This window comes from Wenjunlia tyrosinilytica, from assembly GCF_014646055.1.
In the GTDB taxonomy this organism is placed as follows: domain Bacteria; phylum Actinomycetota; class Actinomycetes; order Streptomycetales; family Streptomycetaceae; genus Wenjunlia; species Wenjunlia tyrosinilytica.
On sequence record NZ_BMMS01000010.1, the window covers coordinates 56,601 to 112,209 of the forward strand.

53 protein-coding genes and 3 pseudogenes (1 of these 56 running past the window's edge) are annotated in these 55,609 nt (G+C 73.0%); 34 read left to right on the top strand and 22 right to left on the bottom strand.

Going from position 1 to position 55,609, the window contains the following annotated elements; all coding sequences use genetic code 11:
- The 4 genes from IEY86_RS13060 to IEY86_RS13075 form a co-directional block, all read left to right on the top strand.
- Positions 1-823: the 3' portion of an amidohydrolase gene (locus IEY86_RS13060; RefSeq protein ID WP_189131800.1), read on the top strand. 812 nt of this gene lie to the left of the window's left edge; 823 of the gene's 1,635 nt are visible here — the last part of the coding sequence; its start codon lies off the left edge, out of view; it ends in the stop codon at positions 821-823.
- A gap of 843 nt (positions 824-1,666) precedes the next feature.
- A complete protein-coding gene (lnt, locus tag IEY86_RS13065; protein ID WP_229698387.1) occupies positions 1,667-3,265 on the top strand; it encodes an apolipoprotein N-acyltransferase in 1,599 nt (532 codons plus the stop codon).
- The gene (locus tag IEY86_RS13070; protein ID WP_189131802.1) at positions 3,262-4,035 is read left to right on the top strand and encodes a polyprenol monophosphomannose synthase; all 774 of its coding nucleotides are present in this window, start codon (positions 3,262-3,264) and stop codon (positions 4,033-4,035) included. Before lnt ends, IEY86_RS13070 begins: the two co-directional genes overlap by 4 nt.
- 20 nt (positions 4,036-4,055) lie before the next feature.
- A complete protein-coding gene (locus IEY86_RS13075) occupies positions 4,056-4,667 on the top strand; it encodes an FxsA family protein (protein WP_189131803.1) in 612 nt (203 codons plus the stop codon).
- A 123-nt stretch (positions 4,668-4,790) separates the two neighbouring features.
- On the opposite strand, the gene IEY86_RS13080 is transcribed toward IEY86_RS13075, so the two are convergent.
- Complete coding sequence (locus tag IEY86_RS13080) at positions 4,791-5,165, bottom strand: RNA polymerase-binding protein RbpA (RefSeq protein WP_189131804.1); 375 nt, start codon at positions 5,163-5,165, stop codon at positions 4,791-4,793.
- A gap of 434 nt (positions 5,166-5,599) precedes the next feature.
- Positions 5,600-6,292 (bottom strand): annotated as a pseudogene (gene yczE / locus IEY86_RS13085) (membrane protein YczE); the annotation flags it as partial.
- Between the two features lie 13 nt (positions 6,293-6,305).
- Between yczE and yczR the strand changes: the two are divergent.
- Complete coding sequence (gene yczR / locus IEY86_RS13090; protein WP_373287011.1) at positions 6,306-7,829, top strand: MocR-like transcription factor YczR; 1,524 nt, start codon at positions 6,306-6,308, stop codon at positions 7,827-7,829.
- On the opposite strand, the gene IEY86_RS13095 is transcribed toward yczR, so the two are convergent.
- Together IEY86_RS13095 and IEY86_RS13100 are read right to left on the bottom strand one after the other, a co-directional pair.
- Positions 7,781-9,421, bottom strand: a complete 1,641-nt coding sequence (locus tag IEY86_RS13095; protein WP_373287016.1) for a hypothetical protein — start codon at positions 9,419-9,421, stop codon at positions 7,781-7,783. The two genes, yczR and IEY86_RS13095, sit on opposite strands and share 49 nt — an antisense overlap.
- 234 nt (positions 9,422-9,655) lie before the next feature.
- Positions 9,656-9,850, bottom strand: a complete 195-nt coding sequence (locus tag IEY86_RS13100) for a hypothetical protein (RefSeq protein WP_189131807.1) — start codon at positions 9,848-9,850, stop codon at positions 9,656-9,658.
- 244 nt (positions 9,851-10,094) lie between these two features.
- On the opposite strand from IEY86_RS13100, the pseudogene IEY86_RS38050 reads away from it, so the two are divergent.
- From IEY86_RS38050 to IEY86_RS13165, 13 genes and pseudogenes are all read left to right on the top strand, one after another.
- Positions 10,095-10,235, top strand: a pseudogene (locus IEY86_RS38050) (DUF3291 domain-containing protein); the annotation flags it as partial.
- 63 nt (positions 10,236-10,298) lie between these two features.
- Entirely contained in the window at positions 10,299-10,715 is a 417-nt protein-coding gene (locus IEY86_RS36415; protein WP_229698388.1) for an ankyrin repeat domain-containing protein, read from the top strand.
- A gap of 117 nt (positions 10,716-10,832) precedes the next feature.
- A complete protein-coding gene (locus IEY86_RS13110) occupies positions 10,833-12,215 on the top strand; it encodes a molybdopterin-dependent oxidoreductase (RefSeq protein ID WP_189131809.1) in 1,383 nt (460 codons plus the stop codon).
- Positions 12,179-12,643, top strand: coding sequence for a hypothetical protein (locus IEY86_RS13115; RefSeq protein ID WP_189131810.1), 465 nt, complete (start codon positions 12,179-12,181; stop codon positions 12,641-12,643). Before IEY86_RS13110 ends, IEY86_RS13115 begins: the two co-directional genes overlap by 37 nt.
- Before the next feature lie 1,038 nt (positions 12,644-13,681).
- Positions 13,682-13,909 carry a DUF2277 domain-containing protein gene (locus tag IEY86_RS13125; RefSeq protein ID WP_189131811.1) on the top strand — a complete coding sequence of 76 codons (228 nt, stop codon included), beginning with the start codon at positions 13,682-13,684 and terminating at the stop codon, positions 13,907-13,909.
- 540 nt (positions 13,910-14,449) lie between these two features.
- Positions 14,450-15,262: a sensor histidine kinase gene (locus IEY86_RS13130; protein ID WP_189131812.1), complete on the top strand. Its 813-nt coding sequence runs from the start codon at positions 14,450-14,452 to the stop codon at positions 15,260-15,262.
- Positions 15,259-15,921: a response regulator gene (locus tag IEY86_RS13135; protein ID WP_189131813.1), complete on the top strand. Its 663-nt coding sequence runs from the start codon at positions 15,259-15,261 to the stop codon at positions 15,919-15,921. Before IEY86_RS13130 ends, IEY86_RS13135 begins: the two co-directional genes overlap by 4 nt.
- 165 nt (positions 15,922-16,086) lie before the next feature.
- Positions 16,087-16,212 carry a lasso RiPP family leader peptide-containing protein gene (locus IEY86_RS13140; RefSeq protein ID WP_189131814.1) on the top strand — a complete coding sequence of 42 codons (126 nt, stop codon included), beginning with the start codon at positions 16,087-16,089 and terminating at the stop codon, positions 16,210-16,212.
- A 144-nt stretch (positions 16,213-16,356) separates the two neighbouring features.
- Positions 16,357-18,186: an asparagine synthase-related protein gene (locus tag IEY86_RS13145; RefSeq protein ID WP_189131815.1), complete on the top strand. Its 1,830-nt coding sequence runs from the start codon at positions 16,357-16,359 to the stop codon at positions 18,184-18,186.
- The gene (locus IEY86_RS13150) at positions 18,183-18,443 is read left to right on the top strand and encodes a lasso peptide biosynthesis PqqD family chaperone (protein WP_189131816.1); all 261 of its coding nucleotides are present in this window, start codon (positions 18,183-18,185) and stop codon (positions 18,441-18,443) included. Before IEY86_RS13145 ends, IEY86_RS13150 begins: the two co-directional genes overlap by 4 nt.
- Positions 18,440-18,868: a lasso peptide biosynthesis B2 protein gene (locus tag IEY86_RS13155; RefSeq protein ID WP_189131817.1), complete on the top strand. Its 429-nt coding sequence runs from the start codon at positions 18,440-18,442 to the stop codon at positions 18,866-18,868. Before IEY86_RS13150 ends, IEY86_RS13155 begins: the two co-directional genes overlap by 4 nt.
- Positions 18,865-19,968, top strand: a complete 1,104-nt coding sequence (locus IEY86_RS13160) for an ATP-binding cassette domain-containing protein (protein WP_189131818.1) — start codon at positions 18,865-18,867, stop codon at positions 19,966-19,968. Before IEY86_RS13155 ends, IEY86_RS13160 begins: the two co-directional genes overlap by 4 nt.
- A gap of 3 nt (positions 19,969-19,971) precedes the next feature.
- Complete coding sequence (locus IEY86_RS13165; protein WP_189131819.1) at positions 19,972-20,871, top strand: ABC transporter permease; 900 nt, start codon at positions 19,972-19,974, stop codon at positions 20,869-20,871.
- 42 nt (positions 20,872-20,913) lie between these two features.
- Here the strand turns inward: IEY86_RS13165 and IEY86_RS13170 are convergent, their stop codons facing one another.
- The 9 genes from IEY86_RS13170 to IEY86_RS13210 form a co-directional block, all read right to left on the bottom strand.
- Complete coding sequence (locus tag IEY86_RS13170; RefSeq protein WP_189131820.1) at positions 20,914-22,305, bottom strand: alkaline phosphatase family protein; 1,392 nt, start codon at positions 22,303-22,305, stop codon at positions 20,914-20,916.
- A complete protein-coding gene (gene eboE / locus IEY86_RS13175; protein ID WP_189131821.1) occupies positions 22,302-23,462 on the bottom strand; it encodes a metabolite traffic protein EboE in 1,161 nt (386 codons plus the stop codon). Before eboE ends, IEY86_RS13170 begins: the two co-directional genes overlap by 4 nt.
- Positions 23,463-23,468: 6 nt before the next feature.
- Positions 23,469-24,350: a TatD family hydrolase gene (locus tag IEY86_RS13180; protein WP_189131822.1), complete on the bottom strand. Its 882-nt coding sequence runs from the start codon at positions 24,348-24,350 to the stop codon at positions 23,469-23,471.
- Positions 24,320-25,018: an EboA domain-containing protein gene (locus IEY86_RS13185; RefSeq protein WP_189131823.1), complete on the bottom strand. Its 699-nt coding sequence runs from the start codon at positions 25,016-25,018 to the stop codon at positions 24,320-24,322. The genes IEY86_RS13180 and IEY86_RS13185 overlap by 31 nt, the downstream gene beginning before the upstream one ends.
- Entirely contained in the window at positions 25,015-25,902 is an 888-nt protein-coding gene (locus IEY86_RS13190; protein WP_189131824.1) for a sugar phosphate isomerase/epimerase family protein, read from the bottom strand. The genes IEY86_RS13185 and IEY86_RS13190 overlap by 4 nt, the downstream gene beginning before the upstream one ends.
- A complete protein-coding gene (locus IEY86_RS13195; protein ID WP_189131825.1) occupies positions 25,899-26,792 on the bottom strand; it encodes an SCO3242 family prenyltransferase in 894 nt (297 codons plus the stop codon). Before IEY86_RS13195 ends, IEY86_RS13190 begins: the two co-directional genes overlap by 4 nt.
- Positions 26,789-27,976, bottom strand: coding sequence for an inositol-3-phosphate synthase (locus tag IEY86_RS13200; RefSeq protein ID WP_229698389.1), 1,188 nt, complete (start codon positions 27,974-27,976; stop codon positions 26,789-26,791). The genes IEY86_RS13195 and IEY86_RS13200 overlap by 4 nt, the downstream gene beginning before the upstream one ends.
- A 5-nt stretch (positions 27,977-27,981) precedes the next feature.
- On the bottom strand, positions 27,982-28,785 hold the full coding sequence (locus IEY86_RS13205) for a hypothetical protein (protein ID WP_189131826.1): 804 nt from the start codon (positions 28,783-28,785) through the stop codon (positions 27,982-27,984).
- Between the two features lie 127 nt (positions 28,786-28,912).
- Entirely contained in the window at positions 28,913-30,115 is a 1,203-nt protein-coding gene (locus IEY86_RS13210; protein ID WP_189131827.1) for an FAD-dependent monooxygenase, read from the bottom strand.
- A gap of 559 nt (positions 30,116-30,674) precedes the next feature.
- On the opposite strand from IEY86_RS13210, the gene IEY86_RS13215 reads away from it, so the two are divergent.
- A complete protein-coding gene (locus IEY86_RS13215; protein ID WP_189131828.1) occupies positions 30,675-31,046 on the top strand; it encodes a hypothetical protein in 372 nt (123 codons plus the stop codon).
- A 153-nt stretch (positions 31,047-31,199) separates the two neighbouring features.
- Here the strand turns inward: IEY86_RS13215 and IEY86_RS13220 are convergent, their stop codons facing one another.
- Entirely contained in the window at positions 31,200-32,000 is an 801-nt protein-coding gene (locus IEY86_RS13220; RefSeq protein ID WP_189131829.1) for an exodeoxyribonuclease III, read from the bottom strand.
- Between the two features lie 64 nt (positions 32,001-32,064).
- Between IEY86_RS13220 and IEY86_RS13225 the strand changes: the two genes are divergently transcribed.
- From IEY86_RS13225 to IEY86_RS13265, 9 genes are all read left to right on the top strand, one after another.
- Positions 32,065-32,544, top strand: a complete 480-nt coding sequence (locus IEY86_RS13225; RefSeq protein ID WP_189131830.1) for a GNAT family N-acetyltransferase — start codon at positions 32,065-32,067, stop codon at positions 32,542-32,544.
- Positions 32,545-32,606: 62 nt separating this feature from the next.
- Positions 32,607-33,611, top strand: a complete 1,005-nt coding sequence (locus IEY86_RS13230; RefSeq protein ID WP_189131831.1) for a GNAT family N-acetyltransferase — start codon at positions 32,607-32,609, stop codon at positions 33,609-33,611.
- 60 nt (positions 33,612-33,671) lie between these two features.
- Positions 33,672-34,853 (top strand): saccharopine dehydrogenase family protein, encoded by a 1,182-nt coding sequence (locus IEY86_RS13235; protein ID WP_189131832.1) that lies wholly within the window; start codon positions 33,672-33,674, stop codon positions 34,851-34,853.
- An 11-nt stretch (positions 34,854-34,864) separates the two neighbouring features.
- Entirely contained in the window at positions 34,865-35,368 is a 504-nt protein-coding gene (locus IEY86_RS13240; protein WP_189131833.1) for a type II toxin-antitoxin system PemK/MazF family toxin, read from the top strand.
- A gap of 202 nt (positions 35,369-35,570) precedes the next feature.
- Positions 35,571-36,416, top strand: a complete 846-nt coding sequence (locus IEY86_RS13245; protein WP_189131834.1) for a class II glutamine amidotransferase — start codon at positions 35,571-35,573, stop codon at positions 36,414-36,416.
- Between the two features lie 166 nt (positions 36,417-36,582).
- Complete coding sequence (locus IEY86_RS13250) at positions 36,583-37,431, top strand: SCO6745 family protein (RefSeq protein WP_189131835.1); 849 nt, start codon at positions 36,583-36,585, stop codon at positions 37,429-37,431.
- 486 nt (positions 37,432-37,917) lie between these two features.
- On the top strand, positions 37,918-38,139 hold the full coding sequence (locus IEY86_RS13255; protein ID WP_189131836.1) for a hypothetical protein: 222 nt from the start codon (positions 37,918-37,920) through the stop codon (positions 38,137-38,139).
- 172 nt (positions 38,140-38,311) lie between these two features.
- Complete coding sequence (locus tag IEY86_RS13260) at positions 38,312-38,806, top strand: phospholipase (RefSeq protein WP_189131837.1); 495 nt, start codon at positions 38,312-38,314, stop codon at positions 38,804-38,806.
- A 207-nt stretch (positions 38,807-39,013) separates the two neighbouring features.
- The gene (locus IEY86_RS13265; protein ID WP_189131838.1) at positions 39,014-39,601 is read left to right on the top strand and encodes a TIGR03086 family metal-binding protein; all 588 of its coding nucleotides are present in this window, start codon (positions 39,014-39,016) and stop codon (positions 39,599-39,601) included.
- Positions 39,602-39,674: 73 nt separating this feature from the next.
- Here IEY86_RS13265 and IEY86_RS13270 read toward each other — a convergent pair whose 3' ends face one another.
- From IEY86_RS13270 to IEY86_RS13280, 3 genes are all read right to left on the bottom strand, one after another.
- Positions 39,675-40,409, bottom strand: coding sequence for a hypothetical protein (locus IEY86_RS13270; RefSeq protein WP_229698392.1), 735 nt, complete (start codon positions 40,407-40,409; stop codon positions 39,675-39,677).
- Positions 40,354-40,737, bottom strand: a complete 384-nt coding sequence (locus IEY86_RS13275; RefSeq protein WP_229698393.1) for a DUF6114 domain-containing protein — start codon at positions 40,735-40,737, stop codon at positions 40,354-40,356. Before IEY86_RS13275 ends, IEY86_RS13270 begins: the two co-directional genes overlap by 56 nt.
- Before the next feature lie 173 nt (positions 40,738-40,910).
- The gene (locus IEY86_RS13280) at positions 40,911-41,528 is read right to left on the bottom strand and encodes a DUF6230 family protein (protein ID WP_189131944.1); all 618 of its coding nucleotides are present in this window, start codon (positions 41,526-41,528) and stop codon (positions 40,911-40,913) included.
- Positions 41,529-42,106: 578 nt separating this feature from the next.
- On the opposite strand from IEY86_RS13280, the gene IEY86_RS13285 reads away from it, so the two are divergent.
- Positions 42,107-42,538, top strand: a complete 432-nt coding sequence (locus IEY86_RS13285) for a subtilase-type protease inhibitor (protein ID WP_189131839.1) — start codon at positions 42,107-42,109, stop codon at positions 42,536-42,538.
- A gap of 131 nt (positions 42,539-42,669) precedes the next feature.
- On the top strand, positions 42,670-43,152 hold the full coding sequence (locus IEY86_RS13290) for a phosphatase domain-containing protein (RefSeq protein ID WP_189131945.1): 483 nt from the start codon (positions 42,670-42,672) through the stop codon (positions 43,150-43,152).
- A gap of 86 nt (positions 43,153-43,238) precedes the next feature.
- Here the strand turns inward: IEY86_RS13290 and IEY86_RS13295 are convergent, their stop codons facing one another.
- A complete protein-coding gene (locus IEY86_RS13295; protein WP_189131840.1) occupies positions 43,239-43,874 on the bottom strand; it encodes a nucleoside/nucleotide kinase family protein in 636 nt (211 codons plus the stop codon).
- Between the two features lie 231 nt (positions 43,875-44,105).
- Here IEY86_RS13295 and IEY86_RS13300 point away from each other — a divergent pair, with 231 nt between their 5' ends.
- Complete coding sequence (locus IEY86_RS13300) at positions 44,106-47,462, top strand: PEP/pyruvate-binding domain-containing protein (RefSeq protein WP_189131841.1); 3,357 nt, start codon at positions 44,106-44,108, stop codon at positions 47,460-47,462.
- 49 nt (positions 47,463-47,511) lie between these two features.
- Positions 47,512-48,867 carry an MFS transporter gene (locus IEY86_RS13305; RefSeq protein WP_229698394.1) on the top strand — a complete coding sequence of 452 codons (1,356 nt, stop codon included), beginning with the start codon at positions 47,512-47,514 and terminating at the stop codon, positions 48,865-48,867.
- Here the strand turns inward: IEY86_RS13305 and IEY86_RS13310 are convergent.
- Positions 48,795-50,177, bottom strand: coding sequence for a PAS domain-containing protein (locus IEY86_RS13310; protein WP_189131842.1), 1,383 nt, complete (start codon positions 50,175-50,177; stop codon positions 48,795-48,797). The two genes, IEY86_RS13305 and IEY86_RS13310, sit on opposite strands and share 73 nt — an antisense overlap.
- A 164-nt stretch (positions 50,178-50,341) precedes the next feature.
- Positions 50,342-51,598, bottom strand: a complete 1,257-nt coding sequence (locus IEY86_RS13315) for an MBL fold metallo-hydrolase (protein ID WP_373287012.1) — start codon at positions 51,596-51,598, stop codon at positions 50,342-50,344.
- A gap of 211 nt (positions 51,599-51,809) precedes the next feature.
- On the opposite strand from IEY86_RS13315, the gene IEY86_RS13320 reads away from it, so the two are divergent.
- Positions 51,810-52,526: a (2Fe-2S)-binding protein gene (locus IEY86_RS13320; protein ID WP_189131843.1), complete on the top strand. Its 717-nt coding sequence runs from the start codon at positions 51,810-51,812 to the stop codon at positions 52,524-52,526.
- 196 nt (positions 52,527-52,722) lie between these two features.
- On the opposite strand, the gene IEY86_RS13325 is transcribed toward IEY86_RS13320, so the two are convergent.
- On the bottom strand, positions 52,723-53,676 hold the full coding sequence (locus IEY86_RS13325; protein WP_189131844.1) for a siderophore-interacting protein: 954 nt from the start codon (positions 53,674-53,676) through the stop codon (positions 52,723-52,725).
- Between the two features lie 173 nt (positions 53,677-53,849).
- Here IEY86_RS13325 and IEY86_RS13330 point away from each other — a divergent pair, with 173 nt between their 5' ends.
- Positions 53,850-54,785 carry a DUF4429 domain-containing protein gene (locus IEY86_RS13330; RefSeq protein WP_189131845.1) on the top strand — a complete coding sequence of 312 codons (936 nt, stop codon included), beginning with the start codon at positions 53,850-53,852 and terminating at the stop codon, positions 54,783-54,785.
- 240 nt (positions 54,786-55,025) lie between these two features.
- Here IEY86_RS13330 and IEY86_RS13335 read toward each other — a convergent pair.
- Positions 55,026-55,403: pseudogene (locus tag IEY86_RS13335) on the bottom strand (MmcQ/YjbR family DNA-binding protein); the annotation flags it as partial.
- Between the last annotated feature and the right edge of the window lie 206 nt (positions 55,404-55,609).

A 55,609-nucleotide genomic window follows, 5' to 3' on the forward strand; every position in this document is an offset into this window, starting at 1 on the left:
GGCCGGCGACCTGTTCGCCGACGGCTCGCTCGGCTCCCGCACCGCGTGCCTGCACCAGCCCTACGCCGACACCGACGGGCACACCGGCACCGCCTACCTCGACGCCGACGCCATCGCCGACCACTTCACCGCCGGCACCGAGGCGGGGTTGCAGGGCGGCTTCCACGCCATCGGCGACGCCGCGCTCGCCACCGTCGTGGAAGGGGCGCGCAGGGCCGCCGAACGCCTCGGCCTCGCCCGGTTCCGCGCGGCCCGCCACCGCGTCGAGCACGCCGAGATGCTCACCCCCGAGACCGTCGCGTCCTTCGCCGAGCTGGGCCTGACCGCGTCCGTCCAGCCCGCGTTCGACGCCGCGTGGGGCGGTGAGGACGGTATGTACGCGGAGCGCCTGGGCGTGGAGCGGGCGCGGACCCTCAACCCCTTCGCCGCCCTCCTGCGGGCCGGGGTGCCCGTGGCCCTCGGCTCGGACTCGCCCGTCACCCCGCTCGACCCGTGGGGGAGCGTGCGCGCCGCGGCGTTCCACCGCACGCCCGAGCACCGGATCTCGGTGCGGGCCGCCTTCACCGCCCACACCCGGGGCGGCTGGCGGGCCGTGGGGCACGACGACACCGGAACGCTCGTCCCGGGTGCCCCCGCGCACTACGCGGTGTGGGAGACCGAGGACCTGGTCGTCCAGGCCCCCGACACCCGGGTGGCCAACTGGTCCACCGACCCGCGCTCCGGGACCCCCGGCCTGCCCGACCTCACTCCCGGGCGCGAGCTGCCCCGCCTGCTGTGCACGGTGGTGGCCGGAGTCGTGGTCCACACGGCGCCGAACGAGTGATCCTCGGCGCGCCGATACGGCCGAACGAAGCCCACTCGGCCTGTCGTAGTGATCTCTGCGGCACCGCACTGACCTGCTGATATCCCGCATTCGTGCAGGTAGGACCACTGTTGACAGGCGATGGGCGCGGGCGAGTAGGTTCGGCGCAGTCCACCACAGGACGTCCGGCCGGGGAACCTCCTCGCGCTCCGTGACCGCGCCTGGGCCACAGGCGGCGCGCCAGGCAGACGCGCCGCCATTGGGAGCCAGGTCCAGCGCCCGCGGAACGGGAGTGTGGCCAGCGGGTCCCGGTCGGCAGGTGCGACCCGGGTGGGGCCCGGACGCTCAGTAGACAACGGCTCTAGGTCGATCCGCAGCCAGCGGGTTCCAGGTCGGCCCGAAGGGTGTCCGGGTCCCTATCCGCCGCGCTGTCCGGCGCTGTTTCCGGCGCTGTTCCGTCGCGCTGTCCGTCGCGCTGTCCGGTGCGCTGTCCGTCGCGCTCGTGGCGCGGCCGGCAGCGGCTTGGGCCAGGACTCTGCCGGCCCCGTCGGTGGGCCCACCGGCCCCGGTCGGCCACGGTGGCTGTTCCGGAGATGCCTTTCGGCCGGTCCCGGACCGGGAATCGTTCTCCTCGCGGGCCCCCACGGCCTCGTCCTGGTCCCGGGAAGCCGCTCACGAGGCCGATCCGCAGGTCCCGGCACCGGCCGCCCCTCGGCGGTGAACACCTGGGCGCGATCGAACCCCTTCGCACGTTGTACGGTCACCACACGAACCGCGAAACCTGGAAGGCCCCAGAGCGTGCATCCGCGACCCGACACCCCCACCGTCGCCTCCGCCCCGGAGGGAGCGGCCGACGGTTCCCGAGTGGGCGTCGCGACCGCCCGCGGCGGCGACCCGGGCGGTGCCGCCCAGCGGCCGAGCAGGCGGCGGCGCCTCGCATCGGCGGCGCGTGCGGCCGCCCCTCGTTCCGCTCTCGCCGCGGGCGCGGGCCTGGCGCTGGCGGCCGCGTTCCCGCCGTACGGGGTCTGGCCGCTGTCGATCTTCTCGGTCGCGGCGCTGAGCCTGCTCACCCGTGACCGGACGCCGCGCCAGGGGGCGTGGCTCGGCTTCGCCTTCGGGCTTCCGTTCTTCTTCTGGCTGCTGCTGTGGTTGAGGGTCGTCGGCCTCGACGCCACCTTCGGCCTGGCCCTGATCCAGTCCCTGTTCTTCGTGCCGCTCGGTGCCGGGCTCAGTCTCACCTCGCGTCTGCCGGGGTGGCCGATGTGGGGCGCCTGCCTGTGGGTGACCGAGGAGTGGGCGCGCGACCGGGTTCCGTTCGGCGGCTTCCCGTGGGGGCGGCTGGCCTTCGCGAACACCAGCAGCCCGTTCACGCCGCTGGCCGCGCTCGGTGGCGCGCCGCTGGTGACGTTCGCGGTGGCGCTGGCGGGCATGCTGGTCGCCGCTGTGGTCGTCCATCGGCGCAGGGGGCTGCCGAGTGTGCGGGCGGTGGTGGCCGCGGGGCTGTTCTGCGCGGTCCTGCTGTGCGGGTACGCGGTGCCGGTGCACACGGCGGCGGCGGACTCGGTGGACATCGCGGTGGTTCAGGGCAATGTGCAGAGGGCTGGTGTCGATTTCCTCGGCCGTCCGATGCTCATCCTGAACAACCATGTGAAGGCCACGCTGGATCTCGCCGACGACATCGAGGCGGGTCGGGTCCGCAAGCCGGATCTGGTCATCTGGCCGGAGAACTCCTCGGACCTGGACCCGTTCCGGACCCCCGCGGCGCGTGCGCGGATCGAACGGGCCGTCAAGGCCGTGGGTGTCCCGATCCTCGTGGGCGCGCTCGTGGACGGGCCGGACGACAAGCATGTGCGGAACAACGGCATCGTGTGGGACCCGGTGACCGGTCCCGGGGCGAGCTACACCAAGCAGCACCCGGTTCCCTTCGGTGAGTATGTGCCGTTCCGCGAGGCGTTGAGCAAGGTGATCACGCGGCTCGACCGGATTCCGCGGGACTTCTGGCACGGTACGCACGACGGTGTGCTCCAGGTCGGTCCGGCCCGGCTCGGTGACGTCATCTGTTTCGAGATCGCCTACGACGAGATCGTCCGGGACACGGTCAACGCCGGCGGGCGGGCCATCGTCGTCCAGACGAACAACGCGACCTACGGCCGTACCGGGCAGCCGGAGCAGCAGTTGGCGATGTCCCGGCTGCGTGCGGTCGAGCACGGCCGGGCGGTCGTCACCGCGGCCACCAGCGGCATCAGTGCCGTTGTGGCCCCGGACGGCACCGTCGAGCAGCGCACTCGCGAGTTCACGCAGGACGTCCTGTCCGCACGGCTCCCTCTACGGGATGAAAAGACGCTCGCCGATCGCGTCGGCGAGTTCCCGGAGTGGGCGGTAAGTATCTTGGGACTCCTCGCCTGCGCCGCGGAATTGATCCGCGTCCGGCGGGGGCGCGCCGAACAGAAGGGGCAAGCGTGAACGACGTCGGGCAGCGGGCTCATGGTCCGCTCGGCAAGGTGTTGGTGATCATCCCCACCTACAACGAGGCCGACAACATCGAACCGATCGTTGCCCGCGTACGCTCGGCCGTGCCGCAGGCGCATGTCCTGGTGGCCGACGACAACAGCCCCGACGGCACGGGCAAGCTCGCCGACGGTCTGGCGCATGATGACGATCATGTGCATGTCCTGCACCGCAAGGGCAAGGAGGGGTTGGGTGCGGCGTATCTGGCCGGGTTCCACTGGGGTATCGACAACGGCTACGACGTGCTGTGCGAGATGGACGCCGACGGTTCCCACCAGCCGGAGGAGCTGCCCCGTCTGCTGACGGCGCTGAAGAACGCGGACCTGGCGATCGGCTCGCGGTGGGTGACCGGGGGGCGGGTGGTCAACTGGCCCAAGTCCCGCGAGATGCTCTCCCGGGGCGGCAGCACGTATTCGCGTCTTCTGCTGGGTGTCCCGACGCGGGATGTCACGGCGGGCTACCGGGCCTTCCGCAAGGAGACCCTGCTGGGTCTGGGCATGGACGACGTCGCCTCGCAGGGCTACTGCTTCCAGATCGACCTGACCCGTCGGGCGCTGGCGACCGGCTACAAGGTCGTCGAGGTGCCGATCACCTTCGTGGAGCGTGAGCGCGGCGACAGCAAGATGAGCCGGGACATCGTTGCCGAGGCGGTGTGGCGGGTGGCCGCCTGGGGTGTGGGGGACCGGGTCCAGCGGGTCATGGGGCGGCGCGACACCCGTCGCTGAGCGCCAGGCACAATTGGTTCATGGTCAGCCCCGACATCCCGCAGGCACATCAGCAGCCGCCCCGGCGCAGGCGCTCGCGTGCGCGCGTCGTCGTACCCCTGGCCGTGGCCGCCTGGGTGGTGCTGGAGGTCTGGCTTCTGACGGTGGTGGCCGGGGCGACGAGCGCGGGCCTGGTGCTGCTGTTGCTGGCGGCGGGCTTCGTCGTCGGCGCCGTGGTGGTCAAACGGGCGGGGGTGCGGGCCTGGCGGGGGCTGACGGAGGCGTTCCAGCCTCCGGGTCCGGCCGAGGGTGCCCACTCGGGTGGGCCCTCCGGTGACGGCGGGGGTGCGGCCTCCGGCCGACGGGGCGGGTCGTCGGGCGCCACGGGGTCGTCGTCCGCCACGGGGTCGTCGGGCGCGGGGCTGTCGATGCTCGGTGGGGCACTGCTGATGCTGCCGGGGTTCGCCTCGGACGCGCTGGGGCTGCTGCTGATCCTGCCGCCGGTCCAGGCGCTGATCCGCAAGGTGCTGCCCACGAGCCGTCTGGCGACGGCGGGGCCGGTGGGGGAGGCGTACCAGCAGGCCAGGATCCACCGGCCGGACGGGAAGGTCGTCCAGGGTGAGGTCGTGGACCGGGACCCGGACGGGAGTTGAGCCGGTCCGGCGAGGGCCGGGGCGGGTCCGGGCGCAAAAATGACCCGGGCCGCAGCGCAGGGGGGGATTGCGCCGCGACCCGGGAGAACTGGGCCCGCGTGGGCGCGGGCCGTCCGCCTACCCTCAGGCGGACTTGCGGTTGTCTCGCGGATGAACCGCGAGGTTGATGCCGCCGGAGCGCAGGATGGCCAGCCTCTCGGCCAGGACTTCCTCCAACTCCTCACGCGTGCGCCGTTCCATCAGCATGTCCCAATGGGTACGCGCCGGCTTCGTCTTCTTCTCCTCAGGGCCGTCACCGTCGACCAGCAGGGCTTCCGCGCCGCACGCACGGCACTCCCACTGCGGCGGTACCTCGGCCTCCACCGAGAACGGCATCTCGAATCGATGGCCGTTCACGCACGCGTATTCCACGGTCTGGCGAGGCGCCAGGTCGATACCGCGGTCGGTCTCGTAGCTGGTGGCGCCGAGTCGCGTGCCGCGGAGAGCTCGCTCACTCATGAATCGTGCCTCCCGGGCTTGTCGCCCACAGGACAGTCGTCACTGTCGTCGTCATCCGGTCAACGTCCGGTCGGCGGTGAAGATTCCCGTTTCGGAACATGCGTCGCCCGTCGTGCCGCCCTGTTACTACCCACCGTCGCCCGTTTTGTCACACCTGGCACGAGATATCACCCAGAGTTTTGCCCTCTGATACGTGCAGTAACGGTCCATCCGGCGGGCCAAACGCGTACACTACCCGCCCGCACCCTTAACCCCTAAATCGTGCCCGTGCCGGCTTCGCTCCCAGCCAACTCGTCCCCCGTTCCCGCGGCCCTTACACGCCGAGTGTCGGCGGACCGTATCGCGTGCGCCTCAAGGTCGGCCACAGGACCGGCCGGACAGGGCGCAATGGAAGGGATCGGGGAAGCCGCGGCGGGGGATGGCCGGTCAGGGGCCGCGGGGAAGGGGGCGGGCCCCGCCGCGGCGGTGGGCTCGGGGATGGCGAACAGGCGCAGGAAGAACTGCGCGAGCGGCCCGATGGCCAGCGCGTAGGCGACGGTGCCGACGCCCACATTGCCGCCGAGCAGGAAGCCGGCAGTGAGAACCGTCACTTCGATGCCGGTGCGGACCAGGCGGACGGAGCGGCCGGTGCGGCGGTGGAGTCCGGTCATCAGCCCGTCGCGCGGCCCCGGTCCCAGTTTCGCGCAGATGTAGAGGCCGGTCGCCACGCCGTTGAGGGCGATCGCGAACAGCAGGAGCGGAATTCTCACGGCGAGGCGCTCGATCGCGGGCACCAGGTGCAACGTGGCGTCCATCGCCAGGCCGATGACGAAGACATTGGAGACCGTGCCCGCACCGGGGCGCTGGCGCAGGGGTATCCACAGCAGCAGGACCGCGGCGCCGGTGATGATCGAGACCGTGCCGATGGACAGCCCCGAGTGCTCGGTGACGCCCTGGTGGAAGACGTCCCACGGGTCCAGGCCGAGGGCGGCGCGCAGTTGCAGGGCGGCGCTCGCGCCGTAGAGGACGAGTCCGACGCAGAGCTGGACGAGGCGGCGGGCGGGGAGCAAGGACGGTCCTTTCGTCGGGGGCCGCGGGCGCTCCGCGGGAGTGGACAAGGCGCCCTTGACGCGGTTGGCCTGGTACATGCCACTGTGTGGCATGGTGCGCGGAGCGCTCCATGGCCAATCGGGGAAGGGTGGACTGGTTCTTGTGCCCGAGTGGACATCGACGGTGGCGGCCCCGCGGCTGGCGCGGCTGTTGGGCCCGCAGTGCCTGTCGGCGCCGGGACCGGCGTACAGGTCCCTGGCCGGGGGCATCCGGCTGCTGGTGGCGGAGGGGCGGCTTCCGGTGGGCACGCGGCTGCCCGCGGAGCGTGAGCTCGCGGCGGCGCTGGCGGTGAGCAGGACCACGGTGGCGGCGGCGTTCGAGGCCCTGCGGGGCGAGGGCTATCTCGCCTCGCGGCGGGGCGCGGGGAGTTGGACGGCGCTGCCGGAGGGCCACCCCGTGCCGACGGCCGGGCTGCGGCCGCTGTCGGCGGAGCAGGCGGCCCGGATGATCGACCTGGGGACCGCCTCGCTGCCCGCCCCGCAGCCGTGGATGACGCGGGCGACGCGGGAGGCGGTCGAGGACCTGGGCGCGTACTGCGGGGCGCACGGCCACTACCAGGCGGGGCTGCCTGCGTTGCGGGAAGCGCTGGCCGCCCGGTTCACCGGGCGCGGGGTGCCGACGATGCCGGAGCAGATCCTGGTGACCGGCGGAGGCGCGATGAGCGCGCTCGGCCTGGTCTTCCGGATGCTGATCGGGCAGGCGGACCGGGTGGCGGTGGAGGCGCCGAGCTACGCCAATGTGCTGATGATGCTGGAGCGGGCCGGTGCCCGCCGGGTGCCGGTGGGCATCTGCGCGCGGGGGTGGGACCTGGAGGCGTGGCGGCGGGTCCTTCGGGACGCGGTGCCGCGGCTGGCCTATGTGGTGCCCGACTTCCAGAATCCGACCGGGGTCCTCGTCGGGGAGGAGCAGCGCCGCGAACTGGTCGGGCAGGCGCGGGCGGCGGGCACGGTGGTGGTGGCGGACGAGACGATGGTGGACCTGGCGATGGAGCCGGGGCTGCGGATGCCGCGCCCGATGGCGGCGTTCGACCGGGGCGGCAGCACGGTGGTGACGGTGGGGTCGGCCGGCAAGGTCTTCTGGGGAGGCCTGCGGATCGGGTGGGTGCGGGCGTCGCCGTCCCTGGTGCGGCGGATGGCGGCGGAGCGCACCTATGTGGATCTGGGCACTCCGGTGCTGGAGCAGCTGGTGACGCTGAGGCTGCTGACGCGGTACCGCGAGGAGGTCACGCGATTCCAGTGCGAGCGGGTGCGGGGGAACCGGGACGCGCTGGTGGCGGCGTTGCGGCGGACGCTGCCGCGGTGGGAGTTCACGGTGCCGTCGGGCGGGCTGACGCTGTGGGTGCGCACGGACGGGGTCTCGGGTCCGCGGCTGGCGGTGGCGGGGGAGCGGGTCGGGGTCATGGTGGCGTCGGGTCCGCGGTTCGGGGTGGACGGGGCGTTCGAGCCGTATCTGCGGCTGCCGCTGACGGTGGGTGAGGAGGTGTCCGGGGAGGCGGTTGCGCGGCTGGCGGCGGCGGCGCGGATGGTTCAGGCGGGCGGCGCCGCGGACGTGGAGGGCGAGGTGTTCGTCGCCTGAGCGGTGGGGACGGGGCCGTGGGCGGGCGTGGCTCCCGTGAAGGGGCCGCCGGGTGGGCGGGCGACCGGGGCGGTACGGGTGGGCGGGGCGGCGCCGGGGAGCAGGTCCAGGACGGCCCGGCGCCGGGCGTCGCTGGTCTCCTCGTCGTGGGGGTCCGGGGTGTGCGGGACCTGGAGCCGCAGCGGGCGGCCCGCGCCGAACCTGGCGTATCCGCGACCGGGCGGGGTGTCCGGTGTCGGGGTGCTGGGGGCGGGGGCGCCGAGGATCTCGGCGGCCTCCTGCGCGGTGAGCGCGCCGAGGGCGGCGCGGGCGCGGGTGTTGAGGGTCACGGCGGGGGCGAGGTCGGCCGCGGATTCGAGGGTGTCGGCCACGGCGACGGTGACGCAGGCGGCGCGGCCGTGGCGCAGCGGGGTGGTGAGCAGGGTCTGCGGGTCGGTGCGGCCTTCGGGCGCGGCGAGCTGGGAGAGCGCGGTGGGGCGGTCGGCGATGATCCACAGGGGGCGGCGGGCGTCGCCGGGGACGGGGTGGCCGTCCTGGCGGGCGCGGTTGACGGCGATCAGGCGGCGCTCGGTCTCGTGGGCGGCCCATTCGAGGACGGCGACGGCTCCGGTGAGTCCGCTCTCGACGGCGAGGACGCCGGGGCGCCCGGACAGGCACGCGTACTCGCCGCTTCCGCTTCCGTCGATGACGACGACGTCGCCGTGGTGGAGGGCCTGGAGGGCGAGGGAGCGCAGCAGGGTGGTGGCGCCGCAGCCGGGGTGGCCGAGGGCCAGCAGGTGGGGCTCGGTGGAGCGGGGGCCGGTGCGCCAGATCAGCGGTGGTGCCTGGCGGGTGGCGCCGGAGTCGGTGACGACGGGGGTGGTGCGCCGGGTGGATTCGGCGTCGGTGAAGCCGAGGACGGTCTCGCCGGGTCCGGTGACGAAGCGCTGGGCGGGGATGTCGGTGGGCAGCGGGGGCAGTGCGGTGAGCAGGAGGTGGTTGTCCTCCTCGTTCCACACGAAGCGGTATTCGCGGCCGCGTCCGGTCTTGGCGTGCAGGAGCTGCTCGACGCGGGAGCGCGCCGCCGGGTCGTGGTCGGGGAAGTAGGCGGGGTAGCGCAGCTTCAGGTGGACGAGCCGGTCTTCGGCGTCGAAGGCATGGTCGGTGAGGACGTTGTGCCATGTGCCGTCGCGGGTGTAGAGCGGCTGGGGGTCGTTGGGGTCGCCGAAGGCCGGGACCAGGGCTTCGTAGAGGCTGCGCAGTCTGGTGAGTGCGGCCTCGCTGGGGCCGCTGTGGCGCGGGGCGCGTTCGCGTCCGGCCCAGGCGGCGGCTCCCATGGCGCCGACGAGCGCGATGAGCGGGCCGTGGGGCATGAGGGTGAGGGCGGCGACCGCGGCGAGGCCGAGGAAGATCATCGGTGTGCGCCGCTCGGCGGGGGTGCGGGTCCACCACGCGCGCAGCCAGGTGGTCTGGCGGCGCAGTCCGCGGGCGACGGTGATGACGGGCTGGAGGACATCGGTGGCGTGGTCGGCGGCGTTCGCGGCGGCGTTCGCGGCGTCGGCGCGCCGGCGGGTGAGGGCGGCGCGGGTGAGGGCGGCGCGGGCCCGTTCCAGGTGCGGGCCGCGCGGGGGCTGGGGGCGGAGGCGCCGGGCCACGGGAAGCTCCTTGGGGCTGTCCTGTCCGGTGGGGGCTTGTCGGGGTCCAGGTGGGGACGGGGGTGGGTGACGGGTGCCGGGTGACGGGCTGTTGCGGCGGCGCGCTCGGCGCGGTCGGCGCCGCTGTCGCGCAATGGCGATGGGCCCGGGGCGGTGGGGAGTCCGCGTCCGGGCCCTGTGGTGGTGGGCGGCCTAGATCTTGATGCCGCCGAGCATGCTGGCCAGGCTCGCCCCGCCCGCCTTGATGCCGGGCGCGATCGCCGTACCGGCGAGGTAGAAGCCGAACAGGGAGCACACGACGGCATGCGAGAGCTTCAGGCCGTCCTTCCGGAAGAAGAGGAAGGCAATGACGCCGAGCAGGACGACGCCCGAGATGGAGAGAATCATGGGGTTATCTCCTGTGGGTGGGGACTGATCACCGAGGGTTCTTCCATGCTCACAGGAAGTAGCGAGTCCGGAAAGTGGCAAATAGGTGATTTTCGTAATAAATCACTACCGTGGGTCAGGATCCCGACGTGCGCGGACGCGGTGCGCGGCGGGGTGTGCACGGGAGGCGGGGTGTGCACGAGAGGAGGGCGCGGTACGGCGGCACCGCGAACTCCGCGTGAGAAGCGCACGTGGCCGCGCCGGGGTGGACGAGGCGGCCATCGCGCCGTGGTGGGAACGGGTGGGGCATCGCCCGGATGCGGCGCGGGCCGAGGAGCGGTCGCCGCGTCTGCGCGAGGATGGGCCGACGGAGTACGCGTTCACGCCGCGGGAGACCTTCCCGGTGCCCGCGGCGGAACGACAGGGCCGACGCAACGGCGGACGTGACCGCGGAAGTAGGGCTGGGACGATGAGCGATTCGAAGCACACGTCGGAAGAGCACGCACACGACCCGGAGGTCCTGCAACTGGCCGCCAAGGTGTTCGACCTCGCCCGGCAGGGGCACGCGCAGACCCTGGCCGCGTACGTCGACGCCGGGGTACCCGCCGACCTGACGAACGATCGGGGCGACACGCTGGTGATGCTGGCGGCCTACCACGGGCACGCGGCCGCGGTGACGGCCCTGCTGGAGCGGGGCGCCGACCCCAACCGGGCCAACGACCGCGGCCAGACCCCCCTCGCGGGCGCGGTCTTCAAGGGCGAGGACGAGGTGGTGCGCGCCCTGCTCGACGGCGGCGCCGACCCCGCAGCGGGCCGGCCGTCGGCGGTGGAGACCGCGCGGATGCTGGCCAGGGCCGAGCTGCTGAAGCTCTTCGGCGAGTCCTGATGAGGCGGAGGAGCGACGTAAGGGTTTCGTCACCGGCCGCAGGCCCCTGACGAGCCGGTCGGCGTCCTAGCGTGTCCCGAGGCAAGCCCCCGCCCCCGGCGACCAGCGAGGATCCAGATGACCGGCACACCACCCCGCGAACCCGAGAAGGAGCAAGGCGGCGGCAACACGCCGCCACGGCGGGACGGCGTGGGCGCGCCGGTCCTCGCCCCCGCGGCCACCGGCCGCCGCCCGCCGCCCGGGCCCACCCGGCCGGAGTTCTGGCGCAGCCCCCTGCGGGGGCCGTGGCTGACCGCCGTGCTCGGGACGGTGCTCCTGTTCGGGATCACCGTCCTCTTCGTCACCGGGCTGCTCTCCTACGCCGCCTACAATCCCGACCTCGCCGCGGTCAACGACCAGACGCCCGGCAAGGGGGTGCTCGGGTTCTATCTCTTCCCCTGGCCCACCGACCCGCCCTGGCTCTACCGGCTCACCCAGGGGATCCACGTCACCCTCGGCGTCGCCCTGGTCCCGGTACTGCTCGCCAAGCTGTGGTCCGTCATCCCCAAGCTGTTCGCCTGGCCGCCGCTGCGCTCGCCCGGCCACGCCGTCGAGCGGCTGTCGCTGCTCCTGCTCGTCGGCAGTGTGCTCTTCGAGTTCGCCACCGGCGTGCTCAACATCCAGCTGCACTACGTCTTCCCCGGCTCCTTCTACACCCTCCACTTCTACGGCGCGTGGGTGTTCATGGCGGCCTTCGTCGTCCATGTCGCCTTCCGGCTCGGCCCGACCGTCCGGTCGCTGCGCGCCCGGCGCCTGCGCACCGAGCTGCGCGTCCCCGCCGAGCGCACCGAACCCGAGCCGCTCGACGGCACCGGCCTGGTCCCTGCCCGCCCCGCCGCACCGACGATGTCCCGCCGCGGCCTGCTGGGCATGATCGGCGCCGGCTCACTGGCCCTGTTCGCGGTGACCGCCGGACAGAGCATCGGCGGGCCGCTGCGCGGTACCGCCCTGCTCGCCCCGCACGGGCGCGATCCCGGCTCGGGGCCGGGCGGCTTCCAGATCAACAAGACCGCGGCGAGCGTCGGCGTGCGCGCCCGGGACATCGGCCCGGACTGGCGGCTGACCGTGCGCGCCGCAGGCCGCGAGACCGTCCTGACCCGTGATCGGGTGATGGCGCTGCCGCAGCACACCGCCGCCCTGCCCATCGCCTGCGTGGAGGGCTGGTCCACCGACGACCAGCACTGGAGCGGCGTGCGGCTCACCGACCTCGCCGCGCTCGTCGGGCTGCGCGGCGCGGCGCCCGCCGTTTTCGTCGAGTCCGTCCAGCGCCACGGCTCGTTCCGCTCGACGGTGCTGCGCGACAACCAGGTCCGCGATTCCCGCTCCCTGCTGGCCCTGCGGGTCAACGGGGCCGACCTCTCCCCGGACCACGGATACCCCGCGCGGATCATCGTTCCGGCCAACCCCGGTGTCCACAACACCAAATGGGTGACCCGGCTGACCTTCCGGGGGCCCGCGTGAACCGGTTCCGGCGCCTGTACGGCGCCTCCCCGCTGCACCTGCTCCTCGCGTCGGCCTCCTTCGCCCTCACCGCCTACGCGGGAGTGCGGCTGTTCGAGAGCGAGGCCATGGAGGTCGCCGTCTGGCTCTTCGGCGCGGCCGTCCTGCACGACTTGGTGCTCCTGCCCCTGTACTGCGCCGCCGACCGCGCCCTCGGCGCCGTACCGCCGCGAGCCCTCAACCACGTCCGCGTACCCGCGTTCATCTCCGGACTGCTCCTGCTGGTGTGGTACCCGCTCATCCTCTCCCGCTCGGCCCCCTACGCCTCCTCCACCGGCCTGTCGCCCAACGTGTTCCGGGAGCGCTGGCTGCTGATCACCGCCGCGCTCTTCGGGGCATCCGCCGTCCTGCTCCTCCTGCGGCAGTGGAGGTCCGGGCGCGCCGCCTGAGCCCCCCGGCACCCCGCCGGACCCGACCGCCGCCACACGCCCCGGCATCCGATTGCGGTGCGGGCACCCCGTAGGCCGCCCGATCCGCCGTCACCAGCTTCTGCGGCCATGGAGCCGGGGCGGCTCCATGGCCGCCGCGACGAGGAGGCGACAGTGACGCCGCCGCGCAGAGAAGACAGGGACGTCGGCTCACCCGGAATCCGGTTGTGGCGGCGAAGGCTCGCCCGCCTCCTCGCCGCGGCGCTCCTGGCCGTCGCCGCGGCCACGGCGACCGCTTCCCGGTCGGCGCTCCCGGCCCGGCCCACGCCGCACCGGCACCCGCCGCCGGGGCCGTCCCCCTCGTCAAGGTCACCGGCTTCGGGGACAACCCCGGCGACCTCAACACGTACGTCCACCGCCCGGCCTCCCTGCCCGCGAACCCCGCCGTCGTCGTCGCCCTGCACGGCTGCACCCAGAGCGCACAGGACTACGCGGACCACTCCGGGCTGCCCGCCCTCGCCGACCGCGACGGCTTTCTTCTGGTCTTCGCCGAGACCGCCCCCACCGCTTCGGCGAAGCCCGCCGCCCACGACGGGCACTGCGCACGGCTCGACCGCCCGCGCGTTCCCGGAGCGCGGCACCAGCGGGCCCCTGATCACCGTGAACGGCACGCTCGACGTCCTGCTGCCCATCCGCCGGGACTCCGACGTGTACGCGTCCATGGTGCGCCGGGCGGGCCGCGGCGGGCTCTTCCGCTGCTACCGCGTCGAGGACGGCACCCACGTGGACTCGCTCGTCGACAGCTTCCCCCACCGGCTGCGCCCGCTCGTGCCCTGGCAACCGCGCCGCCTTCACCGCGCTGGAGGGCCGGCTCGCCGACGGGGTGCAGCCGCCGCCCGGCCACACCGTGCGCAGGCCCGACGGGGCCGACCCGAAGGACCTGCCGGAGCACTGCGACCTGTGCGGCGGACGGCGCCCGCCGCGGGCCGCTGCGGCGGCGGGCCGAGGCCCTCCCGCAGCGGGGGGCGGGCTGTCGGACCCTTGGCGCACACTGGAGGCATGTGCCGAAGCATCAAGACCCTCCGTCCGCCGATGACGGAGCAGGTGGAGGACGACGACATCCGGGCGGCGGCGTTGCAGTACGTCCGCAAGGTCTCGGGCTTTCGCGCCCCGGCTGCCCACAACCGCGTGGCGTTCGACCAGGCGGTCGACGCGGTGACCGAGGCCACCCGAAGACTGCTCGCCGAGCTCGAGGTGCGTGGCGCCCGGGCCCGGCGGGCCACCTGACCGACGCCCATCCTGTACCGCCACTATGGCCGTGGCGCCGCTATGGCTGTACCGCCGATATGGTCGCGCGCCTGATCGGCGTTTCCGGATGCCCTCCGCGGGTTCCACCGGGCCGCGATTCGGCCAGTGGTGTTTCGGATCGGTGAACACCGCGGCAGTGGAAGACCCTCGCTTCCTCCGCCGTGGATGTCGTGCGTTCCAGCCGTCAAGAAATGAAAGCAGCACCCCCTCGATCGGGTGGGCAGTGGAGGAAATGGCGACCTTCATCCCACTTTCGAGTGAGAGTCCGGTCGGGGATCGCTGCATTTCATGAATTGATGCCGGAGCAACCATATGAGCTGTTCACGTGTCCCTTTAGTGGCCGTTTCGAGCAGCAGTGCGATCTCAGCCTCCGGCGGTGGGCGGGGAAAATATTCTGGTTGACCCCGGTTTGCCGAGTGGATATCCATGGACAGGCTGGGTTGTAACGGCCGAATCTGGCCCTCCGTTTGGGCGGATTCCGGCCTACCGTCGGGCTCGGAGCAATATCACGGGGGAGACATGACGAAACTACGGGGGCTGCACTACACGTACGTCAGGAACAGGCTGAAAGCGACCGGGTGGACGGCGGACGCGGCGCGCAAGGACATCTGCGCCGACGCGGCGCTGCCCCGGTTCCGGCCCGGCCTGATGGCCTCATTGATCGAGCGCGCGCTGCCGGCCCGGCTGCGCGACCGCACCGTCGCCGCGCGCACCGCCGCCCGGGAGGAGGAGCGCCGCCGCCTGCGCCGGGACCTGCACGACGGCCTCGGGGCGACCCTGGCCGGCGTCCGCCTGGTGCTCGACAGCGCGGCGGCCCGGCTCGCCCATGAGCCGACCGCGCGGCGCCTGGTCCTCCACGCCGCCGCCGAGACGGCCCGCACGGTGGAGGAGATCAGGCGCATCATCGACGACCTTCGGCCGCCCGACCTCGAGGACGCGGGGCTGCCGGTCGCGTTACGGAGACTGGCCGCCCGGCTGGACAGCCCGGCCGTGGCGGTCACCGCGGAGGTCCCCGACCATCCGCTGGACCTGTCGTGCACGACCGAGCTGGCCGCCTACCGCATCGCCTCGGAGGGCCTGGCCAACGTCCTGCGGCACTCCGGCGCCAGCACCGTGACGGTACGCCTGGAGGTCGAGGGCGGGACCCTGGTCCTCGATGTGCTCGACGACGGCATCGGGCCGTCCCCCGGCTGCCGACGCGGCCGCGGCACGGGGCTGGCGTCCATGGCGCGCCGCGCGCACGAGGCCGGAGGGCACTTCGCCCTGCTGCCGCGGCCCGACGCCCGGCCCGGAACCCTCGTACGCGCCGTGCTGCCGCGGGGGCGCGCATGAGCGTGCGGGTCTTCCTCGTCGACGACCACCCGCTCTTCCGCGCCGGGGTCCGCCTGGCGATGGAGGACGCCGACGACCTGGAGGTCGTCGGGGAGGCGTCCACGGGCGAGGAGGCGGTGCCGGCCCTGCGCAGCCCCGACATGGCGGCCGACGTCGTCCTGATGGACCTCCTGCTCCCCGGCCGCTCGGGGATCGAGACCACCCGGGCGCTGATCACCGAGGCCCCGCCGGGCACCACCGCCCCGCGGGTGCTGATCGTCTCCATGTCGGACGAGGACGACGCGGTGGTGGCGGCCATACGTGCCGGGGCGCACGGCTACCTCGTCAAGGGGACACCGCGCGAGGAACTCCTTCGGGCGGTGCGCACCGTCGCCGAGGGCGGGGCGGTCTTCAGCTCCGCCGTGGCCGCCCGGCTCAGCGGATACTTCTCCGCCGTGCACGACCTGCCCGGCCGTGCCGCCTTTCCCCAACTCACCGAACGCGAGCGCCAGATCCTCGACCTGCTCGCCCGCGGATACACCAACCGCCGTATCGCGCGCGAGCTGGTGCTGTCGGAGAAGACCGTGCGCAACCACGTGTCGCACGTGTTCACCAAACTCCAGGTCACCGACCGCACCGAGGCGACCGTACGGGCGCGCGACGCCGGTCTGGGCGTCTGACCGGGCGTCCCGCCCGGGCGCGAATCGGGACCTCGACGGGACCTCGCTCCCAGGAACCCGGGACCGGGGGCCTCATACGTTGAGCTGCACGAGGGAGAAGGGCTCCGCGGGTCGCCGCGGAGCCCCGATCCCACCCGGATTCGCGTCGAGGGATGTGACACGAGCATGGAGAAGCACGACAGCTACGAGCCGCCCACCCTGGTCGAGATCGGCGGCTTCGCCGACCTGACCCTGGCCTTCGGGCCGTGCGTCGAGAACGACTGGTTCTGGGGCACCGCCTGGATCTGCTAGGCCGCCTCCCCCGGGCGGCCGGTCACACCCGGCCGCCCACTCCCCGGCGGTGGAGGGAAGCATGGCGGTTCCCTCCACCGCCTTCCCGCAGCCCTCTCGCCTCCTCCCACGGCCGACAGGGGCTTCCACACCGGAGAGGCGGACATGCACTTCTCGATACTTCCCGACAGTCCCGCGGCCCAGCCCCTGGCGGAGCGCCTCACCGCCGCACCCGGCACCCAGGTGGTCGCCCACGCCTCGGGGCGGCCCTGGATCGCGGGACGTTGGGCGGCCGAGGACCTCATCCTCGTGACCGCCGGCGCCCGGCAGCTTGCCCTGCTCGGATACGCCACTGCCGACGAGGGAGCCGTGCGACGGTCCCTTGCGTCCGCCCGCTCCCTGGGCGAACTCGACGCCGTGGCCCGCACCGTGGCCGGTTCGTTCCACCTGACCGCGTCCCTCGACGGCCGCACACGAGTGCAGGGCAGCGTCTCCACCGCACGCCAGGTCTTCCACGCCGAGGCCCACGGGGTGACAGTGGCCGCCGACGGCCCCGGCGCCCTCGCCGAACTCCTCGGGGCACATCCCGACGAGGAGGTCCTGGCGCTGCGGATGGTGACCCCCTCCCCGCCCTGGCCGCTGAGCCTGCGACCCGTGTGGTCCGGCGTCGAGGCCCTGGACGTCGGCGCCCGCCTGGAGCTGGGGCCCGACGGCCGCTCCCGGGTGGTGCGGTGGTGGCAGGCGCCCGAGCCCGAGGCCGAGCTGCCGCAGGCGGCCGAGGCCGTCCGCTCCGCCCTGTCCGACACGATCGCCGCACGCGCCCGCGGCACGATCAGCGCCGACCTGTCCGGCGGCATGGACTCCACCAGCCTGTGCTTCGTCGCGGACGCCGTGGGAGCCGACCTCGTCACCCACCACTGGAAGCCCCTGGACCGGGCGAACGACGACACGACCTGGGCCGAGCGTGCCGCGAGCCACCTGCCCTCCGCCCGCCACCGCTTCGTCTCCACCGCGGACAGCCCCACCTGGTACGAGGCGGACGCGGCGGGCGGGACGGCACACGGCGAGGACGAGGGCCCGCTGCCCTGGGCACGCAACCGCGCGCACATGGAGCGCCTCGTCGCCGATGTCGCGGCCGAGGGCTCCAGCGTCCATCTGCTCGGAGTCGGCGGCGACGAACTGTTCGGCGCGCTGCCCACCGCCCCCTGGTCGCTCGTCCGCAGCCACCCCCTCACCAGCCTTCCCACCATCCAGCGCTTCCGGGTGCTCAACCGCTGGAGCCCGGGCTCCACGCTGCGCGGCCTCGCCGACAACAGGTCCTATCCCACCTGGCTGCGCTCGGCGGCGGGCCGGCTCACCGCCCCGGCACCCGGCCCCACCGACGCGCTGCTCGGCTGGGGATGGGAGCCCAGGATGCCGCCCTGGGCCACACCCGACGCCGTGGAGACCGTACGGCGCACACTGCGCCGGGCGGCGGAGGACGGGCCCCGCCCCCACCACCGCGACCGGGCCCAGCACCAGACCCTGGACTGCGTCGTCCTCAGCGGAGGCGGCATCCGCCAACTCGGCGCCGCCATGCGCGCCTCCGGGGTCGCCTGTGAAGCCCCCTACCTCGACGACCGCGTCATCGAGGCGGCCCTGTCCGTCCGGATGCGGGACCGGCTGGTGAGCGGCCGCTTCAAGCCCGTCCTCGCCACCGCCATGCGCGGTGTGGTCCCCGACGAGATCCTCGCCCGCCGCAGCAAGGGCGAGTTCAGCGCCGAGGCCTTCCAGGGCCTGCGCCGCAACCGCGCCCGCCTCCTCGAACTCTGCGACGACCTGCACCTCTCCCGGCTCGGCCTGGTCGACCCCGCGGCCCTGCGCCGAGCCCTGCTCGGCCCCACACCCGAATCACGGCACCTCGTGCCGTTCGAGAACACGCTGGCCTGCGAGAGCTGGCTTCGCTCCCCGAGGGCCACCGCCCCCGGCAGCGCCATGGCAGGAGGACCACGATGACCCTCGCCCTCACCCCCGACGTCACCGCCACCGACACCGATGACGGCCTGGTCCTGCTCGACCAGCGCACCGGCCGCTACTGGCAGCTCAACCGGACCGGAGCCACCACATTGCGCCTCCTGCTCGACGGGCTCTCGCCCGAGGACGCCGCCTCGGCGCTCACCGCGCACAGCCCCGACGCCGCCGACCGCGCCCTCACCGACGTCAGGACACTGCTGGACGCCCTGCGAGCCGCCCACCTGGTGGTGACGGCATGACCATGCAGGTCACCGCGGAGCTCAGGGTCCCGCTCCCATGGCACCGCCACATCACCGCCAGAGCCGCCGTGATCGCCGCCCGCGTACTCATCCAGCTGCCGCCACGGCGGCTGCGTCGAGTGCTGGAGAGCGCGCGCCGAGGAGCCCGCCCCGCGACCGCCGACCGCGCCCTCGCCGCCCGCGAGGCGGTGGTCACCGTCAGCACCCGCTGCGCCGGACAGGGCTGTCTGCAACGGTCGGTGGCCACCGCCCTGCTGTGCCGCCTCGGCGGTGGCTGGCCCGACTGGTGCACCGGCATCCGCACACAGCCCTTCCGGGCCCATGCGTGGGTGGAGGTGGACGGTGCGGCGATCGGCGAATCCGCCGACGTCACCTTGTTCCACACCGTCATGAGCGTGCGGCACGCCCAGGGGAAGCGTCCATGAGCCCGGGCGGAAGCGGCGGCGCCGCCGTACTCGCCGAGGGCCTGCGCAAGGACTACGGCGACAGGAGCGCCGTCGACGGGCTGGACCTGGCCGTCCCCGCCGGCCGCACCTTTGGCTTCCTCGGCCCCAACGGCGCGGGCAAGAGCACCACCATCGGAATGCTGTGCACCCTCCTGCGGCCGTCCGGCGGGCGGGCACGGGTCGCCGGACGCGATGTGCTGAGCGAACCCCACGAGGTACGCCGCCGCATCGGGCTCGTCTTCCAGGAGTCCACGCTCGACGTGGACCTGACCGCCATGGAGAATCTGCGGTTCCACGCCGACCTGTTCGGGATACCCCGACGGCAGGCCGTCGAGTCCATCATCGACATGCTCGAACTCGTCGATCTGGCGGACCGCAGGGACTCCACCGTCCGCACCTTCTCCGGAGGTATGCGGCGGCGGCTCGAGATCGCCCGGGGACTCCTGCACACGCCGAGGGTGCTCTTCCTGGACGAGCCCACCACCGGCCTGGACCCGCAGACCAGGGTGGCCATCTGGGAGCATCTGCACCGCCTGCGGCGCGAGCGGGAAGTCACCGTCTTCCTGACGACGCATCACCTCGAGGAAGCCGAACACTGCGACCTGATCGCCATCATGGACGAGGGACGGCTGGTCGCCCAGGGCACTCCCGCCGAGCTCAAGGCCGTGGTCGGCGCCGACCTGGTCGTCCTGCGGACCGATGACGACGAGGCAGCCGCACGGGCCATCCGGGAACGGCTGGGCCTCGACGCCGACAGCTTCGACGCCGACAGCTTCGATACCGCCGATCTCGATACCGCCGGTCTCGACGCCGCCGGTCTGGACGCCCCCAGCCTCGACGCCGCCGGTCTCGACGCCGACGGCTTCGCCCCGGACAGGAGCCCCGGAGGGCTGCGGCTGCGGGTGCCGGACGGGGCGGCCTTCGTACCCAGGCTCTGCGCGGCCATCTCCGTCCCCGTGCACTCGGTCACGGTGACCCCGCCGACACTCGACGATGTGTTCCTGCACTACACCGGGCGAACCATCCGGGAAGCAGACAGCGGCGCAAGCCCGTTCGCCGGCATCGCACCGAGGAGGTAGGCCATGGCCCGCACCGAACCTGCCGCCGTGGACACGGCCGCCCCGACCACCACCCCCGAGCCGGTGCCCCCGCCCGAGGAGACCGCCGGCCGCGGCGCGCTCGCCGCCGACCTGCGTGCCGTCAGGGTCCTGTGGCAGCGCGAGGTCATCCGCTTCGGCCGCAACCGGCTCCGGGTCGCCATGAGCGCGGTCACTCCGCTGATGTTCCTACTGATCCTCGGCACCGGCCTCAACTCCGCGCTGTCCTCGCAGCAGGACAGCCTCAGGGACTTTCGCGCCTTTCTCTTCCCCGGGGTGCTCCTGATGGCCGTACAGGCCCCCGCCGTCGCCGCGGGAGCCTCGATCGTCTGGGACCGGCAGGCGGGCTTTCTTCGCCAGATGCTTGTGGCCCCGGTACGCCGCAGCCCCCTCCTGACCGGCACCTGCCTCGGAGGCGCCACCGCCGGAGTCGGCTATGGGCTGCCCATCCTGTGCCTCGGTGGAATGGTCGGCATCCCCTACCGGCCGGAGCTGGTGCTCGCCCTGATGGAACTGGGGCTGATCGCCTTCGCGTTCACGGCGCTGGGGGTGCTGGTGGCCGTGTGCGCCAAGCGGCCAGAGACCTTCCAGGTCGTCGTCGGACTGTGCATGATGCCCCTGCTCTTCCTGTCCGGTGCGGTCTTTCCCGCCGGTGGGCTGCCGGGGTGGCTGGGCACCGCCGTCATGGCCAACCCCCTGACCTATGCGGTCGACGCACTCAGGCGCACCCTGCCCGGAGCCGGTGTCAGCGGCCTGGGCACCCGTGCGGCGAGCCCCGAGTGGTGGGGCTGGACCCCGCCGGTCGCCCTGGAGGTCGGCCTGATAGCGGCGCTGGCGATGGCGGCGCTGGCCGTGGCGACATACCGGTTCTCCCACTCCGAGTGATGCCCCGACCCGGGTGATGTCCCGACGCGAGGAGACGCATGGTCAGTCGGCCGGACCGGTCGGACCGGCCAGACCGGCGAGTTCCAGGAGGAGTTCCTTCACCTCGGCGGCGGCTATCACGTCCCGGGCATGCGAGGCATCCGAAGCCAGCAGGACCGGTGCGTCGTCCGCGGAGGCGGGCAGGCGGCCATGGCTGCCGCGCACCCTGGACGGGTCAAGGGAGACCACCTTCATCGCATATCTGAACCCCAGCTTCTTGCGGGCCAGCGCGGCAGCCGCACGGATCCTGACCAGCCGGTCGGTGTGGTCGAAGAGCAACTCGGCCGGGTCATAGCCGGGCTTGCGGTGGATCTCCACCAGCCGGGCGAAGTCCGGGGCCCGTTTGTCCTCCAGCCAGTAGTAGTAGGTGAACCAGGCATCAGCGGCGGCCATGGCCACCAGCTCACCCGCCCGCGGATGGTCGATCCCGTAGTCCTTCTTGCCGGTGTCGCCGAGCACCTCGGCAACCCCGTCGATGCCTCGCAAGAGCTCGCAGACCCTGGGCACATCGGCCGGGTCACGCACGTAGAGATGGGCGATCTGATGGTCCGCGACAGCGAAGGCCCTTGACGTCCATGGATCCAGATACTCCATACCGCCCTGGGTGTGGACCTGGAGCAGACCGGCGCGCCGCAGCTCGCGGTTGATGTCCACCGGCCGGGAGACGGGGGTGATCCCGTACTCGCTCAGGACCACGGCGCGGGCCCCCACACGGTGGGCATCGTCGAGCAGGGGCGCCAGGGTCCGGTCCAGTTCCCGGGCGGCCCTCACCGCTGCGCGGCTGTGCGGACCATGGCGTTGAAGGTCGTAGTCCAGGTGCGGCAGGTAGACCAGGCAGAGATCCGGCCGGTGCCGGCGGAAGACATGGCGGGCGGCCTCCACGATCCACTGGGAGGAGGCGATACCGGCCGCCGGCCCCCAGAAGCGGAACAGCGGGAAGTCGCCCAGGCGGTTGGTCAGTTCGTCGTGCAAAGAGGGCGGGAAGGTGTAGCAGTCGGGTTCCTTGCGTCCGTCGGCGTAGTAGATGGGCCGGGGTGTGACCGTCCAGTCGACGTCCGCGCCCATGGCATACCACCAGCAGATGTTCGCCACCGAGTAGCCGGGGCGCCGGCGGCGAGCGGTCTCCCAGATCTTCTCGCCGCCGACCAGCTGGTTGTGCTGGCGCCAGAGCAGCACTTCGCCGAGTTCACGGAAATACCAGCCATTGCCCACCACGCCGTGCACGGACGGAGGTTCCCCGGTGAGAAGGGTGGACTGCACGGAGCAGGTCACGGCGGGCAGCACCGTGTCCAGACGGGCTCCGAAGCCTTGGTCGCGCAGAGCCCGCAGGCGGGGCATATGGGGGAGCAGGCGGGGAGTGAGCCCCACCGCGTTCACCACCAGCAGTCGCCTCATGACAGGACCTCCTTCAGCCCGAGAGCGGTGATCGCGTCACGGGTCCAGGCGAGTTCGGCCGCGACTCCCTCGACCAGCCCCGCGCATCCGGGTGCCTCCGGCAGCACGGGCCAGGAGTAGGTCTCCACCTCGATGTGATCGGTGAGCGCGGCATCACCGCCGAGCAGGACTCCCAGGGTCTTGAGCAACTCGGGCCTGGTGGCGCGCAGTCCCGGCGGGGGATCGGTGTGCAGCGGCACATGGAAGTGGACACGCCAGGGACCGTCCCCGGGCAGGGCCCCGGCCAGAGCCTCGGGCAAATCGTCGGTCCCCAGGACCGTGTCCGTGTGGCGTTCCCTGGTCTGGTGGAGGAAGCGGCGCTCGTCGAAACGCTCCAGCGCGGCACGGGCCAACCGGTCGCGGGGATTGTCCAGTTGCAGGGCGCAGGACGCCTGCGTCTTCACGATGGGGAGCCCGGCGGCGTGCAGGCGTGCGCAGGCCGCGGTGGGATCCTCGAACCCGACCGCCAGATGGCAGGCGTCGAGACAGACACCGAGCCGGTCCCGGTCCACGGTGGACAGCAGGGTGGCGGCCTGGGTGGTGTTCTCGATCAGGCAGCCGGGCTCGGGTTCGAATCCCACCCGCACCGCTCGCCCGGTCCGTGTCTCCACGGCCGCCAGCCTCTGCGCCATGGAGTCGAGATGGCGCCGGGCACGATCGGCCCGTGCGGAAGACCAGGGCTCGCGCCAGGCCAGCGGCAGGGTCGACACGCTGCCGCGGTCGGCGCCTTCCGGGAGCAGCGCCGCCAGGACCCGGGCGCAGTCGAGTGTGTAGTGCAGCCGGTCGGGCTCGGTCCAGTCCGGCCGGTAGACCGCCTTCTTGACCGAGGGGGCATGGAATCCCGCGTAGGGGAAGGCATTGAGGGTCACCACCTCCAGACCCCGGCGGTCGAGTTGGCGGCGCAGCACGGCCAGGGACCCGGGGGCGGCGGCCAGTCGCGCCGCGACGGGGCGGGCCAGCCACAGCCCGAGGCCGAGCCGGTCCCAGCCCAGACGGCGGCGGATGGGCTCGGCGTAGTCGGCCAGTTGGGCCAGCACCCCGTCGAGGCTCTCGGCGGGATGCACATTGGTGCAGTAGGCGAGATGGACGGCGGAGCCGTCGCGGTGCCGGAAGCGCACGGCGTCCTACTCCGCGCCGCGGCGGATCGAGTTGCCGGCGAACTCCGCCTCGGGCGCGGCCCGCACGGCGATCCCTGTGTCGACCAGGGGGGTGTCGCCCAGTTCCAGTCGGCCGCTCTGCCCATAGAACTCGACGGGGTTCTGCCAGAACACCCGGTCCACATCCTGCGGGGAGAAGCCCGACCCGGTCATCGCGTCCGCGGTCCGGCGGGTGCTCAGCGGGTCGCTGCGGCCCCAGTCGGCGGCGGAGTCGACCAGGATGCGCGAGGTGCCGAACCCGGTGAGGATCCGCACCATCCTTTCGGCGCTCATCTTGGTCTGCGGATAGATGGAGAAGCCCATCCAGCAGCCGCTGTCGGCCACCATGCCGACGGTCACCTCATTGAGGTGGTCCACCACCACGCGGCCCGGATCGATCCCGGATTCCCGGATCACATCGAGGCTGCGCCGCGTGCCGGCGGCCTTGTCCCGGTGCGGGGTGTGCACCAGGACAGGCAGATCGTGCTCGATCGCCAGACGCAGTTGCCGGGCGAAGGCCTTGTCCTCCTCGGGCGTCATGGCGTCGTAGCCGATCTCGCCGACCGCCACCACGGTGTCCTTGACCAGGTAGCGGGGCAGGAGGTCGAGAACCCCGGCGAGGCGTGGGTCGTTCGCCTCCTTGGGGTTGAGGGCGATGGCGCAGTGGTGCTGGATCCCGAACTGCGAGGCGCGGTGCCGCTCCCAGCCCAGCAGCCCGTCGAAGTAGTCGACGAACGTACCGACGCCGGTACGGGGCTGGCCCAGCCAGAACGAGGGCTCCACCAGGGCCCGCACCCCCGCGGCGGCCATGGCCTCGTAGTCGTCGGTGGTTCTGGAGGTCATATGGATGTGCGGGTCGAAGATGCGCATCGCGCTGGTTCCTCCAAGAGCTCGGGGTGGGCCGCCCGGATGAGCGAGCGGACGTCGGGCGGCACCTCGCGGCCCGCGGCCAGCCGTTCATGGGCGTAGTCGGCGAGCATGCGGGTGAGTTCGGCGTCGGCGCGCTCGTCCAGGCCGCGGACATCGGCGAGCGGGATACCGGTGAACACGCACTTCAGTACCGCCTGCCGGTAGGCATGGGCGCCGAGATGCCGGGCCGCGTAGTCGCCGAGGGCGGCGGTGATCAGCCGCGGGTCGTGGGTTCTGAGGGCGTCCTCAACGATCGGCAGCGCCATGGCCCCCAGGTCCCTGTGCTCATCGAGCGGATGGAGCGCCCTCAGCACCCCGCGCCGCTCCGAGGCGTCACCTTGGCGGTAGAGCCGGGTCAGGGCGGCGGCCAACGTGGATCGGCTCCATGGCAGCCCGCTCAGGAGCAGGGTCCGGACCGCGTCATCGGTGGTCCATCCCCGCGCCCACCCATGCCCGGGCAATGGGTCACGTCCGCAGCACCGGCCCACCAGGGGGAACACCTCGTCCACGAGGGCAGGGTCCACGAGGGCAGAGTCCTCGAGGAGCCGGGGCGCTGTCCCGTCCAGCCAGTTCCGTGCCCGAGCCGGAAGCCGCCCGGCCAGCTCGGTGAGCAGAGGGCTCGCCGTCAAGGCGCCACCCCCTGCCGCACCGGCCCCGTGGTCGGACGGGCCCCGGTGAGCGGGGACGGGGATGCCGCTCGGAGGAACTCCAGCGATCGGCGGGCCACTTCGGGCGCCGCATGGCTGTGGCGCGGCAGCTCGACCGAGACCAGGCCCTGGTAGCCGCAGTCCGCCAGCGCGGAGAGCACGGGCGGGAAGACGATCTCGCCCTCACCGAACTCCAGGTGCTCATGCACGCCCCGGCGCATGTCCTCGATCTGCACATTCACCAGCCGGGGCGCCGCACGCCGGACGCAGGCGTCCACCGGCTGCTCTTCGAGGCAGCGGCAGTGCCCGATATCGAGGGTGAGCCCCAATCGCTCCGGGAATCCCAGGCGGCGGCTCAACTCGTCGTACCGGTCGAGGGTGTCCACGAACATCCCCGGTTCGGGCTCGAAGCCGAGCACCACCTCTCTTGTCTGCGCCTCCTCGATCACCTCGGCGCAGCCGCGGACCAGCCGCTCCCATGCCTCTTCCTCGGGCAGGCCCGCCGGGCAGGCGCCGCTCCAGAACGAGACCGCCTCCGCGTTGACCTCGGAGGCGATCCGGACCGCGCGCAGGAGAAGGTCGACACGGCGGTCGGCGCCATCGAGGGACAGCAGGGTCGGACGGTGCTTGCGCCAGGGGTCCAAGAGGTAGCGCCCGCCCGTTTCCACGACGGTGCCGAGGCCCAACTCCTCGAGCCGGTTCGACAGGTGGGACAGACGGCGCGGCAGCGCGGTGTCGTAGGGATCGAGGTGGCGCCGGTCGAGGGTGAGGCCCACGCCGTCGTAGCCCAGGCCTGCCACGACGGCCAGGGCATCCTCCAGGGAGTGGTCGCCGAAACCATTGGTGCCGTAGCCGAAACGGATCATGTGGGTGAGACCTTTCTGCCCAGCCACCGGGCCAGGGGAAGTGCGGCCGCGATGGGCAGCGCGGCAGGCACCGAGCCCGCCGCAGCGGTGAGCGCCGCCTGAAGCGGCATCAGGCCGTGAATGCCGGCGGCCACCGCTCGCCTCACCTGCGGGGCCGAAGGGCTGCGCACGGCGGTCCACTGGGCTCTGCCGCAACTGCCCGCGTAGACCGCGGAGAACAGGGCGCAGGCGGCTCGGTCCCGGCGGCGGGAGCCATGCCTTCCTGCCACGGCCGCGGTGGCGGTGGTGGCCATGGCGCTCATCACGAGCGCCGCCCCGGGCACCGACCGGGGAGCGCCGCTCACTTCGTACCGGCTCAGCCCGGTCACCGAGGCCGTGTGCAGGCCAACGACCGCGGCGGCCGCGAGGGCCCGGCCCGTCCCGCCCGGCCCGGCGCCGGCGAGCACATCGAGGGCACGGGCCACCGCCATGGCGGCAGGACCGGCGGCCGTCTGCTTGAGCGCCAGGTCGTACCCCCACACCACACCGGCCAGCGGCACGGCCACGACCAGCCCCCGGCGCCCCCTCGCGGCGACGGCCAGAGCGAGCCCGGCGAGCGTCAGCCCGGAGGCGATGGCCAGCGCCGCCGCCGGGGAGACCAGCCCCGAAGGGATGGGCCGCTCCGGCCGCTCCACCGCGTCCACCTCGCGGTCGGCAAGGTCGTTGAGCGCCATCCCCGCCCAGTACAGGCAGACCGAGGAGGCCGCCGTTCCCAGGGTGGCGGCGGTCAGGGGGCGGCCCCCGGCGGCAGCCCCGGCCAGGACATCGCCGGGCACGGTCAGGGCGGCGGGCGCCCTGACCAGGCGGGCGATGTCAGGGAGCCGGGGGAGGGGCTGTTGCCGTGGGCTCATTGCGTCACCCGTGGCCCATTCGCCCACCGCACAAGCTGCGCATACTGCTGTTCGAGCGCATGTTCTCCGCCGGCCACCGGGTCCTTGAAGAAGAACGCCAGCTCGGGCACCGGACCATGGACCCCGCGACTGTGGGCCAGCGCCATCAACCGGGCCAGGTCCAGCACGAGGGGCGCGGCGAGCGAGGAGTCGCAGCCCTGCCAGGTGAACTGCATGGTCATCCGCGTCCCCAGGAACCCCTCGAAGGTGATGTGGTCCCACGCGGTCTTCCATTCGCCCAGGTCGGGGACATGGTGGATATGCACCCCGCCCTCCACCGGCTCGCCCAGGACTTCCGCGAGGACCCTGGCCTTTGAATCGACCTTGCCGGCGGCTCGCGCGGGATCGGCGAGGGCGGCGCCGTCCCCGCCGCCGAGGAGGTTTGTCCCCGACCAACTGCGCACCCTCAGCGCCCGGCGGGCGAACATCGGCGCGAGCACCGACTTCACCAGGGTCTCGCCGGTCTTGCCGTCGCTTCCCGCGCAGGGCACGCCCCGCTCATGGGCGAGCTCCACCAGCGCGGGCAGGCGGGCTCCGCACGAGGGGGTGAAGTCCACATACGGGCAGCCGGCGAGGAAGGCCGCCATGGCATAGACGGAGCTGACCGGGAGTACGGGCTCGCCGGAGGCGAGGGCTCGACGCAGCGCCCGCACAGTGGAGTGCGCGGGATGGGCGGTGGGCGGCGGCTCGGTGGAGGAGACATTGACCACGACGACGCGCTCGAGATTCCCGCGCCGCTTGAACTCCTCCAGATCGGCCACCACGGTCGCCACGGCCGCCGCTTGGTCCTCGGCCTCGGCCGTCACCCCCGGGCGGATCTCGGCGTCGGCCCGGACCAGGTCCTCGCGCACCAGATCGGCGAGCCCATGCGGTATGACGCCCGCTTCCATGAGCTGCTCGGCCCGCTTGGGCAGCGGGGTGCGCGCCACATCATGGCCGCCGAAGACCAGTTCGCCGAGGCCGGGCAGTGCCACCTCGCGAAAGTCGTCGTGCTCGCTCACACAGCCCGTCGGGGGAGCGGCCCCCGTTCCCACGGCCGCCGCGCCCACCACCGCTGTGGTCGCCACCGAGCCGCGCGCCCCCACCAGCCAGATTCCGGTGCGCATCGCCGCGCCTGCCTCCTGTGCGCCCAGGCTCGCGTCCATGGCCGTCAACTGATGCCGTCCGGGTAGGGGACCGACTGGAAGTCCGCGTCCAGGCGCCGCGCTCGCCGCGGAAGCCAACTGGTGGCGAGCTCCAGTACCACTTTGCGTGGCAGCGGCGGGCTGACTGTCTGGCTATTGGGCTTCGCCACCGAGGCCAGCGCCCAGGCGAAGCCGTTCAGCGGTGCGAATGCCTCCCAGCGGTGCCGGTCTATGCCGAGGAGCATCATCGCCCGCATATAGGCGTGCCAGGTGTGGTAGCCGACAGGGGGCATGCCCGGCAGTGAGTTCATGGTGTGGACGGGCGATCGGACGCTCTCCCGGCGGGGGTCGTAGAGCACCCCTTGGCCGAAGAAGGCGAACGCGGCCACAAGCCGTGGGTCATGGTGCCGGTACAGCTGGTCGAAGACGCCCAGTTGCATCCGTGAGACCACGGTCAGCGGTCCCTTGATCGGGGCCATGAACGAGGCATAGTTGCCCGGATAGCCCGGGGACTTGCTCATCGTGAGCCAGGTGGTGCGGAACTCCCGCTCGATGCTTCCGCCCACATGCCTGCCGATGGCCTTGTAGGCATCGAGCAGCTCGGGAGAGACCTTGTAGAGGGCGGCTTCGTCCAGTTGGTACCAGACCTCATTGGCCCGGCGATCACCCAGCATGCCCGGAACATCGGGCAGTTCGGGATCCTCATGCTCTCCATGACGCCCGTGGTCCGCCGCCCAAGCCGGTGCGGCACCCACCGCCGCCAGCCCCGCGAGCACCGCCGCCGAGGCGGAGGCTCTCAGCACCTGCCGCCGATCGAGTTGGTTCGACATCGTTGGTCCCCGTTTCCCCGTTTCCCCGTTTCCCCGTGTCCCTGCCGCCGCGGTCCCCGCGCCGATCGCGTGACGGCCGCGTTCACCAGTGCCAATGCCTTGGGTGTGATGACCCGGCAGCCGGGCGTCAGCCCCTCCCCAGCGCCTCCTCGACGTCGTACCGGTGGATCCAGGAGACGTCGTCCACCAGCGAGGCCAGCCCGGCGCCGTCCGGCGTTTCCGGACCCGGTCGGCGCAGGCGCAGCGATCCGCCTCCCCGTGCACCCAGTTGCACCCGTGTCGTATGGGGGCGGCGTATCGCTTCGTACCTGGCCAAGCCCTCGGCTGTCCCGCTCGGCTCGCGAAGCGCCGTCCTTGTACCCGTACCCGCCCTCGTCGCCGTGTCGAGGCAGTGGGCGAGGGCGGCGGCGTCCTCGATGGCCTGGCCGGCCCCCTGCCCGTGATGGGGGAGCATCGGGTGGGCGGCGTCTCCGAGCAGCGTGACGCGGCCACTGCCCCAGCGTTCGAGCGGCTCCCTGTCGTACAGGGCCCAGCGCCTGGTGTCCTCCACGGCGCTGACGATCTCCTTGACCGCCGGGTCCCAGTCGGCGAACGCCGCGGCCAGATCGCCCGCGTCGCCGGGAGCGCTCCATGACTCCAGCGTCCACTCACCGCCCGGGACGACCGCCACGAAGGCGAGGAACGCGCCCGCGCGGACGGGAGCGCACAGCAGGCGCGAGCTCGGGCCGACCCAGACGAGCACCCTGTCACGCGGCAGATCCGGCACCCGATGCGCGGGTACCAGGCCGCGGAAGGCACTGGTGGAGGAGAACACCGGTGACTCCGGCCCGGCGACGGCCTGCCGCACGACGGAGTGCACCCCGTCGGCACCCACCAGCACATCGGCCCGCGCCGTACCTCCGTCGGCGAACTCCAGCCGGACCCCGTCGCCCTCGTCCGCGAACCCGACGAGTGCGCGGCGCACATGCACACTTTCCACCGGGACCTGATCGGCGAGAGCCCGGTGCAGGTCCGCGCGGTGGACCGTCCAGTAGGGGGCGCCGAACGCCTCCTCCCACCCGTCGCCCATCGGCTGCTCTATGAGGCCGCGGCCGCTGCTCCCGTCTCGGACCTCGAGCGCGGCCGGGCGGACAGCGGTCCTCCGGAGGCCGTCCGCCAACCCCCAGCGCGCGAGCAATCGGCTCCCGTTGGGAGCGAGGTGGAGCCCCGCGCCCACCTCGCCCAACCGCCGCGCCTGTTCGTACACATCCACGCGGAAGCCGCGTCGGATCAGCGCCACCGCTGCGGCGAGCCCTCCGATCCCGGCCCCCACGACCGCCACCCGCACCATAGGTACCCCCGTCCCACGAACACTTCGAACGTAGGCGGCCTCACGTCCTGGGCACCTGGGCACCCGGTCCCGGTCGTGTCCCGAGGATGTCCCGGTGGTGCCCGGCTCGTGCGTGCACCGTGCGCCCACCCTGCGCGCGTCGTGCGGCGACCGTGCACGGATCGTGCGGCGGCCTTGCGTGGCTCGTGCGCACGTCGTGCTCGGGTCGGGATGGCCCGGCCGGGTCGGGATGGGCCGGGCCGGGCTGGGACGGGCCGGGCTGGGCTGGGCTGGGATGGGATGGGACGGGCCGGCGGACCTTGCCGAAGAACTCGCGGATGCCGGCCGCGAGCACCTCGGGGACCTCCAGGCGACGAAGTGGCCTGCGGGATCGCTGTACGACGCTGATCCGAGGGAGCTCGGCGACCGGGCCGCCCGCGCCGCCGCGGCCCTTGAATCCGGGGCCGCCGGACGCCCTTGAACCCGGCCGAGCGCCCGGCCCCGGCCGCCGTGCGCTCGGGCCCGGTCTCTCTTACTGTGACTTCGAAGGCGGAAACCCTTCCCTCGGAGGAGGCAGCCGATGAACACCCAGGAATGGCCGGCCGACCACGTCGACGTCCACCTCAGCGGCTGCAGCCCGCAGGACGCGCAGACGGTGTTCGGCGCGCTGGAGACGGCGTTCCCCACCGCCCATGCGGCGGTGCACGGGCAGGCCGGCGGGGCGACGCGGAGGCAGACCGTGTGGATCGAGGACGTCGAGGTCCGCGTCCCCGCCGAGAACGCGGGGCCCGTCGCCCTGTCGGGCACGGTCACGGCTGACCTGTTCGGCTGCGACCGGCCGGTCCGGATGGTCAGGGACGCGCTGGTGAGCTCGTTCGCCGTCGAGGACCTGGGCCTGGTCTCGGGCGACGGGGAAGTGGAGGCACGTATGCGCCTGGCCTCCTCCCGGTGACCTCACGCGGCGTTCCCGCCCCGGCTCCGGGGAGCCGCGGCCCCGAGCCATGCCCTCGTCATGCCCTCGTCATACCTCGTCATGCCGTGCGATGCCGTGCGATGCCTCGTGATGCCACTCGCGGTGCCACTCGCGGTGCCCCGCGCCACGCGGTCAGACGTCGTAGGTGACGGTCACGGGAGCATGGTCCGACCAGCGCAGATCGTAGGTCGCCGCGCGCTCGACCACCGCGGACGTCGCACGGGCGGCCAATGCGGGTGTGGAGACCTGGTAGTCGATGCGCCACCCGCTGTCATTGTCGAAGGCCTTGCCGCGGTAGGACCACCACGAGTACGGGCCCGGCCCCTCGGGGTGGAGGCCGCGGACCACGTCCACGTACCCGGCCTCGTCGAAGACGCTGGAGAGCCAGGCGCGCTCCTCGGGCAGGAACCCGGAGTTCCTGGTGTTGGCCCTCCAGTTCTTCAGGTCCGCCTCGCGGTGCGCGATGTTCCAGTCGCCGCAGACCACGGCCTCGCGTCCCTGCGCGGCGCAGCGCTGCCGCAACTGGACGAGGTACAGGAAGAACTCCTTGCAGAACCGCTCCTTCTCGCTCTGGCGCTCGGTGCCGACCTCGCCGGAGGGCAGGTAGAGGCTGGCCACGGTCAGTCCGGGAAGGTCGGCCTCGACATAGCGGCCCGACGCGTCGAACTCGTCCGAGCCCCACCCGACGCGCATGGCCTCGGGCGCCTGGCGGGTGTAGAGGGCGACACCGGCGCGGCCCTTGGCGGCGGCCGGGGCGTGGACGGTGTGCCAGCCCTCGGGTTCGCGGACCTCGGCGGGAAGCCGGTCGGGCTCGGCCCGCACTTCCTGGAGGCACACGATGTCGGCGGCGGTGCCCTCGAGCCAGGCGGTGAAGCCTTTCCTGGCGGCGGCGCGCAGGCCGTTCACGTTCACGGTCGTCACGGTCGTCGGCATCCGCCAGACGATACCGGTGCCGCTTCCCCGCCCTGACCAGGGGCGGGTTTCGTGCGTTTGTACGATGGTGCACGTGCGGATCGAGATTGTGCGCTATGACCACCCGGACGCCGTGGCCCTCACGGCGCTGGTGCAGCGGGAGTACGAGGAGCGGTACGGCGGCGGGGACGCGACTTCCATGGAGGTCGGCCAGTTCGCTCCGCCGCGGGGGCTGTTCCTCGTCGGGTACGCGGACGGGGCGGCCGTGGCCATGGGCGGCTGGCGGGCGCAGGTGAGGTCGCCGGAGGGATACAGCGACGGCGACGCCGAGGTGAAGCGCATGTATGTGTCGCCGGACGCGCGCGGCAGGGGGCATGCCCGGCGGATCCTCGCGGCCCTGGAGGACAGCGCCCGCTCGGCCGGCCGTGAGCGGATGGTGCTGGAGACCGGTCTCAAGCAGCCGGAGGCGATCAGCCTGTACCGCTCGTGCGGGTACACGGACGTGTCGAAGTTCGGCCTGTACCGGGACGAACCGCTGAGCGTGTGCCTGGGCAAGGCGCTGTAGCGGCCCCACGTCGAGGCAGCCGGATTGCGGCCCTGCCGTCGGGCCGTTAGCGTCCTTCGACCATGGCACTGGAGTTGTCGCCCCTGGCGGCCGATCGCATACCGGAAGCGGCTGGTCTGGTGGACCAGTGGTACGGCCGGGCCCGGCGGGCCCTGCCGTACCTCTCCGCGCGGGAGACGGGTCTTCCGAGCGGATTGGAACTGGTCCAGAGGCGGCTGTCGGAGAGCGGGTGCGTGTCGGCCGTCGCGTACGAGCGCGGGGCGATGGCGGGGTTCCTGGTCGCGGCCGCGCAGGACTTGAAACCGCACGAGCACGCCGCGCTGCACGCCCATCCCCGCTCGGCCGTGGTCGGTCTCGGCGGCTTCGCGGCGTCGGCCGGACGTGAGGCGGAGGTGCTCCACGAGCTGTATGTGCGCGTCGCCGCCCGGCTCGTCGCCGAGCGGCGGCTCACCCACTATGTGTGGATGCCCGCGGACGACGCGGTGGCCATGGCCTGGTTCCGGCTGGGCTTCGGCCTCGAGTGGGTGCACGGCCTGATGCCGGTCAAGGCGCGGGGGCGCCAGCCGCGCGAGGTCGGACGCCTGACCATCCGCCGCGCGGGCCCCTCGGACGGGGCCCCGATCGGGCGCATGGCGGTGGAGACGGCTCGCGGCTACCGGCAGTCCGCGGCCTTCGCTCCGCAGCCGGACGAGGCGCTGACCGCGCTGCGCGGTCACTACACCGGGGCGCTGGCGGACCCGCGCAGCGCGGCCTGGATCGCCGTGCGGGGCGGTGAGGAGGTAGGCATGGTGGTGCTGACGCCGGCCGCGCCCTGGCCGCTGGTGCCCCCGGCCTCGGTGGAGTTGGCGGAGGCGTTCGTGGCCCCGTCGGCACGCGGTGAGGGTGTGAGCCGGGTGCTGCTGGCGACGGCGCTGGCCTGGGCGTACGACAACGGCTACCGGTATGTCTCGGCCCGCTGGCGCAGCGGCTCACCGGGTTCCGCGGGCCACTGGCCTCGAATCGGGTTCAAACCCGTCGGCCATGGGCTGGTGCGGGTGCTGGATCCACGGCTCCAGGGCGCCCGCTAGGCGGGACGGGAGTCGGGCCTCCTTGCCAGGCGGGTCACGGGCGGGGCAGGGTGTGGCCCCATGCCGAAGGAACGCGAGGACCGCCCCCACGACCTGGTGCTGTTCGGCGCGACGGGGTTCACGGGAGAGCTGACCGCCGAGTATCTGGCACGCAACGCTCCACCGGGGTGCCGCTGGGCGCTCGCCGGGCGCAGCGTCGCGAAGCTGGAGGCCCTGCGGGAGCGCCTGGCGCGGCTGAACCCCGACTGCGCCGAACTCCCGCTGCTGCGCGCGGACGTCACCGACGAGGAGTCGGTGCGCGCCGTCGCGAGGCAAGCGCGAGTGGTGGCGACGACCGTCGGCCCCTATGTGCGCTACGGCGAGCCGCTGGTGGCGGCGTGCGCCGAGGCGGGCACCGACTACGTGGACCTGTGCGGGGAGCCGGAGTTCGTCGACACGATGTATCCGCGCCACCATGCGCGGGCGGTGGAGTCGGGGGCGCGGCTGGTGCACGCCTGCGGGTTCGACTCGGTCCCGTACGACCTGGGTGTGCTGTACACGGTGGGGTTGCTGCCCCAGGGGGTGCCGGTGAGGGTGCGGGGATTCGTCCGGGCGGGCGGGACCTTCTCCGGAGGAACGTTTCACTCGGCGGTGGGCGTCATGTCGCGCAGGAGACAGGCCGAGCGAGCCGCCGTGGAACGCCGCCGGGTGGAGCCCACTCCTCGAGGGCGCCGCGCCCGGGCCGAGCGGGGTCGGCCGCACCGGGCGCACGCGCTCGGCATGTGGGCGGTGCCGCTGCCCACGCTCGACCCGCTGATCGTCAAGCGGTCGGCGGCGGCTCTGGAACAGTACGGGCCCGACTTCGTGTACCGGCACTTCGCCGCGGTCAGGCACCTGCCCATGGCGGTGGGGGGAGTGGCCGGTGTGGGCGCGGTGTTCGCTCTCGCCAAGGTACCGCCGCTGCGTCGATGGCTCCTGAACCGCCGCAAGCCGGGGCAGGGGCCGTCGGCCGAGCGGAGGGACAGGGCGTGGTTCACGGTGCGCTTCGTCGCCGAGGCGGGTGGGCGGCAGGTGGTCACCGAGGTGTCCGGCGGGGACCCCGGGTACGGGGAGACGGCGAAGATGCTGGCGCAGTCGGCGCTGTGCCTGGCGTTCGACGAACTGCCGGACACGGCGGGACAGGTGACCACGGCGGTCGCGATGGGTGAGGCGCTGATCGGGCGGCTTTCGGGCGCCGGGATCGTCTTCCGAGTGGTGAGGTAGGGGATCCGGCGATGGGTGGCTGGTGGTGGCTCGCGGCGGTCGTGGTGGTGATCGCCTTCGTCGCGGCGGTGTCGGACGGGACGCTGAGACAGGGGTCGCGCCGGCGTGGTGCGGCCGGGGGCCGCCCGCCGGGACGGCCCTCCGGAGGGCCGAGGCCGCCGAGGGCCCCGAAGCGGCCGACGGGCAGACCGTCGGGGAAGCCGTCCGGGGGAAAGCCGCGCGCGGGTGAGATCTGGTGGGCCGACGTCCCCTTCGAGGACGGACCGGGCTCGAAGGACCGGCCGTGCCTGGTCGTCTCGGTCAACGGGGGCAGCGCCGTGGTCGCCAAGATCACCAGCCAGGACCGCTCGGGCAGCCCGGGCGCGGTCGAACTGCCCGCCGGGTCGGTCGGCGACTCCAAGGGCCGCCGGAGCTGGCTGGAGACGGACGAACTGAGGGAACTGCGCCTGTCGGCGTTCCGACGCAGAGTCGGCCCGGTCCCGGCGAGTCTGTGGAAGAAGCCCGGCGGGCGGTAGACGCGAGGGTTCCGCGCCGGCGGGCGGGGGAGCCGCGCCCTGCCGGTCACCGCGATCGCTTCCTCGGCCGACGCACGCGGTGCGCGTTTGCGGGCGTGCGGGCGGGGTCGTTTACTGAAACCGGGGCCTTCCGTGTCCAGGCGGTCGAGTGGGCCGCAGGGGGCTGGCCGCGCGGACTCCCGGTGGGAAGGAGCGTGGACCGATGTGCCGGTGGCTCGCCTACTCGGGGACGCCCGTCCTGCTCGAGCAGCTCATCTACAGACCCCAGCACTCGCTCATCGACCAGAGCCTTCACTCGCGGCTCGGCGTCGAGACCACCAACGGTGACGGCTTCGGCGTCGGCTGGTACGCGGACTCCGAGACCGGCCCCTCCGTCTTCCGCGACGTCGGCCCGGCCTGGAACAACCGCAATCTGCGCGAGCTGTCCCGCAATCTGCGCTCCAGGATGTTCTTCGCCCACATCCGGGCCTCGACCGGCACGGCCGTCCAGGAGACCAACTGCCATCCCTTCCGGCACGGCCGGTGGCTGTGGATGCACAACGGCGCGGTCGTGGACTTCCACCGCTTCCGGCGGGAGCTGGTCCTCAGGATCGACCCGTCGCTGTTCAACGCGGTCGAGGGCACGACCGACTCCGAGGTCCTGTTCTTCCTCGCCCTCACCCTCGGCCTGGAGGAGGACCCGCCGGGAGCCGTCGAGCGCATGGTGGGCCTGGTCGAGACGATCGGGCGCGCCAACGGGGTCGAGAACCCTGTCCAGATGACGGTCGCCACGGGAGACGGCGAGATGCTGTGGGGGTTCCGGTACTCCAGCGAGCACCGGTCCCGCTCGCTGTTCTACAGCACCGATGTGGACACCCTGCGCGCCCTGTACCCGGACAACCCCGTCCTGGCGATGGTCTCGGAGGAGACCCGGCTGATCGTCTCCGAGCCCCTAGGCGACCTGCCGGGCGCCTGGAACGAGGTGCCGGAGTCCAGTTACGGCATCGTCGGTCCCGGCCGCGACGAGCTGTGCCCCTTCCGCCCGCAGGCCGCACCGCGGGCCGCGTAGGCGCGCGGGCCGCTCAGGCGGGCAGGCAGCGCGGGCGCGCAGGCGCGCGGGCCGCTCGTGAGTTGCGATCCTCGGCGCCCCGCAGGGAGGCAGGCACGCAGGCACGCAGGCGCGTGGGCGCGCGGGCCGCGCAGCTGACGCAGAACGCGTAGGGCACAATGCGCCTGTGGAGCCGTCCTTCGCCCGAAGTGTCTGGCGGGTGCTCGAAACCGTGCACGCCGTCACCTATTTCGCCCCCGAGAGCCTCGAGGCGAACCGTGCGCTGGGGCTGCGCGGGTACTGGATGGGCTACTTCGCCGGCCGCTCGGCGCCCCTGGGCGAGGCGTCACCCGCGGTCGTGTCGGCCGCGTTCTTCAACTTCCGCCCCTCGATGGTCCGCCGGGCCCTGCCCGACGCCTGGTCGTACGCCTCCCCGGCCGCCGTCCTCGACGCCCGTACGGCCGCGGCATCGGCGGCACTTCGGCGGATCGCCCCCGCGGCGGGGGCCGTCGCCGCCGAGGCGCTGACCCTGCTGCGCCCCGTGGTGGAGGCGGCGGACGGCGGCGGCCGCCCGCTCTTCGGAGCAAACCGGGATCTGCCCGAACCCTCCGACCCCGTCGGCGCGTTGTGGCAGGCGGCGACGACACTGCGCGAGCACCGGGGCGACGGACATGTCGCCCTGCTCGTGGCGGAGGGCCTGGACGGGTGCGAGGCGCATGTGCTGTTCGCCGCCGCCGAGGGCGTCCCGGTCGAGGTGCTGCGGGACAACCGGGGCTGGTCGCCGCAGGAGTGGAAGGCGGCCGCCGACCGTCTGGCGAGCCGTGGACTGCTGACCGGCACAGGTGAGCCCACCTCCGCCGGCCGGGCCCTCCGGGAGCGGGTGGAGTCCCGCACCGACGAACTGGCCCTCGTCCCCTACCGGGTACTCGGCGACGGCGAGTGCCTGCTCGACCTCGTCGCGCGGCCCGCCCGCGAGGTGGCGCGATCGGGGCAGATCCCCTTTCCCAACCCCATGGGTCTGCGTCCTCCCAACTGACCGCTCATTCAGCCGAACTGACGGTCCGCCGTCCGGGAAGTACCGGTTCGTTCCGGGAGTTCCCGTGCCGATGTCGTGTGCCCTTCACGCGGGCATTGACGCCGCCTTCGAAGGGTGATGTGCTCCGCGAGTTCACGGTGCGGGCGTTCGACGCCGAGGGCAAGAGTTCTTCGGCCCGTGCCCCGGCGGCTCGTCGCACCCGTACACGTCCACGCTGTACGCCCCCTGAACACCGCGGCACTGCCGGGGATGACCTCGCGCGAGTGAGGCGGCCGGACCGTGCCGCCCGGCCCGGCCGGTTCCGTTTCCATCCCGCCATTCCCCGTGCGCATCGGGTTGTCCCACAAACGAGGGACCTCGGGCCACCGCGGAACCGAACGGCTGCGTACGTCGTGTCCCACCACACAGACACGCCTCGCCGACTCCGGCACCGGTGGACGGCCGAACCACTAACCTCGTGCTGTCCGTAGCCCGACAGGAGACCTCTTGACCACCGCAGCAACCGCCCCGAGCCTCGCCTCCCGATGCCGCAGATGCCCCACGACCGGCGGCTCCGTCCAGGCAACCGTGCCCGGCAGCGCACCGGTGTGGCGTGCCGACGCGCTGGCCGACCGACTGAGCGGCGAGAGCGGGATCGCGCACCACAACCACTACGATCCTCAGCTCGACGCGTTCGTGATCGTCCGTCACGACGACCGGCCCTCCTGAACGACCTGAACGACGCCACGCCCGGCGCGGCCCCGCCCGGGGCCCGCCGTCCGGAACACGCTCACGGATCACCCCTTTGGCGGGTGTTTGCGACATGGACTCGCCGTTCCTTATCCGCTGGGATGGGGTCCGGTCCCGCGTCGGCGTGGGCCGGACAACGGGAGGTGCTGGGATGCGTCGCCTGATCATCAGCATGACCACGACAGTCCTGACCGCGTTCGCCGGCGTCGCCGCCGGGGTCGGGCCCGTCGGCGCGGCTCCGTCCGACAAGCCGCAAGTGCTCGCCGACTGGACCCGGACCGGCGCGGGGAGCTTCAACGCCTGGAACTCCGCCCGGCAGAACCAGGGCGCATGGGCCGCCTACGGATTCGACTGGTCCACCGACTACTGCACCAGCTCGCCGGACAATCCCCTCGGCTTCCGCTTCCGGCTCCCCTGCGCACGTCATGACTTCGGCTACCGCAACTACAAGGCGGCGGGGACGTTCGGCGCCAACAAGGACCGGATCGACAGCGCGTTCTACGAGGACCTCAAACGCGTCTGCGCCAAATTACGGCTCGGGGCGAGCCGCACCGCCTGCAACAGCACCGCGTGGACCTACTACCAGGCGGTCAGGGTGTTCGGCATCACCGACGACGGCAGCCGTCCGCACACGGCAGCGCACTGAGGTCACCGAGGTGGCCCCGGGCGACTTCGTGATCCTCAACTGACGGGCGGTGTGCGGGCAGTGCCGGGCCCGCCGCCGTGGCCGCCCGTGGTTGAAGACGCGCCTCGGGCTCCCCCTGCTGGACGTGCTCGGGCGCGGCGGCGCCTGCGAGTCCTCCTGGTTGTCGACACCGCGGAGTCGGGGATACTGGGAGTGAGGAGGCCGACGATGAACGCTGCCGACGATCCCGTGGCCCAGCTCTCCCGCGCCCTCGACCAGACGGCCGCCGTCGTCGACGGTGTCCGCGAGGCCCAGACGACCCAGCCCACACCCTGCCGGTCGTGGAACGTGGGTGAGCTGCTCGACCACCTCGTCCACGACCTCGACCAGTTCACCGTGGCCGCCAGGGGCGAGAGTCCCGACTGGTCGCTGTCCGCGCCCCCGGCGGGACCGGACTGGGCCGGCCTCTTCCGTGAACGGGCGGGCCGGCTCATCGAGGCGTGGCGGCAGACGGGGGACCTGTCGGGCACCGTCACCCTGCCCGGACTCGGGGAGGTGCCCGCCAGATTCCCGGTCGACCAGCAGATCGCCGAGTTCGCCGTCCACGGCTGGGACCTCGCCACGGCCACCGGGCAGAACCCGCCGCTCGATCCCGAGATCGCCGAGACCTCGCTGCAGTGGATGCACGGCGCGCTTCGGCCGGAGTTCCGCGGCACCGAGGAGGAGGGCAGGGCGTTCGGTCCGCAGGCGCCCGCCCCCGACGACGCCCCGCCCTACGACCGCCTGGCCGCGTTCGCGGGGCGCCGCCCCCGGTAGGGCGCGGCTCCCGGTGGGGCGCGGCCCCCGGGAGGATGACGCGCCCGGTAGGACGACGCCCCGCTCCGCTCGGTCAGCCCGTCACGGTGACGGACGAGCCCGGCGCGGTGACGTCGGTGACCTGGTACGTGGCGGTGAAGGTGGAGGACGTCGCGCTCGTCGGGCAGCCGAACCCGCCGGTGACGGAGATGGGCACCGAGGCGTTGGCGAAGGCGAGCGTGGACGGCGCCCCGTTGGTCCAGGCGCCGTCGACCTGGGCGGAGCCGGTGGGCGCCGCGGTGATCGTGCAGTTCGCGAGGCCGCTGGTCTTGACCACGACACCGCCCGTGGGAATGGTCATGGTCCCCGTGCTCGGCGAGCCGTTCTGCATGGACACCGCCCAGCTTCCGCTGGTGGTGATGGTGGCGCTCACGCCCGGAATGCCGGTGCTGCACGAGCTGAAGGTGGGGGCGTTGATGGGGGAGGAGACGGGGCCCGCGTCGTTGTGGTTGCCGGGTGCGGCCGGAATCCGGTTCTGGTCGTCGGTGCCGGGCGGTGAGGTCGGCACCGAGGAGGAGACGGTGCACTTGGCGGTCACGGAGCCGGACTTGAAGCTCGCGGTGCCGGTGAGTTTCGCGGTGAAGTAGTCGCCCGCGGGGGTGACCGTGGTGGAGTCGGCCGCGGGGGCGGGCTGTGCGTGTGCCTGGGCGGTCAAGGTGCCGGCCACGAGCAGGCACACGGCGCCGAGCGCCGCCGCGCCGGCCCTGAGCGTGTCAGGCCGGTGAGTCGGCCGTGCGGCCGGACGCGCCGGTGTCGGGAATCGGTCCATCAGCTTGCTCCTCCTTGTGTGGGGGTTCCGCCCGCGGGGCGGGATCGGGGGGAGGGTGCGTCTGCCAGGCGAAGGCGAGGCTGCCGCCGACGATGCCCAGCACGGTGCCGAAGAGGAATCCACCGAGGTTGGACAGGACGAGGGCGGCCGCAGCCAGGAGAACGGTGACGATGCCCGCGAGGGCGCGGTACTGCGGCGAGAACCACATGGACAGGCCCATCAGCGTCATCACGGCGCCCATCAGCAGCGAGGGAATGCCCGCGGGTCCCTGCTGGAGCATGACCTTCAGCGGTGCCAGGGGGATGGAGCTGATCTCCGCCCCGGCCACGACGGTCGCGAGACCGCCCCAGAAGGGACGGCTTCTGCGCCAGTGCCGCAGGCGCGGCAGGCGCCGCCGACGCCCGCCCGGGGTCGCCGGGCTCCGCCTCGAAGACAGCTGTCCCGAAGACAGCGGTCCCGGAGAGCGCGGTCCCGGAGAGCGCGGTCTCGCGGGCCGCGGTCTCAGAAGCATTCGTGTCTGCCCTTGCTGATCTTCATATTCAGGCCGGACAGTTTGAAGGTGCCCGCGTTCGTGGCCCAGGCGACCTGGCGCAGATTCGTGATACCGACAGTGTCGGCCTGCTGGGCGAACAGGTCCTGCATGCCCTGGGCGCCGTCGGGTCCCTTGTCGAGGGTGGACGCGTCGCGGCCGATCTCGATGGAGTTGAACTCCGCGTTCCCCGACAGCTGGGTGGCGTCGACGAACAGGTCCTTGGCGGTGACCGCCTCGCTCCCGGTACCGGCCCTGAGCTTCAGCGATATGTCACCGATCACCGGCAGCGTGGTGACCACCGACTGGCACAGGTCTTTGAGCCGCGCGTCCTTGATGGCGGTGACCGCCACCGGCAGAAGGTCCTCGCGGGCATTGGCGTCCACGCTGCCGTACTGGGCGAAGCCGGTGCCGTCGAGGCGGTCGGCGGAGACCTTGAACTGCTGGCCCGAGACGGCGAACGAGGCCGCCAGCGCCCCATTGGCCAGCGCCACGGCCAGGGCCGCCGTGGCCGCGAAGCCCGGAACGGCCAGCGCGGCGAATCGAAGCCAGTTCACCCGACCGGTCGCCGGGTCCTGGGCATCATTCATGGGCAGTCCTCCCGGTCCGTCGTACACGTTTACGGGCACGCTCACGCCGACCTCCTGCGAACCGGCGGAGCGGGCACGCGGTCGAGCCGTCGCGGCGACGCCGGCATGCTCCGGCCGACGGCGCGACGAAGGTGTGCTCGTGGTCCACAAGGAAACGGCGAAACGCCTGGAACTCCCGGCCGGCGCCATGGCCGCCCAACCACTCCTACCGGCCGGTAGCCATGATGCGTCAGCTGATGTGCCGTCACAAGATGTCTGCCCATGATTTCTCCCAACGGTGGTCCATGCCCCCTCGAGGGTGGTGTTTCCGGTCGAACCGGCCGGGCTTGCAGTGATCCACAAGCACTTGCCCGCCCCATGGGCCGGGGGTGGCCGCTTCCCGCCTCCGGCGATCATGTACGACGGCGGACGTGGGCGCCCATATCGACCACGCCTGTCGCGAACAGGCGAAAGGAGACAATCGGCCACCGGACCGCAACGCGCCGTGACGAGATGTGTGCGGTCGATGTGCGCCGGTTGGGGTCTTTGGAGAAGACTCGCGTCCGGTATCTGCAACCTCCAACGAAGGAGTGTTCGGAATGCGGTACATAGCCGCGAGGATCGGCCTGGGCGCGGCCTTGGTCATGAGCTGCTTGACGGTCGCGGGAAGCACCGCGAGCGCCGCCCCCGAAGGAACCGATTCCCTGTACGCCCCCTCGGCACTGGTGCTGACCATCGGCAAGGGTGAGACGGCGGCCGACTCGACGGTGCAGCGCGCGGTCGTGCTGCGCTGCACCCCCACGGCCGGCGGCGACCACCCGGCCGCCGAACAGGCGTGCGCCGAACTGCGCGCCGCCAACGGTGACTTCAACGCCCTGGGGGCGGGCAACTCGCCGCGGATCTGTCCGAAGATCTGGGACCCCGTGGTGGTCACCGCCCAGGGTGTCTGGCAGGGCAAGCGGGTCGACTACGAGGAGACCTTCGGCAACTCGTGCATGGCCGGGGACCGGGGCCACGTCTTCGAGTTCTGAGGCCGCCTCCTCGGGCACGGCAGGGGCCCCGCACCCGGGCGGGTGTGCGGGGCCTCCCGCGGATGCGGTGCGTGCGTACCCTGTCCACGTGGGCGTCGGCCCAACAGGAGTGCGAGCCCGAGGAGTGGACGATGCAGGCGCGGCCGTTGGCGGTCTTCGATCTGGACGGCACGCTCGCCGACACCAGGCACCGGCTGCACCACCTGGAACGCAGGCCCCGGGACTGGAACGCCTTCTTCGCCGCGGCCGAGCACGACGCCCCGCTCGCGGAAGGGGTGGCGCTCGCCCTGGCCAGTGCCGAGGAGTGCGAGATCCAGTATGTGACGGGTCGGCCGGAGCGGTGCCGCCGTGACACCGAGGCCTGGCTCGCGCGGCACGGCCTGCCGCGGGGGAGGGTCTGGATGCGCCGCAACGACGACCGCCGCCCGGCGCGGGTGACCAAGCCGGAGCTGCTGCGGGCACTGGCCCGCAGCCGCGCCGTCCGCCTGGTCGCCGACGACGACGAACTGGTCTGCGACGCCTACGAGCGGGCGGGCTTCACGGTCGTGAGGGCCCGCTGGATGGACGAGTCCGACGCGCTGAAGGACGCCCAGGAGCGCGAAGGGCGCACCTGACGGGCTCCGGGGCGGGCCTGGCGGACCCCTCGGCGGGCGCGGCGCCCGGGCTCGGGCTCGGGGCGGGCTCGGCGGTTGGGGGACGGTCAGCCGTCCCTGTCCACCAGCGCCGGGTGACGGGGGTCGTCGACTCGGACGACCACGTCGGCCTCGTCCGCCGGGGCGGCCTCCGCCTCGTACCGTTCGAAGGCGGGCAGCGTCCACCGCTGGTCGGGGGCGGTGCGCCGGGCCAGGGCGCCCGCCGACAGGGACAGATGGACGGTCAGCTCGAACGGAAGCCACCGGCCGAGCAGCAGGGTCCCGTCGAGGATCAGCACCCCGCCCTCGGGCACCGCGAGGTAGGACGCCCTCGTCGCCCGGTCGGCGGCGGCGTCCCACAGCGACGGAAGGACCCGTCCGGTGCCGCCGTCGGCGTCGAGCGGATCGAGCACCTCGCGCCGCAGGCCGCCTTCGTCGAGCCAGTCCTCGTAGAAGGCGTGGGCGTCCTCGCGTCCGTGCTCCAGGCGCACCGAGGCCGGGCGGAGGAAGTCCCGCGCCCGCACCCGGACGACGGGGCGTCCGCGCAGACGCAAGGGATCCACCAGCGCGTCGGCGAGATCCTCCGGGAGCGCCGCCGCCGCGCCGTCGACCGCCATCCGCAGCCACGGCTTGCCCTCCAGCGCCGCCACGCGGTCGGCGACCTCCTCGACCAGCAACTCGGGTGAGATCGGACGCACTCGCATACCCCATTGTGGGCACGCGGGAGGTCCACGGCATGGGCCGCCCCGCGCGGCCGGTGCCTGTTTGGCGTTCGCCCAACGCCGGCGGCGTCCAAAGGCGGTCCGGGCGTGTCACGACATGGTTGGCTTCTCCTCGGCCCCGCTCGAGGCGACCAGCTGTGAGCACCACCCCGGCGGTACTTCGGCGGCGCGGCCCACCAACTTCGTTCCCCCCTCGACCCCTTGGGAGAGTCGATGAGCTCCGTCCTGCTCGTGCACGCGGTCGGCGGTCCGCCCCTGGAGTACTCGCTGCCCAAGGTGGCGGCTCACGCCGAGGTCCACCTCCTCGCCCTGGCGCCGCCGCCGGAGGCCAGCAAGGACGTCTGGCTGCCGTGCTGCGCCTCGGTGACACAGGTGCCGCCGCCGCAGAGCGGGACCGAACTGGTCGAGACGATCACCGGGCTCGCCGGGGCCGTGCGCGCGGACGCGGTGCTCACGCTCTCGGAGTTCGCCGTCGTCGCGGTGGCGCGGGCCTGCCGGGCGCTGGGCCTGGCCGGAGCCGGAACCTCGGTGGAGGCCGCGCGGGACAAACGGGCCATGCGGGCGATCTGGCGTGACGCCGCAGTCCCGGTGCCCGCCTTCGCCGAGGTCCGCGACGAGGACGAGGTGCGCGAGGCGTTCTCGAGGCTGAACCCGCCGCTCCTGCTGAAGTCGGCCTGGAGCGCGGGCTCGACGGCCCATGTGACGGTCACGACGCCGCGGGAGGCGCGGTCCGCGTGGCGGCGGGCGACCGCCGTGACGCGCGAGTCCGCACGCGACGGCTACGGCGAGCTGCACACCGAAGGGGCCTGCGGCGACTTCCTCCTGGAGGAGATCGTCACCGGTACCACCGACGGCTGGTACGACGGATCGGGCTGGGGCGACTACGTCAGCGTCGAGGGCATCGTGGCGGACGGCGCCTACCAGCCGCTGTGCGTCAGCGGACGCCTGCCCACCGTCCCCCCGTTCACCGAGCGCGCCAGTGTCACCCCCGCCGATCTGCCGGACGACCTCCAGCGCCGGGTCGAGGAGGTCTCCCGCGCCGCCGTGGACGCCCTCGGACTGGACACCTGCGCCACGCACACCGAGGTCAAGCTCGGTGCCGAAGGCCGGATGTGGGTGATCGAGACCGCGGCGCGCTTCGGCGGCGTCATGACCCTGCGCCAGGCGGAGGAGGTCTTCGGTCTCGACATGATCGGCATGCTGGTGCGCCAGCTCCTCGGCGAACCCGTCGACTACCCCGAGGCAATGCTGGTGCGGGGCCAGGGCGCAGCCGCCTCGCTGGTCGTCCTCCCGGTCGACTCCGAGGGCCGGCCGTGGACCGAGCAGCCGCGGTGGGACTTCTCCGCGGTCGACTGGGGGGCGCTGCTCGCCCCCGGCAGCCGGATCGAGGCCGTGCGCGAGCTCTCGATGCCCGACGGCACGCCCACGCTCGCCTACGACCCGGCCGAGGGCGGCCGGACCAGGGCGGCCGTGTGCTTCCTCACCGGTGACGACGCCGCCACCGTGCTCGCCGACTGCCACCGTGTCGTCGACGCCCTCCCGTCGGCCCTGACCGAGGGCTGCGGCGAGGCCCCCGCCGGACCTTCACGTGCCGTGCCCGCCGCGGGACCGGGAGGTGGCGGCATCCTCGACCTGCCCCGGTTCGAACGGCTCTGCGGGCTCCTCGCCGGACACCCCTACGTCAAGGTCGTCGTCGACCGCCACCGCGGTGACTGGCACATCCTCGACAGCGCCATTCATGCCTTCCACGCGCACTACATCGCCTCCGAGATCCTCGGCATGAGCCTCGAAGAGCTCTACGAGGGCCTCGACGGCTTCAACCACAGCGTCTACCAGGACCCCGGACGCCGCTTCCTGCTCGGCGTGATCTCCCTGCACCACCGCTGCGAGGGCCCGCTCCCGGAGCGGTTCATGGTGCTGGAGACGGTGGAGGCCGACACGATGGGCGCGGAGCTGCTCAGCGAGTTCCACGCGTTCGTCCGGCGGCGCCTGGACGACTCGCTGCCGCTGTACGTCAAGCCCGCCAACCACGGGCAGGAGGCCTCGCTCGACGACATCCCGGAGGCGGTGATCCCGCGGGTACGCGGCCATGAGCTGTTCGCGGCCGCCGACTTCGTCCCGCTCAACCCCGGCGAGGCACGCGGACGGCTGCGCTGGTTCCCCACGGCGCAGGACTACCGCGCCGCCCGCGACGCCAACGCTCTGGCCTGGTACGACATCGTTGCCATGCCCGTCGTCCCCGACGACATCCCGCGGGTGACCGGCCTGGTCAACGCCTGCCCCACGACGCCCCTTTCGCACACCAATGTCCTCGCGGCGGGCTGGGGCATACCCAACGCCGTCGTCCGCGACATCGCCGATCGCGTGGAGCGCGGCGGCCTGGACAACGCCTGGGTGCGCTATCGGGTCTCCACCGACGGCGCCGTCCTCGCCGCGGTCGAGGAGCCCGACGACGTGACCGAGCCGCACTGGCACAGCGAACCCGTGCGCATCGGCACCCCCCGCGTCGAGCGGCTGTCCATCGTCCCGATCTGCGCCCTGCGCTCCGGCGACCGGCACGGCTACGGCACCAAGGCCGCCAACCTCGGCGAGCTCCACCACGTGCTGCGCACCGGGTCCCCGCGCCTGACCGGCTACTACCGCGTGCCCCGCCCGCCCCGCGCCAACCTGCTGGGACACCTCGCCGACCGGCTGGGGGCGCCCAGGGGCGCCGACCTGGCCGACCGCGCCGCCGAGTTCCTGGCCGAGCACGTCAGCGCGCCCGAGGGCATCGCGGTGCCGTTCGAGTTCCAGCAGCGCTTCCTGGCCTCCTCGCCCGAGCTCCAGCAGCGGATCGGCATGCTGAAGATGGCCCTCGAACTCGACGCCTTCGCCACGGTCGACGGGCTGTGCGCCCAACTCGAGCACCTGGTGCGCACCACACCCCTGCCCGACGGTATGGTCCGCCGGCTCCACGACCAGCTCGTGCGTCACCTGGCCGGCTCCGACGCGCTGGTCGTCCGCTCCTCCTCCAACGCCGAGGACCTGCCCGGCTTCTCCGCCGCCGGGGTCTACGACTCCGTCTCCCGCGTCAGCGATCTGACCGGGCTCGTCGACGCCGTCCGCAATGTGTGGGCGTCCCTGTTCTCCGCGCGCAGCGTCCGCCTGCGCCACCAGGCGGGTATCCCGCTCGACGACACCTACATGGGAGTGATCGTGCAGCACCGCCACGACGCCTCACTCGGCGGCGTCATGGTCACCTGCAACCCCACCCAGCGCGCCGACTTCCGCAATGTGTGCGTCAACTGCGTCGACGGGTCGGCCGAGGCCGTCGTCGAAGGCGCGACCCTGCCGATGCAGTACCTCTACAACACGGTGGAGGGCGGCGGCCGCACGGTGTCCCTCGGCGCCGCCGACGAGGACCTCGGTCCCGAGGCCAGGCAGCGGCTCGCCGAGCTGGCGCTCGCCGGAAGGCTTCTGCAGGGGCACTTCAGCGAGGACCTGACGTTCGCCCACCCGCTGGACATCGAGTGGCTGACGGACCCCTCGGGGCGGATGCACATGCTCCAGGTCCGCACCTACACCGCCTGAGAGGCCGACCCCCGTGCTCTCCTCCCCCTTCCCCTCCCGCGGAACCCGTTTGCCCGCGCTGCCCCCGGCCGCGCGGCGGGTCGTCCGGCTCAACAATGGCTTCCAGCTCTCGTTCAACCTCCTGTGGTGGATGCCGGTCTTCTACGACTACCAGCGCCACAGCGGCCTGACGGACGGCCAGATCTTCGGCATCCAGAGCATCTACTACCTCGCTTTCTGCTTTCTCGAGGTCCCCACGGGCCTGATCGCCGACCGCATCGGACCCCGGCGCTGCATGCACCTGGGCGCGGGCGTCATGGCCGCCGCCAATGTGCTCCCGGCGGTCCGCGCCGACTGCACCGGCTTCCTGCTGCACTTCCTCGCCCTGGCCGCCGCCCGGTCACTGGTCTCCGGCGCGGGAAGCGCGTACCTCTACGAGTGCCTGGACGCGCACGGAGCCAAGGACCGCTACGCCCAGGCGGAAGGCACCGCCCGTGCCCTCGGCCTCGCAGCCAAGATCGTCTGCTGGCCGTTCGTCGGCCTGGTGATGCGCCTGGACCACGCGGCGCCCTACTGGCTCACGGCGGTCAGCGCGAGCGCCTCGCTGGCGTGCGTGCTCGCCCTGCCCGCCCTGCCGCACCACCGGCCGGGCGGGGACGCGGCGCCGAGCGGTGGGCGGCCGGGTCCGCTCACCTCGCTGCGCAACGCCCTGTCCGTCCTGCGGGGCTCTCGGGTGCTCGGCCCGCTCATGGTCCAGGGCGTCGCCGTCTTCACCCTCGCCCGCATCTGCCAGGTCAACCTCTTCCAGCCGCTCCTGCTCGACAAGCAGATCCCCGTGGTGGACCACGGCGCCCTGCTGTCCGCCATGACGCTCGCCGAGGCGGTCGGAGCCTCACGTCCGGGGCTGATCCGGCGCAGGATGAGCGACTCCGGGGCCGTCTTCGTCCTCAGCCTGGTCATGGCCGGATCGCTGGGCGCCACCGTCCTCGCGGACGGCAGGACCACCGTTGTCCTGCTGTGCCTGTTCGCGGTGGCGGGCGGACTGGCGTACCCGGTGCAGCGCCATCTGATCAACGACGCCATCCCGTCGATCCCCTACCGGGCGACACTGCTGTCGCTGGAGTCCATCATCGACCGCGGAGTCTGCGCGCTGGTGGCCCTTGCGGTCGGTGCCTACCTCGCCGACGACCGGCTCCATACCCTGCTCGTCCAGTCGGCCGTCGGCACCTGCGTGCTCCTCGCCGCGGTCGGTGTCCTCCTGCGACTCCTGCGGCGCCCCGGCCTGCAAGCGGCCGGGACGGACGCCGGGGAAGTCTCCCGGGAAGCCCTTCAGGAAGCCCCTCGGGAGGTCCTTCAGGAGGCGCCGCCGGCCGTGTCGGTGAGTGCCGGTGGCCAGACGGCCGGATCGAGCAGTCCCAGGGCGTAGGCCCGAGCCACCACCGCCGTCCGGGAGGGAGCTTCCAGCACGGTCCTCAGCCGCCGGAGGTGGTAGTCGAGCGCCTGGCGGGACAGGCCGAGGGCCGCCCCTATGCCGGTGTTGGCGTCCCCCCGGGCCAGGCGCAGCAGGACCTGTTCCTGAATCGGAGTCAGCTCCACCTCCTCGCGGTGCTCCACCCCGAGGGCGCTCGCGAGTGTCAGGAGCCGGTCCGGGCGGCCCTGCGCCCGGGCCACGGCCAGATCGGCGCGGACCATGCGCCGCCCGCCGCTGCCGGTGCGGCACTTCAGACGCACACGGCGGCGCTGTGTCCGGCCCTCGACGAGGGTCCGCCAGGCGCGGAGCGCCCGCTCGGCGTCGCGGTCGGGGACGAGGTGGTCGCGGACATGGCTGCCCTCGAGCGCCCCCACGGTGGTGGAGAGAAGGTCGGCGGCGCCCGGGCTGGCCCGCTCGATACGGCCCTGGAGGGAGAAGGTGATCGAGGCGACGCCCGAGCGGTCGCGCAGCGCGTGCAGGTCCTCGTCGGCCGCGGCCTTCTCGTCGAGCGCGTGGAGGTAGTCGGTCACATCGACGTAGATCCCGCCCACGCAGGGCCCGTTGGCCGTGTCGAGCGGGAACCGGTGGCCGAGCGCGCGTCCCGCGGTGCCGTCGGGGCGGACGAAGGACAGGGCGTGCCGGATGGGGCGTCCGCTCTCCAGGACCTCCTGGTCCAGGAGACGGAAGCGGGGCACGTCCGCGTCGGGCTCGACCTGGTCGATGGTGCGGCCGATGATCGAGGCGGGATCGCAGCGGTACAGGTGGGCGTAGGCGGCGTTGACCCACAGATACCGCCCCGAGGCGTCCCGTACGAAGGCGGCGGCGGGCACATAGGCGGCGAAGGCGTCGTACCGCTCCCGCTCGTGGACTCCGAGCGTCACATCGACCGCGGCCCCCGCCACCCCTCGGACGCGGCCGGACTCGTCGTGGCGAGGGCCGACCACCGCGTCCAGCAGGCGGCCGCCGCTCCTCGCCTGCCAGCGCACGATCTCCCCGCCGAGGGCCCGGTCGTGCGGGGCGCGGTCGTCGGCCGGGGGACCCGAGCGCCGCTCCAGCCTGGTCTCCGCGCGGCCCTCCGGGTGCCGGTGAGCCCGCCTCGGCCCGGAGCCGGCAGCGGCTTCCCGGTGGGTGAGCACCCGGGAACCGGTCCCGAGGGCGTCGAGGGCGGATCCGCCGCCGTGCGAGGTGATCCGCCGGTCCGGGTCGGTCTCCCACCAGGCGATGGGCAACCGCTCGAACAGCCGCACCCACGACTCGTCCTCCACCCGGCGCTCCTTCCGTTCGACACACGGTCAAACGGAAGCTCGCACACCGTGGCTCGGGAGGCGGTGACGGCAGATGTGATCAAGCCACGCCGATCCGGGCCCGGACGGCTCGGGCCCGGATGCCTGCCGCGGCCGACGGCGCCGGGGCGACGTGGCCCGGTTGCTCAGTGGGCGACGCTGTCGGACCTGGGGCCGAGCTCGTCCTCCCCGGTGCCGGGCGGGTCCGGGCGATCACCCGCGGTCTGCGCTCTCGATGCTTCCAGCCTGCCCCCTCCCTGGGCACCCCCGGATGCCTCCGGCACCACGGCCACGGGCCGCCACCACGGTTCGAGCGCGGGCAGGTTGGCCGGTTCGAACGGCACACCGGGCTTCGGCACCACGACGTCCACGCCCGCTCGGTGCGCCGCGGCCACCGTCCGCTCGGCGGGCTCCTCCCACGGATGCGGCGCGAGGTTGAACGTCCCCCAGTGGATGGGCAGCAGGGCCCCGTGCGATGTGCCCCCGGACAGGTCGATGTGCGTGCGTACGCCGTCCTCCGGGAGCATGTGGATGTCGGGCCAGAACTCGCTGTAGGCGCCGATCTGCACCATGGACGCGTCGAACGGGCCGTGCTCGGCACCGATCTTGGCGAATCCGGGGAAGTATCCGGTGTCACCGCTGTGGAAGACGCGGTGCTCCGGTCCGGCGACGACCCAGGACGCCCACAGGGTGTACTTGCTGTTGCGCAGGCCGCGGCCGCAGAAGTGGCGGGCGGGGGTGGCGGTGAGGGTCAGTCCCGCAGCCTGCGCCGACTCGTCCCAGTCCAGCTCGATGACGCGGTCGGCCGGAACCTTCCAGTGCTCCAGATGCGCCCCCACGCCCAGCGGCACCGCGAAGACCGCGGGCGAGTCGATGAGCGCGCGCACCGTCGGCATGTCCAGGTGGTCGTAGTGGTCGTGCGAGATCACGACCACATCCACATCGCCGAGCTCGGACAGCGGGATCGGGACGGGGTGGAGCCGCTTGGGCCCCGCGAACGCGAAGGGCGAGCATCGGGCACCCCACACCGGATCGAACAGCACTCGGGCGCCGTCGATCTCCGCCAGCACCGAGGCATGCCCCATCCACGTCAGCCGCAGCCCGCTGGAGGGCGGCTCGGCCAGCTCCCCGGCGGTCAGCGAGTGCACCGGAACAGGCGAGGCCGGTGACCGCCGCGCACGGTCGGCCGAGCGCAGGCTGCTGCGCACGAAGCCGCTGGTGGAGCCCGGCAGCATCATCCGGGTGGGCAGCGGATTGCGGAACGCTCCGTCAACGAAGTTCGGGGAGCGGTGGATCCGCTCCAGCCGCTCACCCGTGGGCAGGGCTCCGAAAGCGGGCAGCTTCGGCAGCCTGCTGCCGAGGGAGCCGTCGGCTCGGGCGGGCCGACTGTTCGATGCGGGCACAGCACCTCCTCGCGCGGAAGACGACCTTCCTGAGCCCGAGCGTACTGGGCCCGGCCGACATCCACCCCCGCGAGTGAGCCGATCTTGCCCGGGCTCCCCGAGCCGCGGGATTGCGGCAGGTGGGGCGGGAGGCGCGCCGCGTACGATCCGCGGGACAGGGTGCGGGGAACGCGTCGGGAAGAGGGACACGGTGCCGGGGACGGTGGATCCAGTGGACGCGGCACTGCGTGAAGCCGCCGCGGTGGGCCCCTTCTTCGCCCTCTGTCCCGAGGGGCGGCCGTTCGACCAGGGCCGGCTTCCGCTCGCACATGTGTACAGCGCCCCCGAGGGGCCGCTGGTGGCGAGGATCGACGCCGTGGCCGCGGCCCTGCGGACCGGCGACAGGCGGGTGGCCGCCTCCATCGCCTTCCAGGGGCTGGCCGCACGCCTGTGGTCCGTCGCCCTCGGCGCGGCCGTCCTCGGGGAGCGGCTGCCGGACCTCGGCCCCGAGCGCCTGCGGTGGAATCCGGCCCGTACCGCCCCGGACGACCTCTGGCTGCCCACGCCCCGGCAGGCGGCCCGCGACGACGGGGACCTCCCGGCCGCGCTGCGCTCCGCGGTCCTCCACGGCCACCTGCTCCCCCTGCACCGGGCGACGATCGCGGTGTGCTCGGTCTCGAGCCGTGTCCTGTGGGGCAACGCGGCCTCCGCGCTCGTGGGCTCCCTGCGGGTCCTGCACGGCTGGTGCCGGACGGCGGGCCGCCCACGGGCCGCGGACAGGGCCCTGTCGCTGTGCCGGTCAGTCCTGGACGACCCCCTGATGCGGGAGACCGGGACGCTGCACGAGGACGCCGGTGCCCCCGCGTTCGTCCGGCGCGGTTGCTGCCTGTACTACCGCGTTCCCGGCGGCGGTCTGTGCGGGGACTGCGTCCTCGCGCACTGCCGCTGACCGGCCCGGGGGCGGACCGTGGGGTGCCCGGACCCGTCCGCGGGAGCACGAGACCGGGCGCGGCCCGCGGGAGCCGGGGCGGGACTCCCTCGGCGGCGCGCGGAGCGCGGGATCAAGAGGAGCGCGGGATCACGGGAGCCGCGGGATCATGGGGACGGCGGGATCACGGGGGCCGTGGGATCAAGGGGCCGCGGGATCACGAGGAGGAGCCCGCCTCCTCCTCGCTGACGCCGCGGTTCCACTCCGCCTTGGACGCCTGCCAGCCGTCCTCGTCGACACCGCGCCGCCAGTAGCCGGAGACCGACAGCCGCGCGGGGGCGATGCCCCGCTCCATGCGCAGGAGGCGGCGCAGTTCCCTGACGAAGTCCGCCTCGCCGTGCACGAACGCCTGCACATCGCCGGAGGGGAACTCCAGGGCCCGTACGGCCTCCACCAGGGCGGCGCCAACCGGGCGTTCGCCCCGGTGCACCCATACGACCTCGGCCTCACCGGGCGTCTCCAGCTTCAGTTCCTCCTCGGGTCCCGCGACCTCGAGGAAGACCCGGGCCGGGGCCCCGGACGGCAGTCGTTCGAGGGAGGCCGCGACGGCGGGCAGCGCGCTCTCGTCGCCCACGAGCAGATGCCAGTCGGCCCCCGCGTCGGGGGCGTACCCGCCGCCGGGCCCGAGGAAGAGCAGTTCGTCGCCCGGCTTGGCACGGGCGGCCCAGGGGCCGGCCAGCCCTTCGTCGCCGTGGTGCACGAAGTCGACCGCCAGCTCCGGCACCGACGCGTCGAAGGAGCGGACGGTGTAGGTGCGGGTGACCGGCCACTGCTCGCGCGGCAGGTCCCGGCGCACGGCCTCCATGTCCATCGGCCGCGGGTACTCCACGCCGGGCCGGGGGAAGAGCAGCTTGATGTAGTGGTCGGTGTACTGCCCGGCCGTGAACTCCGCAAGTCCCGGTCCGCCGACGACGACGCGGATCATGTGCGGGCTCAGCCGCTCGGTGCGCAGGACCGTACCCCGGTGCAGTTGACGCCTCCCGCGCTCCGGCCGTCCCTGCCCGCCCCGCGCGTCCTGCCCGCCCTGACCGCTCTGTGCGTCCTGCCCGTCCTGTGCGTCCTGCCCGCGCCGCCGGTTCGGCGTGTCCTGCCGGCCCTGTGGGTCTGCCATCGCCATTCCCCTCGTGGGTGCCCTGCCCGGACCCTCGGCCCGAGCATCAACTTAGGTAAGGCTAACTTAATGGTCGGGGGGTCCGGGAGACCGGCTCCATCGTTGCTGCCCGGCGGCGTGGCGGTCGCCGCCGGGAAGGTCCCCCGCGGGTGCGGTCACCGTACAATCCGCCCATGGCAGAGGTCACTTCACGCGAAGGCACCTGGACGTTCGACGGTGACACCATCCGGATCGTGCCGGGAAGCGACCGCGCCATCCACAAGCTGCGCAAGACCCTCGGGGAGGTCGCCGTGCCGCTGGCGGCCGTGGCCGGCCTCGCCCATGAGGCGGGCCGCAAGGCCGGGCGGCTCAAGCTCAGGCTGCGCGACGGCGCCGACCCGTTCACCCAGGCCGTGGGCGGCAGGCTCCCCGGGGACGCCGACCCCTACCGCATGACCGTCGCCACCGACCGTACCGGCGCCGCCGAGTACTTCGTGGACGAGGTGCGCAACGCGCTCCTGCTCGAGCAGGTCCCGGAGGGCGCGAGCGACCGGTACCTCATGCCCGGCCCGGGCGTGCCCATATCGGCGTCGGCGGCGGACGGCGCGGCGGCGTTCGACGGGGAGTACGTGCGCCTGCAGTGGAACTGGCTGACCGAGGAGAGCAAGCGCTCGGCCGGACCGCGGCAGATCGCGCTCAAGGACATCAGCGGCGTGGAGTGGCATCCGTCGATCGGACTCGACGGCGGCCACCTCCGCTTCCGCGTCAATGACTCCGCCGGCACCCCGCAGAAGACCAAGTACGACCCCAACTCCCTGGTGCTGTGGGGCACCAAGAAGGAGACCAGCGGTACGGCGCTGCTCGCCGCCGCGGTCGTCGCCCGCATTCCGCACCCGTTCGCCGTGGCGGATGCCGTGCCGTCCGCGACCGCGCCGCCGGCTCTCGCGCAGGCGCCGACCGCGGCCGCGGGTGAGATCCCCACCGACGCCGTGCCGCCGGGCGCTGCCGATCCGGACGACGCCGACGCCCTCCTGCGCCGCCTGCGCGAACTCGGCGGACTCCATCGCGACGGAGTCCTCACCGACGAGGAGTTCACCGCCGCCAAGCAGGCGATCCTGCGCCGCCTGTGAGCCCCCGACCGCCTGTGAGCCCCCGACCGCCTGTGAGCCCCGGCAGGCCGTCGTCCGGAGCCCGGCCGGGGAACTGAACGGCGTCCCTCGCCTGCCTCGCCGGCCTCGGCGTTCCCTTGCGTTTCCTCGTGGAAGGCGCCCTCACTCGCCGCCATGTCCTGCGTGCGGGTCGTCGCCGTGGGGCCGAGAGCGTTCCGGCCGCCACGACGGGGAGCCCGCGTCCTCGGCGCCGGACGTCCCCCGCTCGTCCAGCAGCGCCACCAGGCGTTTGGGCGCGACCGCCCGGTAGCTGTCCTCGACCCAGTCGCACAGCACGGCGAGCGGCGGGCAGCCCTCGCCGAACGGCACGGTCACCCAGCCCGACCTGCCCAGACCGTACCCGGCGGGCGCGGCACCGGGAACGGTGAGCGCGTGGGCGTGGGCCTCCTCGTCGCCCTGGAGTTTGACGGTGAAGCCCGGCCGGTGGCCGCTGTCCTGCGCACCGAGGAAGACGAACACCTTCTTGTTCACCTTGGCGACGGACTCGCCCCAGGGGAACTCCTCCTGCGCCTGCGGCAGTCCGAGAGCGAACGCGCGGACCGCCTCCCGTACTTCCAGCGGATCCGACGACCTGGCCATGGCGACCTCCAAGCTGCGCATCTCCCGTCCGCCCCCTGCCGGCGGTCCCACGCTACCGAGCGCGTCCGCCTCGTGCCGAAGGCGCCCGGCCGACGGGGCCGCCCTCCACCGTCCCGGCCGCTGTTCGACCGGCCGACTACCGTCGCCCTCCGACCCGCCGACTACGGTTGCCCCCTGACACATCCCGTGAGGCGGAGCGCCCCGCG

Bases quoted from the DNA above. Each gene is read 5' to 3' on its own strand.
- IEY86_RS13075 (WP_189131803.1), top strand. From the start codon at position 4,056: ATGGTCAGCCCCGACATCCCGCAGGCACATCAGCAGCCGCCCCGGCGC.
- IEY86_RS13080 (WP_189131804.1), bottom strand. From the start codon at position 5,165: ATGAGTGAGCGAGCTCTCCGCGGCACGCGACTCGGCGCCACCAGCTAC.
- yczR (WP_373287011.1), top strand. From the start codon at position 6,306: ATGGTGCGCGGAGCGCTCCATGGCCAATCGGGGAAGGGTGGACTGGTT.
- IEY86_RS13100 (WP_189131807.1), bottom strand. From the start codon at position 9,850: ATGATTCTCTCCATCTCGGGCGTCGTCCTGCTCGGCGTCATTGCCTTC.
- IEY86_RS36415 (WP_229698388.1), top strand. From the start codon at position 10,299: ATGAGCGATTCGAAGCACACGTCGGAAGAGCACGCACACGACCCGGAG.
- IEY86_RS13110 (WP_189131809.1), top strand. From the start codon at position 10,833: ATGACCGGCACACCACCCCGCGAACCCGAGAAGGAGCAAGGCGGCGGC.
- IEY86_RS13115 (WP_189131810.1), top strand. From the start codon at position 12,179: ATGGGTGACCCGGCTGACCTTCCGGGGGCCCGCGTGAACCGGTTCCGG.
- IEY86_RS13125 (WP_189131811.1), top strand. From the start codon at position 13,682: ATGTGCCGAAGCATCAAGACCCTCCGTCCGCCGATGACGGAGCAGGTG.
- IEY86_RS13130 (WP_189131812.1), top strand. From the start codon at position 14,450: ATGACGAAACTACGGGGGCTGCACTACACGTACGTCAGGAACAGGCTG.
- IEY86_RS13135 (WP_189131813.1), top strand. From the start codon at position 15,259: ATGAGCGTGCGGGTCTTCCTCGTCGACGACCACCCGCTCTTCCGCGCC.
- IEY86_RS13140 (WP_189131814.1), top strand. From the start codon at position 16,087: ATGGAGAAGCACGACAGCTACGAGCCGCCCACCCTGGTCGAGATCGGC.
- IEY86_RS13145 (WP_189131815.1), top strand. From the start codon at position 16,357: ATGCACTTCTCGATACTTCCCGACAGTCCCGCGGCCCAGCCCCTGGCG.
- IEY86_RS13150 (WP_189131816.1), top strand. From the start codon at position 18,183: ATGACCCTCGCCCTCACCCCCGACGTCACCGCCACCGACACCGATGAC.
- IEY86_RS13155 (WP_189131817.1), top strand. From the start codon at position 18,440: ATGACCATGCAGGTCACCGCGGAGCTCAGGGTCCCGCTCCCATGGCAC.
- IEY86_RS13160 (WP_189131818.1), top strand. From the start codon at position 18,865: ATGAGCCCGGGCGGAAGCGGCGGCGCCGCCGTACTCGCCGAGGGCCTG.
- IEY86_RS13165 (WP_189131819.1), top strand. From the start codon at position 19,972: ATGGCCCGCACCGAACCTGCCGCCGTGGACACGGCCGCCCCGACCACC.
- IEY86_RS13170 (WP_189131820.1), bottom strand. From the start codon at position 22,305: ATGAGGCGACTGCTGGTGGTGAACGCGGTGGGGCTCACTCCCCGCCTG.
- IEY86_RS13180 (WP_189131822.1), bottom strand. From the start codon at position 24,350: ATGCGCATCTTCGACCCGCACATCCATATGACCTCCAGAACCACCGAC.
- IEY86_RS13190 (WP_189131824.1), bottom strand. From the start codon at position 25,902: ATGATCCGTTTCGGCTACGGCACCAATGGTTTCGGCGACCACTCCCTG.
- IEY86_RS13195 (WP_189131825.1), bottom strand. From the start codon at position 26,792: ATGAGCCCACGGCAACAGCCCCTCCCCCGGCTCCCTGACATCGCCCGC.
- IEY86_RS13200 (WP_229698389.1), bottom strand. From the start codon at position 27,976: ATGGACGCGAGCCTGGGCGCACAGGAGGCAGGCGCGGCGATGCGCACC.
- IEY86_RS13205 (WP_189131826.1), bottom strand. From the start codon at position 28,785: ATGTCGAACCAACTCGATCGGCGGCAGGTGCTGAGAGCCTCCGCCTCG.
- IEY86_RS13210 (WP_189131827.1), bottom strand. From the start codon at position 30,115: ATGGTGCGGGTGGCGGTCGTGGGGGCCGGGATCGGAGGGCTCGCCGCA.
- IEY86_RS13215 (WP_189131828.1), top strand. From the start codon at position 30,675: ATGAACACCCAGGAATGGCCGGCCGACCACGTCGACGTCCACCTCAGC.
- IEY86_RS13220 (WP_189131829.1), bottom strand. From the start codon at position 32,000: ATGCCGACGACCGTGACGACCGTGAACGTGAACGGCCTGCGCGCCGCC.
- IEY86_RS13225 (WP_189131830.1), top strand. From the start codon at position 32,065: ATGGTGCACGTGCGGATCGAGATTGTGCGCTATGACCACCCGGACGCC.
- IEY86_RS13230 (WP_189131831.1), top strand. From the start codon at position 32,607: ATGGCACTGGAGTTGTCGCCCCTGGCGGCCGATCGCATACCGGAAGCG.
- IEY86_RS13235 (WP_189131832.1), top strand. From the start codon at position 33,672: ATGCCGAAGGAACGCGAGGACCGCCCCCACGACCTGGTGCTGTTCGGC.
- IEY86_RS13240 (WP_189131833.1), top strand. From the start codon at position 34,865: ATGGGTGGCTGGTGGTGGCTCGCGGCGGTCGTGGTGGTGATCGCCTTC.
- IEY86_RS13245 (WP_189131834.1), top strand. From the start codon at position 35,571: ATGTGCCGGTGGCTCGCCTACTCGGGGACGCCCGTCCTGCTCGAGCAG.
- IEY86_RS13260 (WP_189131837.1), top strand. From the start codon at position 38,312: ATGCGTCGCCTGATCATCAGCATGACCACGACAGTCCTGACCGCGTTC.
- IEY86_RS13265 (WP_189131838.1), top strand. From the start codon at position 39,014: ATGAACGCTGCCGACGATCCCGTGGCCCAGCTCTCCCGCGCCCTCGAC.
- IEY86_RS13270 (WP_229698392.1), bottom strand. From the start codon at position 40,409: ATGGACCGATTCCCGACACCGGCGCGTCCGGCCGCACGGCCGACTCAC.
- IEY86_RS13280 (WP_189131944.1), bottom strand. From the start codon at position 41,528: ATGAATGATGCCCAGGACCCGGCGACCGGTCGGGTGAACTGGCTTCGA.
- IEY86_RS13285 (WP_189131839.1), top strand. From the start codon at position 42,107: ATGCGGTACATAGCCGCGAGGATCGGCCTGGGCGCGGCCTTGGTCATG.
- IEY86_RS13290 (WP_189131945.1), top strand. From the start codon at position 42,670: ATGCAGGCGCGGCCGTTGGCGGTCTTCGATCTGGACGGCACGCTCGCC.
- IEY86_RS13295 (WP_189131840.1), bottom strand. From the start codon at position 43,874: ATGCGAGTGCGTCCGATCTCACCCGAGTTGCTGGTCGAGGAGGTCGCC.
- IEY86_RS13300 (WP_189131841.1), top strand. From the start codon at position 44,106: ATGAGCTCCGTCCTGCTCGTGCACGCGGTCGGCGGTCCGCCCCTGGAG.
- IEY86_RS13325 (WP_189131844.1), bottom strand. From the start codon at position 53,676: ATGGCAGACCCACAGGGCCGGCAGGACACGCCGAACCGGCGGCGCGGG.
- IEY86_RS13330 (WP_189131845.1), top strand. From the start codon at position 53,850: ATGGCAGAGGTCACTTCACGCGAAGGCACCTGGACGTTCGACGGTGAC.